The following is a 57671-nucleotide window of genomic DNA, read 5'->3' on the forward strand; positions in this document are numbered from 1 at the left end:
TTGATTAAAACCGTCATTTCCGCAAGCAGCCTCTACAAACCATTGATTTGTAAAGAATCGGTCATATCGGGCAGGAATGATTTATTCCGTGCGTCCTGCCTGACCTCGCTTCAATGGGGGAACTCCTATGCGTCAAAGCCCCGCAAACCGGGGCTTTGACTGAAATGAGCGCCGGTTTTCAGGCCGGCGCCCACGCCAAGACGGCTCAAAAGCCTTGTTCAGCTACGGTAGTCCGCATTGATTTTCACATAATCATAAGAGAAGTCGCAGGTCCAAACCGTAGCCTCCGCCGCGCCGCGTCCCAAGTTCACCCGCACCAGGATTTCCGGCTGGGCCATCACGCGCTGGCCGTCTTCTTCTTTATATAGAGGATTGCGCCCGCCGTTGACGGCGACCAGCACATCGTCCAGATACAGTTCCAGGCGATCGACATCCAGGTCCTGCACCCCAGCGTAGCCGATGGCGCACAGCAGACGCCCCAGGTTGGGATCGGAGGCGAAGAAAGCGGTTTTCACCAGCGGGGAGCGCGCGATGGCGTAAGCGACGTCCTTGCATTCTTCGAACGAGCGGCCGCCCTCAACTTTGACCGTGATGAACTTGGTGGCGCCCTCTCCGTCGCGGACGATGGCCTGGGCCAATGCCGTGGCGACTTGAACCAGCTCCGCCTTTAACGCTTGGTAGGCTGCCTGCTGCGGGGAATCGATCAACGGCCCCCCGCTCTGACCGGTGGAGATCAGGATGAAGCTGTCGTTGGTGGAGGTGTCACCGTCCACCGAGATGCAGTTAAAGGAAACATCGGCCACTTCCTTCACCAATTGACGCAGCACCGGACGGGTTACCGCGGCGTCGGTAGCGATGAAGCCCAGCATGGTGGCCATATTGGGGTGGATCATGCCGGCGCCTTTGGAGATGCCGGTGATGTTGACCGGGTGGCCTTCCAGCATCAGGCGGGCGCTAACCGCTTTGGGCGCGGTGTCCGTTGTCATGATGGCGCGGGCGGCATCGGCCCAGTCCGCGCCTTGTCGTCCCGGCAGCGCCGCGGCGATCTTGTCTACCGGCAGCGGTTCCAGAATCACGCCGGTGGAGAAGGGCAGAATCTGTTCGGGTTGGCAGCCCAGCTCATCGGCCAGCGTCCGGCAGACTTGTAGCGCGTCGCTACGGCCTTGCTCGCCGGTGCCGGCGTTGGCGTTGCCGGTGTTGACGACCAGCGCGCGGATTTGCACACCGGCGTCCAGATGCTTTTTACAGATTTGCACCGGAGCGGCGCAAAAGCGGTTTTGGGTGAACACGCCGGCAACGGTGTTGCCCTTGTCCAGACGGATGACCAACACGTCGTTGCGGTCGGCTTTCTTGATGCCGGCGGCGGCGACGCTCAATTCCACGCCGGGAATGGGGAAGAGATGTTCGCCGCTGATGGGCTTGAGGTTTACTGCCATCTATCGCTCCAGATCAATCAATATTATTCGCATCGATTGTAGCGGATTTGTTCCGCCGGACTGGAAACTAAAACGGCAGATGGATCAGCCCGCCTCGGCCGCCGCCGCGTTCAATAATTCGAGCAGCGCCTCACCGTAGCGCGCCAGCTTGAGTTCCCCCAACCCATAGACCTTGGCCAGGCCGGCACGCGAGGTCGGATGCTTTTCCACCAGGTCTCGCAAGGTGCGGTCGGAGAACACCGCGTAGGCCGGCACATTGTGCTCGTCCGCCATTTGTCGGCGCCAGCCGCGCAGCGCCTGCCACAGCCGTTCTTCGCGTTCGGTGCGCAGCCAGCGGTCGGCGCCGGCTGTGCTGCGCGACGCTTTGTCGTCGGCCACCGGCCGCAGATAGACTTTTTCCTGGCCTTTGAGCACGCTGCGGCATTCATCGCTCAACACCAGCGATTGGCCGCGGGCGATGTCGACATGCAGCAGCTTGCGCGCCACCAGTTGGCGAACGATGGAGCGCCAGACGCGTTGGTTGTAATCGCGGCCGATGCCGAAGGTGGACAGCTTATCGTGCCCGTAATGGCCAACGCTTTGATTGGCGCGGCCCAGCAGCACGTCGATCACATGGCCGGCGGAGAAGCGCTGCTCCACCCGGTAAATGCAGGACAGCAGCTTTTGCACCGCCACGGTGGCGTCGAAGGTGATGGGCGGATGCAGACAGTTGTCGCAATGACCGCAAGGACGGCTCTGTTCGCCGAAATGCGCCAGGATGTGCTGACGGCGGCAGGACGCGGCTTCGCAGAAAGCCAGCATGGCTTCGAGCTTGCCTAGTTCCACCTGCTTTTGCAGTTCGGCCATTTCCCCGCCCTCTATCATTTGCCGCAGTTGCACCACGTCGTTGAGTCCGTAGCACAGCCAACTGGCGGCGGGCAGGCCGTCGCGGCCAGCGCGGCCGGATTCCTGATAGAAGTTCTCCGGACTCTTGGGCATGTCGATATGGGCGACGAAGCGCACGTCCGGCTTGTCTATGCCCATGCCGAAGGCAACGGTGGCCACCATGACTACGCCTTCGTCGCGCAGGAATTCGCGCTGATTCGTCTCACGCTGCTGATGGCTGAGGCCGGCGTGGTAAGGCAGCGCGTGAATGCCGTTGTCGCACAACCATTGCGCGGTGTCTTCCACGCGCTTGCGCGACAGGCAGTAGACGATGCCGGCGCTTCCCGGGTATTCGTTGCGGATGAAGTCGAGCAGCTGCTTCTTGGCGTTGTGCTTTTCCACCACTTGGTAGAACAGATTGGGCCGGTCGAAGCTGGATAGAAAGACGCGCGCGTCCTGCAGCTTCAAGTAATCAATGATGTCGGCGCGGGTCTGTTCGTCGGCGGTGGCGGTCAGGGCGATGCGCGGCACTTGCGGGAAACGTTCGGCGAGGAAACCCAATTGCTGGTATTCCGGACGGAAGTCATGGCCCCAGTGACTGACGCAATGCGCTTCGTCGATGGCGAACAGGCTGATGTTCAGCTGCGATACGAACTCTTGGAAACGCGGCGTCAGCAAGCGCTCCGGCGCCACGTACAAGAGGTCCAGCGAGCCGGCGCGCGCCTGGCGCGCGATGTCGCGCGCTTCGTCCAGCGGGGTGGCGGAATTGAGACAGGCGGCGGCCACGCCCTGTTCCACCAGAGTGGCCACTTGGTCCTGCATCAGCGCGATCAGCGGCGACACCACGATGGCGACGCCCGGACGCATCAGCGCGGGGATCTGAAAACAGAGGCTTTTGCCGCCGCCGGTGGGCATCAGCACCAGCGCGTGGCCGCCCTGGGCGACATGATCGACAATCTCCCCTTGCTGTCCGCGGAATTCGGGATAGCCGAAGATATTATTGAGTAGGGAGAGCGCGTCCTGCATAAGCCGTCTTCTTGCGAGAAGGGGACTATTGTACGGCAAGTGGCCGGCAGCGTCCTGTCTCGGGCGCAATGGGCAAAAAAAGGGCCGCTGGAGTGCAGCGGCCATAAAGTTGGATGGAGACAATGTGAAACGAAGAGGAAAAATGCTCTCGCACTACCATGGACCTGTGGGACACTCGCGAAGTTCCGTTTTTTACATTTATTTTTGGTGTTCTCCCGCAAAAAAATACTTACATGGCATTGAGGATTTTTTGCGGCGCAGCACTGTCGAAGGCTTCCGGCAACCAACCTCAGCGCGGCGCCGCTCGAACCACCCCGCGCGCCAGGCTTGGAGCCTTTCTTCCGCTGTGCGACACTGACCGACGATTTCGTGGAGGCATCAATGCGTAATATTTGGCCCGTCCTGTTGGCGGCCGCAGTGATCAGCGGCTGCGCCAGCGCCCCTAGCAAAGCACCCAGCCCGTCGACCGTCGGCAAGCCTATTCAATCCGGCGCCAGCCCAGCCAACGCCGATTGGCAAAACCTGGGTGTGTCCCCCAACGGCAACATTCTGAACGAGCTGGACAAGTTGTCGGTCCGCAAACAGGGCCAGCTGGTCAGTTTCCGAGACCGTAAAACCATCTTCAATCTGAAGAAGGAAAACTTCCTGTCCACGCCGCGCCACAAGGTGTCGATCAATACTTGGCAGATAGACTGCTCGCAACGCACTTTCCGCCTGCTGGACATGGTGTTGTTCGATGAGAACGGCCGCCAGATCGCCAGCTTCACCTATAATGACGCTCAGATAAAACCTATGCCGGTGGTGCAGAATTCGGCCAGCTATCAACAAATGTTGCTGGTATGCAAGGGCGACCCGGGGTTCTGAACCCGATTCGCCCTACCCGCTCGCGCGCGGCGCGGCCCGGCCCCGCGTCGCGCCAAAACGCGAGCGGGCCTCTTCTGCGTAGCGGCCCCGCCGCCCAACCGGCCCCATGCCTGGAGCACCCATGCAAGCGATTAGACGAGTGGTCTTCAATCAAAAAGGGGGGGTGGGCAAGTCCACCATTACCGTCAACCTGGCCGCCGTCGCCGCCAAACAGGGCAAACGGGTGCTGTTGGTGGACCTGGACCCGCAAGGCAACGCCAGCCATTATCTGATGGGCTCCGCCGCTAGGGACGAGGCGCCGTCGCTGGCCGGCCTGTTCGAGCAGATGCTGAATATCTCCATGTTCAGCAAGGAGCCGTCTGACTTCGTCCGCGCCACGCCGCTGCCCGGGCTCAGCCTGCTGGCCTCGCACCCGGACCTTGCCGAGCTGATGGGCAAACTGGAGGCGCGCTACAAAATGTTCAAGCTCAAGGAAGCGCTGGACAGTTTGAGCGGCCAGTTCGATGAAATCTGGATCGACACCCCGCCGGCTTTAAACTTCTTCACCCGCTCGGCCTTGATCGCCGCGGACCGCTGCCTGATTCCCTTCGACTGCGATGCCTTTTCCCGCCAGGCCCTCTATAACCTGAAAGTGAACACCGAGGAAATTCGCGCCGACCACAACCCCGAGCTGTTCATTGAAGGCATCGTGGTCAACCAGTTCCAGGCCCGGGCCAGCTTGCCGGTGCGCCTGGTGGAGGAACTTAAGCAAGAAGGCCTGCCGGTGCTGTCCTCTCCGCTGTCTTCATCCGTGAAAATCCGGGAGTCACACGATGCGGCGCTTCCCATGGTGTACCTGGACCCACGCCACAAACTGTCGCGCGAGTTCGAGGCCCTTTACCAGGAGCTGGCGCGGGATGGACGGCGAACCTAAGCGCCCCGGATCGCCGTCTGCCGGCTTGCGCGGAGGCGGCTTTCCTTGAATCGCCTGAGCGCGCTGGTGATTAGCGGCCTGCTGAGCGTCGGCCTGCTGTCCGCCGAATATTGGCTGATGATCAACGATGAACGCGCCGAGCTCATCGACCGTCAGCATTACTGGGGCGAGCTGAGCGCCGAACTGCTGCGCGTGCGAATGCAAGCGATGCTGGACCACTCCGCCGTGCTGGCGCAAAGCCTGGCCAACAGCCCCCAACCACGCTCTCTGGCCGTGCTCGCGCGCAGCACCATACGCGACGATACGCCGTTCGGCGGACTGGGCATCATCGAATATGTGCGCCCGGAGCAGCGCGAGGCGTTCGAGAGCCGCGTCGCCAATAGTATTCGCGTGCTCCAGGACCGGCATCTGGCGCCCAGTCCGCGCCGCCCGCTGTACTATCCGATCTCCAGTTATCTGCCTGACGACAGCAACGCCTTGCCGCAAGGCCTGGACCTGGGCGGCGTCGGCAATGCCCGCCGCAAAATGGACCTGGCGCGCCACAGCACCCAGCCCGTGCTGATGCCGACCACGCTGCCCGGCAGCAACGGCAGCCGTCTGGACATCGTGGTGCGGCTAAACGACGACAACACGCTGCTGCTGTTGAATCTGCGCAAGGACAAGCTGATTCAGGACAGCCAGCGCGAACCCGGCACCGCCAGCCCCTTGCGCCATGTGCGCATTGTCGCCTGGACCCAGGAGCAGCCCGACGCGCCCTTGCTGGACTCTCAGCCCACCCGGCCGCTGCCGTCCATGCCTCCCTTGTACACCATTCGTCACAATCTGGGCGGCAACGAGATCTTGTTCGGCGCTTATCCGCAAGGCGTGGCCAATCCCGGCATGCGTCTGACCCACTGGGCCATCCTGGCCACTACCGCCGGCTTTTTGCTGGCGATGTTCTGGTTCCAGCAACTACAAGCCCAATCCCGCCGCCGGATGCAGGATCAGCTCAAGCGCAGCCAGCAGCAGCTGGAGATGAATACACGCACGCTGCGCGAGCAAATCAACGACAGGGTGATGTCCGAGCAAGCGCTAGCGCAGAGCGAGGCGCGCCAACGCGCCATTCTGCAGGCCAGTTCCGACGCCATCATCCTGATAGACCATCAAGGCCTGGTCTTGCAGATCAACCCGGCGGCTGTTCGCTTGATCGGCCAATCGGCAGACATGGTGCGCCAACTGCCGATAGGCAAACTGCTGGATGAGTTGTACGACCGCAATCCGGCGCGCAGCTTCGAACACATCGCCCAAGAGCATGAAGGTCGGCCCTTCGAAGCCAGCTTGCGCCGCAGCGACGAGCATCTGCTGCCGGTGGAGCTCTCGCTCAGCCGGGTCACCTTGCCTGACGATTGGTTCTACGTGGTGGTCTGCCGCGACATTTCCATCCGCAAGGAACAAGAAGCGGCGCTGATCGAGCTGAAAAACAGCCTGGCCGAGCAGGTGGAAGTGCAAAGCCGCCAGCTGTCCGCGCTGCTGGACGCCAGCCCGATGGCGATGGCCTACATCGTGGACCGCAACCTGCTCCAGGTGAACCGCGCCTTCCTCGACCTGTTCGAGCAACGCGAGGAAGCTATCCTGGGCCACAGCACGATGCCCTTCTTTGAATCGCCGGAACAATGGGAGCGCACTGGCAAAGCGCTGTACAGCCTGCTCAACGACGGCAAGGTGGTGCAGACCGAACAAAGGCTGCGCACTGGCACCGGCAAGCTGTTCTGGTGCCGGCTGTATGGCAAGGCCATCAACCCCTCGGTGCCCAAGCTCGGCACCATCTGGCTGTACCAGGACTTTTCCGCTCAGCGCGCTCTGGAGGAAACCCTGCGCCATGCCAAAGTGCTGGCCGAGGAAAACAGCCGCGCCAAAACCGAATTCCTGGCCAATATGTCCCATGAGCTGCGCACGCCGCTGCACGCCATCCTCGGCTTTACCGAAATGGGTCAGGCCCGCTCACGCGGGCAGAACGACGACAAGATGGCGCAATACTTCAGCCGCATTCAGAGCAGCGGCAACCGGCTGCTGACACTGCTCAACGATTTGCTCGACCTGGCCAAGATGGAAGTGGGTCGCATGGAATACACCATAAGCCGCAACAATCTGTGCCAATGCCTGCACGATATCTGCGACGAAATGACGCCGCTTGCCGCGCTCAACGAAATCCGCATCGACCTGAACTGCTCGCCAGAACCGCTGAACGCCGACATCGATCCCTTCCGCATAGGCCAAGTGATGCGCAACCTGTTGTCCAACGCCATCAAGTTCAGCCCCCGCGGCGGTGAAATAGGCGTCAACGCTTGTCTGCGCCAGGACCCTGACGGCGAGAACATTCTCGTCACCGTGGAGGACGCCGGTCCCGGCGTGCCTGCATCCGAGCTGGAAAGCATTTTCGACAAATTCATCCAGAGCAGCAGCACCAAGACCGGCGCCGGCGGCACCGGCCTGGGGCTGGCCATTTGCCGCGAAATCATCACCGCCCACCATGGGCACATCTTCGCGAGCAATTTGCCGACACACGGCGCGCTGTTCACCTTCATCATTCCGCGCACCCGGCCGGCCGGCGCCACGGAGGACACCAACCATGCCCCACAAACTACTGCTCGTTGACGACGAACCCTTCAATCTGGAGCTGATGGCCGAGCTGCTGCAGGACGCCGGCCACGAAGTGGTCCAGGCCGAGGACGGAGAAACCGCGCTGGCCATCTTACAACGCGAAGGCGAAACTTTCTCCACCGTCCTGCTGGACAAGATGATGCCCGGCATCAGCGGTTTCGACGTGCTCAAACGCATCAAAAGCGAACCGCGGCTTGAGTTTTTGCCGGTCATCATGCAAACCGCCATGGGGGCGGCCTCCAGCGTGCAGGAAGGGCTGGCCGCAGGCGCCTTCTACTATCTGACCAAACCGTTTTCCCGTGACATGCTGCTGGCCATCGTCGAAGCGGCGATAGGTCACTGGGACCGCTACGCCCATTTCCGCGAGCTGGCCAATCTGCACGTAGACGCCTTGCGTCATCTGAACAAAGCCTCCTTCACCTGCCGCAGCCACAAGGAAGCCCAAACCGTCACCGCCCTGTTGGCCAAAACCTGCGCCCACCCGGAGCGAGTGGCCACCGGTTTGTTCGAGCTACTGGTCAACGCCATTGAGCACGGCAACCTGGACATCAGCTTCGACGAAAAAAGCCACTACATGGCCGAAGGGCAGTGGGAGGCCGAGCTGGCTCGCCGCATGCAGGATCCGGAGCTAGGGCTGCGCCAGGTCTGCGTGGATTTCAGCCGCGAGCCCGAGCAAATGCGCTTCACTATCAGCGACATGGGCGCGGGCTTCGATTGGGAGCGTTACCAGAACGCCGAGCCCGCCTCGCTGATGTCCAGCCACGGTCGCGGCATCCTGATCGCCCGCAAGCTGTCCTTCGACGGCCTGCACTACCAGGGGCGGGGCAATATCGTGGTGGCCCACGTCAACAGCGAGGGCTAAGAATCAGCGCCATGCTGCGGCGGCGCCCCCATGAATCCGCCAGGCGACAGACTCAAGGCGGCTCGCCGCAATCGCCGCGCTCGCGCCAATAACGGCGTTGGCTGTCGCGCAGGCAGGTCCACTCCACCCCGTCGCCGAACTCCAAGGACAGCGCGCCGTCCAGATCGGTGCGCAGCACGGCGACGCCAGCCTCCTCCACCCGCCTCAGTACAGACGGATGCGGATGGCGGTAACGGTTCAGGTAACCGGCGCTGATCAAGACCACTTCCGGCTGCGCCGCCGCCAACCAGGCGGCCCCGGTGGAGGTGCGGCTGCCATGGTGGCCGGCGGCCAACACCGTGCTGCGCAGGCGCAGCCCAGGCTGAGCGGCCAACATACGCTCCACCGCCTCCGGCGCATCGCCGCTGAGCAAGAGCGCGTGTTTCATGCCGGCCACTCGCAAAATACAGCTCTGCGCGTTCTCGTCATTGGCCGGAGCCGCGTCCGGCGGACCCAGCACATCGAAACGCACCCCGTCCCATGCCCAGCTCTGTCCAGGGCGGCAGCCGTCGCCGCTCAACCCCAGCCCCGGCAAGGACTCCGGCTGGCCGGCCAACACCCGCCCCACCGGCAAGGCCGCAGCCAGCTCGGCGGCGGCGCCGTCGTGGTCACTATGGTGATGCGACAGCACCAAGCCATCCAGCTCCTTCACCCCCAAGCCTCGCAACTGCGGCAACAGGATTCTCTCCGCCCCGCCAAGACCGGTATCGAACAACAAGGAACGGTTCCGGGTTTGCACCAGCACCGCCAGGCCCTGACCCACATCCAGCATGGTGGCGCGGAATTCCCCCTGTGCCGGCGGCGGGGGCTGATAAGCCAACATCGGCAGCAACATCAAAGCCGCCAACCCTCGTCCCGGCACGCCTCGCGGGGCGATCAGCCACACCGACCCAAGCAAGGCCAGCAAGAACAGCGGCAGAGGCGTCCCGGCCAAAGACAAGGCCGGCGCTTGCGCGAACCATTCCACCCCCCAGTAAAAACCGCGCACCAGCCAAGCGGCTAAATGCAGCGGCCACTCCAGCGGCAACAAGGCGGCGGCCAAAGCCAGCGGCGTCAGCAACAGCGACACATAGGGGATGCCCAGCGCGTTGGCCAGCGGCGACACCAGCGGAATGCCGCCGAACCACCAAGCCAGCGGCGCCAGCGTGCATACGCCCGCCGCCCACTGTCCCGCCAACGCCGCCCGCCATTTGCCCGGCGCGCGGCGTCTGGCGATGGAACTGGCCATCAAGGCGGCCACCAGGCCGAAAGACAGCCAGACGCCAGGCGCCAGCACGCAGAAAGGATCCATCAGCAAGACCACCGCCAAGGCCAGCCACCAGATGCGAAACGGCGACAAGCCGCGCCGCAGGCAAAGGGAGGCCAGTCCGACGCCCAACATGAACAGCGTGCGCTGGGTCGGCACCGAAAAACCGGCCAGCAAGGCATAGGCCGCCGCCGTCAGAAAAGCCCCGCCGGCGATCAGCAAGCGCGGCGGAAAGCCCAAAACTGGCAGCCTTCGCGACAAGCAGGCCAGCGCCGCCGCCGCCAAACCCGCCAGCATGGTGATGTGCAGGCCGGAGATCGAAACCAGATGCGTCAGACCGGTGGCGGCGAACAAACCCCAATCCTCTCGCGCCACGCGTTGCTGCGCGCCCACCGTCAACGCGGCGATCAGGGCCGCTTCGCGCGATTCGCCCAACACCCCCTCTATGCGCGCCACCAAGGCGGCGCGCGCGCGATCCACCCAGGCCAGCGGCGCGCGGCTGTCCTCCAGCCGGCGCTCGCCCGGTCTCAACGAACCGCTGGCCAACACGCCTTCCGACCACTGCCATTGTTCAACGTCGAAACCGAATGGATTGGCCGTGCCGCGGCTGCGCTTGAAGCGCGCTTCCGCCCGCCAGCGGCTGCCCGTCGGCCAATCGCGCTGAAGAAAATCCGTAAGCCGCACGGTTTGCGGCAAGTTGACGCCCGGCGTCAGCGTGCGCTCCACCTCCATGATCAGCCGCGTTCCATACTCGCCGGCCTGCGGCAGGCCGCGCACCTCGCCGACGAAGACGATGGACCGCTGCTGCCAGTCGGCCGGCAGTTGCTGCGCCATACGGTAGTCGGCGCGCCAGGCGGCGTAGCCCAAGCCCAGCAGGAAGGCTGGAATCAGGGCGGCCCAAGGCCGAGTCCTCAACGGCAGGCAAGCCGCCAGCGCCGCGGTGCCCACAGCCAGGCCCAGACACCCCGTCGCGGCGGGCAAGGCCGGCAAGGCGGCGCAAATAGCAATACCGCATAGCAGTGCGATCAAGACAGGCATGCCGGCATCTTAGACAGCGATGCCGCGCCATCGCAATCTATTAAACACATTCACTAAACTACCGGCCCCTCTTCATGCAATATGTATTTTCCGCACGCAAAAATCGCACTCATAGCAGATAAATATCAAAAAAATAACAAGTACAAATGCGTATTGCATTAACAGGGCGCTGGGCTACACCTAGGACAAGCGCTTTCAAAAACGCCCGGTCGCCGCGAAGCCCCGCTTGGCCCCGAGCGGTCTCAAGCGCGGCAGCCGGCCTCACTTTAAACACAGTTTTCCCATCTGGCGGCCGCCAGGCGGATCACTCTCAGGAGGAACACATGGACGCATACATGGGCACCATTACGGTCTACGGCTTCAATTACGCGCCGCAAGACTGGGCGCTGTGCCAGGGCCAGACCTATCAGGTATCGCAGTACGAAGCCTTGTACTCGCTGCTGGGCACGCTCTACGGCGGCACCGCGTCGCAAAACTTCAAGCTGCCCAACCTGACCGGCCGCATGGCCATTGGCACCGGTCCCGCCCAGCCCGCCTATAATCTGCCTGCCTACAACCCGGGCCAGTTCGGCGGTACCCAAAACGTGGCGCTCAGCGTGGCCAACTTGCCGGCTCACTCCCATACCGCCACCTCCATGGCGGTGACCTTCCACGCCGCCGGCACGCCAACGCCGGCCACCCCGGCCAGCGCGCCCAGCGCCAGCAACCCCTACTTGGGCGCTTCCGGCGCCGGCACCGGCTTGGCCACCATCTGGTCCACGGCGCTCAACAATCCGGTTTCGGTGCAGGGCTTGTCCGCCACCGGCAATACCGATCTGACCGGCGGCAACGCTCCGGTCAGCGTGCTCAACCCCTTCCTGGCGCTGAATTTCTGTATCGCCATCAACGGCCTGTATCCGGTTCGTCCATAATCACAATACGCGGCGTTGCGCCGCTTCCGGCCGCCTCTCCGCGCAGGGGCGGCGGCCTTTGTCTTCAGGGGATCTCGCCATGCTCGCCACCGTCCAAGCCGAAGATTTCATGCATCTGCTCGGCAAGCACTGCATCTTCCGCAACCCGCAACATCCCGATATTTCGCTGCAAGTGCAGGCCGTGAAGCTGCGGCCGCAGGCTCAATCGCCGCACCAGACCGCGCGGCGCACTCCTTTTGTGGTGGAACTGGCAGCCGAAGGCGCCACCGATCTGGAGGACGCAGTGGGCCAACTGGAACTGCCCGCCACCGAGCACAGCGACGCCATCCGCCTGGATCTGGTGTGGATAGGCCGGGTGATTCCCGCCGGACGCGACCCGGCGCTGGCCTACTTCCAGCTGCCGTTCAATTGAGCCGGCCCGCCAACAGCCCATGGGCGGCCGGCGGACGAAGAAAAAGGACGAAGACTCCGGCCGCACGGCTCGCCCGGCGAAATATTACAAACCCGCCCGCGCCTCGCCCCGCGGCGAGTGGCGCTCGGGCCGCCACACCAGCTTGTCCGCCATGTCGCCGGCTTCTTCCAGCACAAAACCCAATTGGTGATAGAGCCGGCGCGCTTGCACATTGCTGTGCCAAACCACGACCGCCAACGGCGCGCGCACTTGCCAGGCCGCCTGCTGCAAGCCCATCAGCACCTCCTTGCCGTAACCCAGGCCGCGCGCTTCCGGCACCATGGCCAGGAAGATGATGCGTACTTCGTTATGGCCGAAATCCACCATCACCACGCCGACGCTGGCTCCGGTTTTTTCGATGACGAAGTGCATCGCATCCGGGTAGTTGTCACCCGCGCCGCGTTGCAGCACCTGGTATTGCTGTTCCTGTACGGTGCGGATCAGTTCCTCCTCTCCGTCTATCAGCTGCAAGTCAGGGCGGGCGCTGCGGTAGAGGCCGGCAATGAAGGCCTCGTCGAGATGCCGCGCCGGGCGCAGATGCAGGCCTTCGGCCAGCGAGGAAGTGTTCAAGAATGAGGACATGATGAACGGCTCCTTTCCAAAACCTGTTGCGGGACGCGCCGGCGGCGCGCCCGTTTCGTTCTACGCGCCAACGCGCGCAAGGTCTTGCAAATCAGGCGAAAACGACTGAGAAAACAGAATGTACGCGTGGTACATGAGCATTCTGAAGCTGTACTCACCGTGTCACGTTTCACGACGCGCAGCAGGCATTGAACAGGCTCTTACAACCCCGCTTCCCGGCGAAACACCGCCAGCAACTGACGCGCCCCGCGTTCCAGCAAGCTGTAACGCTCGCCTTGCAGCCTCGCCACGCCGGCCAGTTCCCGCAGCGGCGCGCCGCGGCGGTCGCAGCGCTCCAGGCGCACGCGGAAGGTGGCCGCCAGCGGCACCAGGCCGCGGTCCCGTTGCTCGGTGGGAACCGGCCCGCCATAGGTGGAGGCCAGCAAGGGCTGATCCAGCAAGGGCAGATTAAGCCTGTCGATCTGGCCCAGCCTGCATTCCACGCTCCAAAACTCTCCTCCGTCGGCGACGAAGCGGGCGACATGCCCCGGCTTGAGTCCGTTCAGCGCCGCCTCCTCTACAAAGGCTTCGCCCTTGACCCCGTCGGGCCCCACCACGTCCAGCAGGTGCTCGCCCTCGGCCAGCGCGGTGCCGGCGCGCAGCGCGTCGCTGACGTCCACGACCCGACCGGAGAAAGGCGCCGCCAGGGTGAGCCTGGCCATTTGCTGGCGCAAAGCGGCCACTTGTTCCTGCGCCACCTGCCATTGCTTGCGCAAGGCGGGACCACGCTGTTGCAGCTCCAGGTCGAATGGTTGCTGCGCGGTCTGCCAGGCCAAATCTCTCTCGCGAGCGCCGGCCAGCGCCAGTTGCGCCTCCAGCATCGGCGAGCTGAGTCTGGCCATGATCTGCCCCGCCTTGACCAGTTGGCCGTCGCGCACCAACACTTCGGCCACCTCGCCTGCCGCCGGCGCGTACAGACCCTGGGACTGCAAGGCGCCCAGCACCGCCGGGCTGGCCACCTCGCGCTGCCACGGCAGAATCAGCGCCAGCGTCAGAACCAGCAAGGCCGCGGCGCTGCGACGGGTTGCGCGGCCCCAGCGCAGATCGGTTCGGCGCTGCCACCACACCATCAGTTCGCCCACCACCGGACGGGCGATGAACCATCCCAGCTCCACCGCCAGCAACAGCATGCCCAAGGCCTTGAAGAACAAGTGGTAGACCAGGAAGGCGATGGAAAGAAACAACACCAACCGGTACAGCCAGGTGGCCCACGCGAACAGAATCAGCCCGCGTCGGCGCGCGGCCGGGAAGTGCTCCGGCACTGGGTCGTCCAGACCCAACAAGGTTTTGCGCAACTGCCAGCGCGCCAGCGCGAAAGCGCGGTTATGCAGGTTGGGCAAACCAAGATAATCCGCCAGCAAAAAATAACCGTCAAAGCGCATGAAGGGGCTGGCGTTGATCGCCAACGTCGCCAGCCAAGTGGTAGTGGCCAACAGGAAAACCCCGGCTCGCAATGGGCCGTCCGGCAAGAAGCTCCACAATAAAGTGGCCCAAGCGGCCAGAACCAGCTCCGCCAGCATGCCGGCGCCGCCGATCAGCAGCCGTTGACGGCGCGAGTTCAGCTTCCACGCGTCGTTGGTGTCGGTGTAGAGCACCGGCATCATCACCAGAAACGCCACGCCCATGGCCGGCACCCGGCAACCGAAGTGGCGCGCGGTCAGCGCATGCCCCATTTCGTGCAGGATTTTGGCCAGGCTCAGCGACACGCCGATGCCTATGGCGGCGCTGACCCCGCCATAGGCGGAAAAAGTATGAGTGAACTCGTCCCAGCGCCGGGACACCAACGCCAACGCCAGCAGCAGCACCGCTCCCATCGCCAGCCAGAAACGCGGATGGAACAGCCAGCCGGTCCACGGCAGCAGGCGATTGAGCAGGGCCTCCGGCCTCAACAGCGGCACCCGGAAGAACAGGTAATTCTTCAACAGCCACATCGCGCGGCTGGGGCGGTTGGCCTCGCGCAACTGCCACAGCCAGCCGTTCTGCTCGACGCTGGCGGCCTGCAGCAGTTGATGGCGGGACAAGAACAACAGCACCGCTTCGATGTCTTCAGCGCCAAGTTGCAGCGTGGTTTCGGCATTGACGGCTTGCAGCACCGCCTCGGCGGTGCCCAGCCGCCAACGCGACAGGATTTCGAAACTGGCCCAGCCCAATTGATAGAAGCGGTGAGCGCAGGGATCGTGCAAGGTCCAACTGGGCGCGCCGTCGGCCAGCACCGGGCCGGGATGCAACGTCAGCTCCTGACGCAGCGCGGGCAAGGCGGGAGATGGCATGCTCACCACCCCAGCCATTGCCGCGCGGCGGTCAGCGGCCTGCGCAAAGCGTAATAAATCAGCGGCACCCAGTCGCCGTAGACACGGGCGGTGCCCATCTGCCCCAACCGCGGCTTGTCGCCGTCAACGAAGCGGGCTTGCAGCCGGTAAGCGAGCAGGCCGCCCTCCACCGCCTCGGCCTTATAAGCGACGCGGATGATTTCGGCGTCATAGGACTCGGTGGGCGAGGCATTGGGATAGAGGGTGATCTTGCCGCCGGGGGCCACGTCTATGGCCTCCGCCGCCGGCAGCCAGGCGGCCAGTTCCACATGGGCGGGGTCCGCCAGGGTCATCACTTTTTCACCTACCGTCACCGCCTTGCCCTGCCAGTCGTTGCAATCGGAAAACACCACTACGCCGGCGCTGGGCGCGGTGACGTGCAATCTTTGCAACTCCAGGCCGGTGTATTCGGCGGCGATGCTTTTTTCTTCGAGCTTGGCGCGGTCCTGCGCCATGGCCAGCTTGCCCTTGTCGTCGGTGACCGCCAGTTGGGCGCTGGCCCGAAAGCTTTCCTGCGCGGCGTCTCGCTCGCGCGCGGCCATGGCGAACTGACCGGCCAGCGAGGTGGCGTCCAGATCAAACAAGGGGTCGCCGGCCTTGACTCGCTGGTTGGGTTGCACCTGGATGCGGTCGATGACGCCGCTAAGCGGCGCGCGCAGCAGCACCGGGTTTTGCGGCGTCACCTCCCCGCGCGCCAGCACGCTGAGGCGTATCGGCATACAGGCCAGCAACAGCGCCGCGATGAGCAACCTCCTCTGCTTGCGGCCGGGCCTCAGCCATTGTCCCGCCAGCTCCCGCCAGTTGCGTCTGGGCGCGAAGCGCAGCAGCGCATGGCCATAGCCATGAGCCAACTCTTCCGCCAGCTTGCGCTCGTAATCGCTCCACGGCATTTCCCGCGCCAGCAGCCAGGCGCCCTGCTCGCCCAGGGGCAGCCACAGCGCGTGGGCCGGCAGCCAGGAAGACCAATCCTCGGCCAGCGCCGTCGGCAGGTCGCCGGCTTCGAGCAAGCGGCTGTCCTGTCCGGCTTCCTGCCCGCCGGCCTCCGCCAAATGGCGGAAGACGCGGGACAGCCATTGCATGTAAGGCGCGGTGGGATCCAGCTCCGCCAGGCCGGACAATGCGGTCACATGGCGATGCAGGCCCTCGCGCCATACCGCCGCCTGGCGGTATGGCAGCAATTGCTGGCTTTCGTTGACGATGATGAAACCCAACTGCTCTGCGCTGACCGCGTCGCGCGCGCGGTGCAGCAGCTGCAGCAGGCCGGCCAGTTCCCGGCTTCTATCGGCGTGCCCCATGCACCGCCTACTTGAAGCTGGCCCAGCCGCTCATCCCCGGCAAAAGGCTGGCGCCGTTGCCCTCGATGACGCCCACCGCGAGGATGGATTGGCTGACCGGGTCTATCTGCGCGCCCAGGCGTTCTATCCTGGCCGGGAAGCTGGCGCCCAACTCGTCCACCGCCACGGTGAACTTGCTGCCGGGCTTGAGCTTGGCCAGCCATTTGGACGGCACCAGCATGCGTAGTTCCAGCGAGCCGGAATCGACGATGTCCAACACCGGATTGCCCGGGCTGACGTATTGGTGCACGGCGGCGATGCGGCGCGCCACGCGGCCGTTGAACGGCGCGCTGATCACGCATTTGCCTACGATGGTCTGCATATAGCTGGCGTCCGCGGCCGCTTCCTTGGCTTTGCCCTGGGCCTGGGCCACGTCCAGCGCGCCGGCGGAATTGAGCTTGGCCAGTTGGTTGTTCACCTTGAGCAACTGGCTGGCGGCCTCCAGCGAGGCCTGGGATTTGCGCAGCTGGGCGCGATAACTTCCGCAGTCGAACTGCACCAGAGCCTGGCCCTTGCTGAAGCTGGCGCCCTCAGGCACCGGCAAGGCCGCAATCTTGGCCGCCACCTCGCCGGACAGGGTCACGGCGTTGCGCGCCATCAACTGCACGCGGATGCGGCCGTCGCTGGCGTTGGTCACCGGCGCCGGCAACGGTTTGGCTGGCTGCGTCGCCGCCTGAGCCCAGCCGGCCGCCAGCAGGCAGACCGCGGTCCGAAGTGCCGTCAACTTCATGGCTTGCTCCCCGCCACCTGCCCCTGCCAACGCGTTTCCGCGCCTTTGAAGGCGGCGGACAAGGCCGGCAGATCATAGCTGGCGGTGCTTTCCGGCAGCGGGTCCATCCCCAGGCTGGAGCCCATCTGGCCGTAGGCGTTTTGCAGATCGCCGTAGCTTTGGTACAAGCGCAGCGTGGAGAACACCGCGTTGGCGTCGGCCAGGATCGCCGGCAGACGGCCCTGCACGCCGCTGTCTGTGGCGTTGCGGTTCTGCACGTAGATGCGTTGTTCCACGTCGTTGAGTTCTTGTTCCAGCGAGAACTGGCGTGAACGGCCCTTGAGGTCGAGATAAGCCACGTGCACTTGGGTCAACACCGCCATGTTCAGCGCCATGCGCTGGGTCTTGGCCACTTGCAGCTGGGCGTCTGCGGCTTTGGTGATCGGCCCGGCGCTGAACAGATTGAGCAAGTTCCAGCTGATGCGCAGGCCGGCGTCGCTCCAAGAGTTGTTGACCAGGAATTTATTGCTGTCGTAGTTCTGTCCGATGCTGAATTCCAGGCCCGGCAGCAGCTTGGCGATGGCCTTGCGGGTTTCGGTGACGCCGATGCGTTCGTTGTAGCGCGCCTCGTTCAATTCCGGCCGATTCAGCAGGGCCATTTCCTCCATCTGCTCCAGCTTCAGGCCCAAGGCAGGAGTGGGCAGCCCTGCCGGCACCGCCACCTTGAAATCGGTGCCCGGCGGCACGTTCATGATGGCGGCCAGCTTGGGTTTGGCCTGGGCCAGCGCGTTGCGGATCATGCCCATCTGGCGGATCACGTCCAGCAGTTGGCGGCGGTAGTTCAGCGCTTCCAGCGGCGCGCGCAGCTTCTGCTTCTCCACCTGCCTCGCGTCTTCCAGCGCACGATTGGTTTCGGCCAGCAGCGAATCGATGCGGCCCTCCAGCTGTTGCGCGCCCACCGCCTGCCACCAGGCTTCACGCACTTGCTGCATCAATTGCTGCGCCACTTTGCGCTTGCGCTGCTGCAGGATCAGCATGCGGTCGGACTGTTGCTGCGCGGTGTAGTAGCTGACGCCGAAGTCCAGCACGTTCCAGCTCAAGTTGAGGTCCGCGGTATGGCTGCGCTTCTCCGAGGAGATGGACGGCACCAGCGATTGCTCGCCGGTGGCGACGTTCTGCGACGAGGAGGCGTTGTCCTTGTTGCGCGCGGTGTAGCCGGCGGCCAGCGCCAGCTTGGGCAGCATGTCCAGGCTGGACAGGTCCAGCTGGCGCTGCGCCATCGCCTCTTCCATCAACTTGACCCGGTAATCCAGGTTGTACTTCAACGCGCGCGCCATCGCCTCTTGCAAGGTTACCGGCCCGGCCAGCGGCTCCTGGCTGCCGAACATGGCCTGGCGGTCCGCCGCCAGCGTGGCTTGGCGATCCCCCAAGCTCATCGGCGTGGGCGTGACCGCGCAACCGGTCAAAGCCAACGCGGTCAGCGCGGCCAGCGTTCGAAGAACGCCGAGGCCGGCCCCTCCCCCCTGTGTTTGTTGCTTCATATCGTCCCCTGCGCGTTTGTTTGTTTAGTGAAGTTATGGATGAAACCCGCGGTCAAACCACGTCCTCCGCTTGCAGCCATTCGGCGATCCGCTGGTCGAAAGCGGGTCTGCCGTGCTGGCGGAATTGCTCGTGCAAAGCCGGCTTGCCCGCCGCCGCGACCTTCTCCGTTGCCGCGACCGCCTGCTCGCTCGCACCGGTTTTCAACTGCATATGCGTAATGCCGCGATGGCCGTTCTGGTCGCTGACCGTCACTTCCAAAGACAGGGATCGACTCCAGCCCGCCGGCGGCGTGCCGCTGAAACGGCCGGTCTGAGGGTCGAACTTCAGCCAGGTCGGCAGCGGCTGACCATTGCTCTGACGCACCTGAATGTTCAGCACCGCGTCCGGGTTGCGGGTAATCACGGTGCCGGGCGGCAGGCTGAAGTTGAAGCCCTGCCCGGCCACCAGCGGCCTTACGCCCAGATCCGGCATCACTTGCAGCGGCGCGCCCGAGGTGCCGCCCAGATTGGAAACAAAGGGCAGACCGGCGTTGCCGCGTCCAAACGGCTCGCTGGGCGTCGGGGCGAAACGGTCCTGACCAAAGGAAACCTGAACGAGGTTGCTAGTCAAAGGCCCGACAGGGCCTTGCGGAGTCTGCGCGGGGCCATTGCCGTTGCCCACGCCGCTCACCGCGGCCAGCACGATATTGGGCGTAATGGGCGCGATGTTGATGACCGGCGCCGCGTTGGGCTGCGGCGGCGCTTCCGCCGGCGGCAGCGGCGGCAGCACCACGGTGGTGGCGGAGCTCAGTTGATAGGCCGGAGCCACCGTCTGCTGCTGGGTCACATTGCCGGCCAAATCAGCCGCCGCGCCGGACTTGAGCGCCAGCGCCACTGAGCCCGCGCCGCCCACCCCAGTCAACTGCACCACGTAGTGGCTATCGCTGATGCGGACAATATTGCCGATGCTGGCGCGAGCGCCGCCGCTGGTGATCACGCTCAGATCGCTGGCGTTCAGGCCGACGATGGGTTTGTTCAGCACTAGGTCGTAACGCAGGCTGCCGGCGGAGCTGGAAACCGGATCCAAGCGGGTGAAGGACTGCGGCGCCGGCGCGGCGGTGTCCACGGTGATGACGTAAGTTGTCGATTGACCGCTGGCGTTGCCGGCCAGATCGGTGGCGGTGGTACGAATGCTGTGATCGCCGTCCGCCAAAGCACTGCTCAGGTTGTAACTCCATGCCCCGCTGCCGTCCGCCGTCGCCGTGCCCACCGCCGTGCCGTCCACGTACACCGTCACCGTGCTATTGGCTTCCGCCGTGCCGGTGACGGTGGGACGGTTATTGCCGGTGACGCCGTCGCCGTGGTTGCTGCCGGTATCCGTCGCCGTGCTCAAGGCAACGCCGGACGGCGCGGACGGCGCGCTGGTGTCGATCACCACGTTGCAAGCGCTGGATTGGCCGCTGCTGACCCCGCCGCTGCTAACCACGGCAGTGATGGCGTGCGCGCCCGACGTCAGGCTGGAGACGAAGCTGTAGCTCCATGCTCCGCTCCCGTCCGCGGTCACTCCATCGATCAGCACGCCGTCCACATAAATCTGGACGATGCTGTTGGCGATAGCGGTGCCGGTGACCGTGGGCGTGGCGTTGCTGGTGATGCCGTCGCTATTGCTGCTGCCGGTGTCGGTGCCGCTGGTTAGGCCGGAGACGCTGGGCGGCATCAGTTGCATGGCGATGTTGCGGGTGGCGGCGGCGCTGTTCTTGGTACCGTCGTTGACGGTGAAGCTGACGGTGCGGGCGCCGGTATTGGGCGAACCGGCGGTGTCGTTGTAGGTCACCGCGCGCAAGGCCGCCTGCCATTGCGCCAAGGTAGCCGTCGCACCGCTCGACGTCAGCGTCAGCACCCCAGTGCCGGCGTTGTAACTGGCCGTGATATTGCCGAAGGCGCTGCTACTGGTGTTGCTGAAGGCAAGCACATCCTCGCCGCTGTGGAAATTGCCGGTAATCGCCACCGTGGCGCTGGCCAAAGTGGTGTTGTCCAGATCGGACACGGTCAGGCCGCCATCCACCGGCGTGGCCGCGCCGCCCACCACATAGGCGCCGGCGCTGCCGGTAGTGGTGGCGATCGGCGTTTGATCCGTGGCCGCCACCGTAACGCTGCGGGTCACCGCCGCGCTGTCCTTGCTCCCGTCGTTAACACTGAAGCTGACGGTGCGAGTGGCGGTATTGGGCGTCACCGCTGTATCGGTGTAAGTGACCGCGCGCAGCGCGGCCTGCCATTGCGCCAGCGTCGCCGTGGCGCCGCTGGAGGTCAGCGTCAGCACTCCGGTGCCGCTGTTGTAGCTGGCCGTGATATTGCCGTAGGTGCTGCTGTTGCTGTTGTTGAAAGCCAGCACATCCTCGCCGCTGTGGAAGTTGCCAGTAATGGACACTCGGGCGCTGGCCAGCGTGGTGTTGTCCAGGTCGCTGACCGTAATGCCGGTGTCCACCGCCACCGGCGTGGACGTCGTATTGTCCCCGGCGGTGAAGGCCGCGCTGCCGCCGCTCGCGGTGGCGATCGGAGTTTGATCGGTGGCGGCCACCGTCACGCTGCGAGTCACGACGCTGCTGTTCTTGCTACCGTCGTTGACCTGGAAGCTGACGGTGCGGGTGGCGGTATTGGGCGTCACAGCGCTGTCGGTGTAAGTCACCGCGCGCAAGGCCGCCTGCCATTGCGCCAGCGTCGCCGTGGCGCCGCTGGAGGTCAGCGTCAGTACTCCGGTGCCGCTGTTGTAGCTGGCGGTGATGTTGCCGAAGGTGATGGCGCTGGTGTTGGTGAAGGCCAATACGTCCTGGCCGCTCTGGAAGTTGCCGCTGATAGACACCGTGGCGCTGGACAGCGTGCTGTTGTCCAAATCGCTGACGGTGAGACCCGGGTCCACCGCCACAGGCGTGGAGGTCGTATTGTCCCCGGCGGTGAAGGCGGCGCTGCCTCCGCTGGCGGTGGCGATCGGGGTTTGATCGGTGGCGGCCACCGTCACCGTGCGCGTCACGGCGCTACTGCTGGCGTTGCCGTCGTTGACCTGAAAGCTGATGGTGCGAGTGGCGGTGTTGGGGCTTACCGCGCTGTCGGTGTAGGTTACCGCGCGCAAAGCCGCCTGCCACTGCGCCAGCGTGGCACTGCCGCCGCTGGAAGTCAGTGTCAGCACCCCGGTGCCGCTGTTGTAGCTGGCGATGATGTTGCCCATGGTACTGCCGTCGTTACTGAAAGCCAGCACGTCCTCGCCACTCTGGAAGTTGCCGGAGATGGAAACGGTGGCGCTGACCAGGGTGGGGCTGGCGCTGTCGGTGACGGTGAGACCACTGTCTATCGCCACCGGGGTGGAGGCGGTGTTGTCGCCGGCGGTGAAGGCGACGCTGCCGCCGCTGGTAGTCACTACCGGCACCACGGCGACGTTGACGGTAGAAGCCAGCGCCAGCGTGGTGGTGTCGACGCCGCCATTGCTGGTGCCGCCGTTGTCCTTGACGCTGGTCAGCGTCACCACCCGGTTGCCTGCGGTGGGGCTGCCGTTGCTGTCTCGATAGGTGATGCCGTTGACCACGCTGGCCGCGGTGCCGCCGGATATGCCGCTACTGCTGATGGATACGGTAGCGGTGCCGCCGGAGAGCGACACGGTGACGCTCAGGCCGTTGCCGCTGGTGGTGACCGAGTTACCGTTGGTCAGCGCCACATTGCTGCCGTCTATGGACAGGATTTCGCTGCTGCCGTCATGCAAACCGGACACGGTCAGGGTCAGCAGGATGATGCTCTGGCTGGATTCAATCGCGCTAACGCTGGCGCCGCTGAACACCGCCACCGCGGAGCCGCCCATGGCGAAGGTGGGGTTGCTGGCAGTGGCGCTGCCGGTGGGCGCGTCGTTGACCGCCGCCACCGCCACCGTCACATTGCTGGACCCGGTGCCCCCGCGTCCATCATTAACGCTGACATTGATGGTGCGGGTGGCGGTATTGGGATCGTTGCTGGTGTTGTTGTAAGTCAGCGCCGCCACCAGCGTGGCCACTCGCGACGGAGTGGCGTTGCTGTTGAAGGTGACAATCAGATCATGACCGCTGACACCATCGCCGTTGCTGGCGATCACCCCTATGCTCACCCCGCCCACCGTCACCACGCTGCCCACGCTTGTGCCGCTGGACAGGCTCACCGTGCCGCTGGTGTCCACGCCCAGTACATCCTGACCGCTTTGGCCGTTGGCGGAAATGTGCACGGTCAGGTTGCCGCTGTTGAAGTTGGGCGTGTCGCTATCCGTCACCGTCACAGCGGTGCCGGTGTCCAGTTTCACCGCGCCGCCTTTCTCGGTGAACGTGGGATTGTCGCCGTTGAGGTTGCCTATCACCGGCGCGGCGTCCGCCGCCACCGTCACCGTCTTGGTCACCGCGCTGCTGCTGGAATTACCATCATTGATAGCGAAGCTAATTGTGCGGGAGCTGGTGTTGGGCGACAGCGAGCTGTCGGAGTAAGTCACCGCGCGCAAGGCGGCCTGCCATTGCGCCAGCGTCGCTGTCGCCCCGCTGGACGTCAGCGTCAGCACCCCGGTGCCGCTGTTGTAGCTGGCGCTGATATTGCCCATGGTGCTGCCGTTGTTGGTGAAGGCCAGCACGTCCTCGCCGCTGTGGAAGTTGCCGGTGACGGACACGGTGGCGCTGGCCTGGGTGCTGCTGTCGGAGTCGGACAGCGTGATGCCGCTGTCCACCGTCACCGCGGTGCCGGTACCGCTGCTATAGGCGCTTGAGCCGCCGCTGGCGGTCAAGACTGGAGCGGCGTTGGATGGAGTTGGCGCGGAGAAACTGAGTGAGTCCATGCCTAAACCGACTGCCTTGCCATCCGTAGCAGTGAATCTAACCGTATCAATATTGTCCCAGCCACTACCAAAAGTCAGCGTGCCTGCGTTATAGGATCCCCCTGCATTCTTCACATAGGTGATCGCCATATTCCCCGTACCATAAGTACCGCTCGTGGTGAAATCAAAACCGGTAACCGTGATCGTGGCAGTGGTACCGGAACCTCCGTCATAACCGGTAATGGTAAATTGCTGCGCAAACGTCCCCGCTGTATCAAACGCATTGGCAACCAGGGAGTTCAGTTTGAAATTATCCGCTAAGCTCGTGGAACTGAACTGGAAGTAAGTGATAGCGACATTAGTAGAACCTGCATAGTTATTCAGGATGGCCTTCCCCTGAAAACCCGTGAAATGCTCCGCATAATAATCGTCCACGTCCACCACCTCCACTTGCCCACCCGACGAAGTAGAGTAAGTGACGCCACCCAACGACAAGCTGCTCGTTCCGTTACTCGTAGTGGAGCCACTGTCAAAATTCTGGCTAGCCGGAACCGCCAATAGGCCCTTGTAATCAAAACTCAGCGCATCCACATCGATATGGCCGCTGTTGTGCTCCAGCGTCCAGTCGCCGCCCAGCCTTGCCGCGCCGGTGGCGTCGGTGGACGCGGCCACGTCGGCCTGAGTGTAACGGGACAGCGCGCTGACGAAGGCGGCGCCGCTGCTGCCGGCGGCGATATCGCAGCCGTAGAGCAGGATGTCGCCGTTGGCGCTCAGGGCTTGACCGATGGCTTTCAGGTCCGCCTGACGGCTATCCAGCTTGGCGGTGGTCAGCTCCACGCTGCCCAACATCAGATCTCCGCTCTGTCCATGGGAAATCACGTGGATGGCGGCGTAGCCGTGATGGGTTTTGGCCCATTCCGCCATCTGGCTCAGGCCGTCCTTGCCGGCATTGAGCACCACCACTTCCATGCCGGACGGCATTTGCGCCAGCAGGCTTTGGTAATTGGCGACATTGGATTCGACAAACACCACCTGTTTGGCCGGCGCAACCGGCGCCAAGGCCGCGGCGAACTTCTCCGCCAGCCGCTCCACCGCGGCGGACCGCGGCGCGGCGGGTGCTTCCGCCGGAGCCGGGCGCTCCACGGGGTGCGGCGCGTCCGCATGCGCCGAGGCGGCGGCCGTAGCGGCCGCCGCGCCGTCGAACATCAACCTGGGCTCCAAGGCCTGCAACAGCAGGCGGGAGCGTTTGAGAACCGGTGTCTTCTTATTACTGCCTTGCGATTGCCCCGCTGATTTCCACCACCCCATCACGCTCTCCCCGATCATTTCGGCTTAAAGCACCGGTCGAACCTCGCCTATGACTGCATCCCAAAAACTGCTCAGCGGATTAGAACCTGTATCAAAGCAAAAATAAATGACAATTAAATAAATTCAAACCAGAACAACTGCGACAACGTAACAAACCTGACCGCCGGCAAGCTGACAAAAGCTGTCAACCGCAACGAAGAAGGCCCCTCTTTAAAAAATAGTTGTTCCTCACGCGAAGTAAGCTAAGTGCAAATACGTAGCACACACGATATTTGATCAACATATGCGATGTGCCGCGGCTTGCCCTCGTCCGCGCCATCCCGTATCGTTCGTCCGCCGTCCGCTCCATCCAAGGATTTATCCATGCCCGCCACCCCGCTGTACTGCGCCTGTCCCCGCCGTCTGGACGCCGCCCGCCTGCTAAGCCAGCGCTTTGCTTTGCCGCTGCTGGAGCAAAGACCGCAACAAGGCTATTGGCTGGAACTGGGCGAGGAACGACTGGAACTGCTGACCACTGGCAAGCACGGCGCGGTGTATGCGGAATTCGTCGAGGGCGCGGCCAAACATCGCCGCGAGCAGGGAGGCGGCCGCGGCCAACCGGTGGCCAAGGCCATAGGCCTGAAAGGCGCCAAGGAACTGCCCTATGTGGTGGACGCCACCGCCGGCCTGGGCCGCGATAGCTTTGTGCTGGCCGGACTGGGCTGCCGCGTCACCCTGGTGGAACGCTCGCCGGTGGCCGCCGCGCTGCTGGCCGATGCGCTAGAGCGCGCCGCCGGCCACCCGGACACCGCCGACATCGCCGCTCGCATGCAACTGGTTCACGCCAGCTCCATCGCCTGGCTGGCTGCGCTGAGCGAGGCCGAACGGCCGGATGTGGTCTTCGTCGACCCGATGTTCCCGGATACCGACAAGAAAAGCGCGGCCGCCAAAAAGGACATGCAAGCCTTTCAGCAGGTGATAGGCGACGACCAGGACAGCGCCGCGCTGCTGCAAGCCGCCATCGCCGCGGCCAAGAACCGCGTGGTGGTGAAACGGCCGCGGCTGGGCGCGGCCATCGAAGGCGTGAAGCCATCCGCGGTGCTGGACGGCAAGTCCACCCGCTTTGATCTTTACGTGATCAAGGCCTTGCATCCCGTTCAGGGCTGACGCCATCGGGCGCTTGCGCCCGCTCGTTCATCCCATAGTCCCGCAACACCGTCGCCACCCGTAGCCGGTAATCGGCGAACAAAGCCTCCCGGCCCTGCCGTTGCGCCGCGCGGTGCGGCTCCAGCCGCCGCCAGGCCGCCACCGCCTCTTCATCGCGCCAGAACGACAGCGACAGCATTTTGTCCGGCCGGTTCAGGCTGACGAACCGCTCGATGGACAGGAAACCGTCCGCCGTCGCCAACTCCCGCCCCAGATGCTCGGCCCAGCCCAGATACCCATCCCGGCCGCCCTCGGCCAGTTCCACCTCGAAAATCACCGCAATCATTCCGCACTCCCTTCCTCGTCATAGATGCGCACGCGCGCATTGGGCAGCCGGCGAAAACGCGCCGCCGCCGTCAAGGTTTTCCAATCCGGCCGCATCGCCGCCAAGGCGGCCAAGCCGCCGCGGGCAATCTCCAGCGCCAGCGCCTGGCCCGGACACGCATGCCGGCCCGCGCCGAACATCAAGCCTTCGCCCGGCCCTGCCGGGTCCAAAGCCGCAGCGGCCAGCACCACTAATAATGAAGCGCCGGCCGGCACCGTCTGGCCGCCGTGATGCCAATCCCGCGCGACGAAACGGCGGGTGTTGTGCAAGACCGGATCATGCAAGGCCAGCCAGGCCCAATCCGCCGCCGCGCCCGCCGCCAGCGGACGGCCTTGGGCCTGATGCCAGACCGCGGCGGCGAACAGGCCGGCGCCGGCGTCCAAGCTCTGGAACAACAGGCCGATCACATTCGCCGTCAGCGCCTCCTCCTCCTCCATCCACTCGCGTCGCAATACCGCCAATAGGCCGCCGGACCGAGGCAAAGCCTTGGCCACCCGAGCCTGCAACGCCTCCAAAGCCCGTTCCCCGCTCTCCAGCGCCTCGGCGTCGGCATCCGCCGCCAACGCCCGCGCCAAGCCCGCCGCCTCCGCGACCAAACCCGGCGCGTCCTCCATCGGCAACCCCAGCAAGCCCGCCAGCGTCAGCACCGGCAAACCCTGCGCCATCCGGTCCAGCAAGCCTCCATTCAATGGTTCGCGCGCCAGCCAGTCTCGCGCCAGACTTTCCGCCAGACCTCCGGCCTCCGCGCCCGCCACCGTCGCCAAGGCCCGGTTCAAGGCCGCCTTCAAGGCCGGATGGCGCGGCGCCTCGCTCATCCGCGCCCACAGACAGAAAGTCCGCGCCAAGCCGCCGTCGCCCAGTTGCGACGGCGCGGGCTGTTCCACCGGGCGCACCCGGCATGTCGCTGAAGCCAGCGCCGCCTGTACCGCCGCGTGGCCGGCGGCCACCCACAAGCCCAGGCCGGCATCAAAATACAATGGCTGTCGCTGCGCCAGATCCCGGTAATAGGGATAGGGATGGGCGTGGACCACCGCCGCCAGCGGGTCCAAGGGCCAGGCGCTCACGCCGCCGCTCCCAGATAGCGCCGCCGCGTCAGCTCGACACAGCGGGCGCGCGAACTGCCCGCCCGCTCATGCGGCGCAAACGGCGCCGCTACCGCGTCCAGCAAATCCACCGCCCACGCCAGGCGCTCCCGCTCGGCCGGCGCCAACCCGGGCCGGCGTTGACGATCCGTCAACGCGTCGATCAGCAACACCAGCGCCTCCTTCTGCGCGACCTCCCCCGGCAAGCCGGCGCGGGTGCACACCCCGTAGCTTCCGGCCAGGAAATCCCGCCACACGGCCGCCAAGTCCGGCTCCGCCTCGGCAGGAGGCAGCTCCAACGCCGCCAGCCCCTCGCGCCACGCGCTCTCAAAGCCGGCGCGCAAACGCTCCGGCTCGCCGCCCAAGGCCAGCGCCTGACCCAGCCAGCACAGCATGCCCCACGGATACCAGGCCGACTCCGCGCTCAAGGCCGCCGCGCCCATGCAGGACGAAGCCTCCCCGGCCAGCGTCAGCCGATACGACGGCCACGGCGCCGCGCCGGCCCGCTGCCAGCCACGCAAAGTGTCCAGGCTCACACCGCTGCGCGCCAACAGCTCCGGTTCCGCCAGAAAATGACGGCGCAAATAGTCCAGCAAATCCTCCACTTCCCGCTCCTTGTTCCAACTTGACGATGGGTTTATCGTAGCCGGCGGCGTCCGCCAAAGTTTCAGCCAAGGATGAACCATGCTTGCAACCCCGCACGACCGCATACCCGACATCAGCCGCCTGGCCAGCCTGCTGGCCGATCCCGGCCGCGCGCTGATGCTGCTGCTGTTGCAAGACGGCCGCCTCTACCCGGCCAGCGACCTGGCCCAGGCCGCCGGCCTGTCGCCGCAAGCGGCCAGCAACCATCTGGCCAAGCTGCTGCACGGCCAGGCGGTGCGGGTGGAACAGCGCGGCCGCCACCGCTATTACGGCCTGGCCAGCCCGGCCATCGCCCACGCGCTGGAAGCGCTGTCCGCAGCCGCCGGCGAAAGCCGGACCGCGGTGCGTCCCAAGAGCAACGCCGACATCCGTCTGGCGCGCAGCTGCTACGACCACCTGGCCGGCCGGCTGGGCATCGCCGTCGCCGACTTCCTGCAACAGCAGCAACTGCTGCAACGGCTTGAAGAGCGCGAGTTCGCGGTGACCCCGGCCGGCGCGGACTGGCTGGCGGCGCGGCTGGACATTCAACTGGCCGGCATCGCCCGCCCGCGCCGGCCGCTGGCGCGCGCCTGCCTGGACTGGAGCGAGCGCCGCGACCACATCGCCGGCAGCCTGGGCGCGGCCCTGTGTCAGGCCTTTTTGCAGCGCGGCCTGACCGAGCGCCGCAGCGACAGCCGCGCCTTGCGGATCACGCCGGCCGGTTACGCCTTCTTGAAGCAGGAATGCGGAGTGGGCAGCGAACAGCTGCGGGGGGATTGAGGGGGATTAAGGTGGGTATCGCCGGACGGCGATACCCACGCGGCGGAGGTCAGCGATTGCGCAGGCGGATGCGGCGGAAGCGCGCTTCCAGGCTGAGCCGTTGTCCCAGCGCCAGATAGAGCTGGTGTTGGCTATCCACATGACGATAGACCCGGACCCGATCGGCCCCCAGCAGCATCATGATTTCCAGATAGTTGAAGAAGCCCATCCACTGGCCGCGTCCGTCGCGGTCGTCAAAGTCGATGTCCCGCGCCACGCGGCTGAGCAGGCCTTTGCCAACGTATTCGCGGTTGTCCTTCATCCATTGCAGCAGGTGGGCCGCGCATTCGCGGCCGTAGGCGCTGTCGGCGTGGTAATCCTTACGGGGCGCGGGCATTTGCCAGTAATGCCGATAGGTGCGGCCGGGGCAGAGGCGGACGAAGGGGAGCAAGGCTTCCTGCTGCTCCAGCGAGTGCAGTTTGTAGCGGCGACGACGGGGGAAGTTTTGAGCGTGATGCATGGTGTTTCTCCTGCTGTGACACAAGATAAACCACCTGCCGAGTGAGGCTGAGGTATTAGGCAGGCGCGTGGCAGGATTGGCGTACCGGACACTGTTAACCCGGTGAGTGCATAGCACTCTCCCACCATGCGCCTGCCGAATGGCACGACCATGGAAAAGCAGCTTGCGCAGAATTCTGCGCAAGCAAGTTAACAGTGATTACGGGACGCCAATCCCGTGTGCCGCTTGTTTTGGCGGCAACGTGGGGATTGTTGCCGAGGGGGCCGGCGGGGTCAAGGTGGGGTGGTTGGTGTGGCTAGGTGTTTGGGGTTTGTATCCGCTGCGCGGATGATGATTTTCATTGCCGGGGCTGCCCGGCAGGCAGGAAGGGGAATTTGCTCGGCCAAATTCCCCTTCACCCCAAAGGCCGCCCTGCAAGCCTGGCCTACGGCTTCCCGCCGGGACCCGTCGGCAGGCTTGAAGGGACCCAGGGTGCGTCGGATACGTGGTTTATTCTTGGGATGTAGGACTTATCCACAAGAAAAAGCTGTGAAGCCAAGTTACCCACAAGCAATGATTCGCTTTGCTAAACCACCCTTCTTTTTCAAAAAAAAACCACCTCGTATAGCGACCAAGTGTCCCCTCGGGGCGCGCCGGAGAAAAAGGGGTCTGCAAGGTTTTAAGCGGCTGCTTTGTTTGAGCGATTTGACGCTAGCAAATCGCGAGTTCAGCCGCGCCTTGCAGGCCCCTTTTTCTTCGGGGTTTCGCGTCCTGGGGGACGAGGGGGGATGGAAGGGGGCGGCGGCCCGCCCCCTCCCCGTTCGCCGCGCGGAAAGCGGCACCAAAAACATCATCCGCGCAGCGGATTCAAACTAGCGAAAGCCCAGCCAGGGCTTTCACCCTATACCCCACCTCCCCTGCTACACTAAACCCCCGCCATGACCCCGGCATTCCCGCCATGCACAACGCCCCCGCCCTCATCATCATCGACATGCAACAAGGCATGAGCCGCCCCGAAGCCGGCCCGCGCAACAACCCCCAGGCCGAAGCCAATATCGCCCAACTGCTGAACGCCTGGCGCCAGGCCGGCGCGCCGCTGGTTCACGTGCGCCACATTTCCCGCACCCCCGGCTCGCCGTTCTGGCCCGGTCAGCCCGGCGTCGAATTCCAGCCGGCGCTGACCCCGCTGGCGAGCGAACACGTCATGGAAAAGAACGTGCCGGACGCCTTCGCCCACAGCGGCCTGGAACGCTGGCTGCGCGTGCGCGGCATCGAACAACTGCTCATCGTCGGCGTCAGCACCAACAACTCGGTGGAAGCCACCGCCCGCAGCGCCGGCAACCTCGGCTTCCGCACCCTGGTGGCCGCGGACGCCTGCTTCGCCTTCGACAAAGTGGACTACGCCGGCACGCCCCGCAGCGCAGATGAAGTGCACGCCATGGCGCTGGCCAATCTGGACGGCGAGTACGCCCATATCGTTCAATGCGCCGACATGCTGCGGCAACTGCAATAAACCCTGATCAGGAGCTCAACCATGCAATTCGGCTACACCATTCTCTACGTCTCCGACGTCGCCGCCTCGCTGGCCTTCTTTGAAAACGCCTTCGGCCTGAAGCGCCGCTTTCTGCACGAATCCGGCGATTACGGCGAACTGGACACCGGCGCCACCACTCTGGCGTTCGCCGCCCACCCGCTGGGCCGGATGAATCTGCCGGAAGGCTATGTGGCGGCGGACGCCTCGCCGCTGCCGCTGGGCATGGAGATTGCGCTGGTCACCGACGACGTGGCCGCCGCGCACGCCCAGGCCTTGCGCCACGGCGGCGTTGAGCTGCAAGCGCCGTCGCTCAAGCCCTGGGGCCAGACGGTGTCCCATCTACGTTGTCCGGATGGCTTGCTGTTGGAGTTGTGCTCGCCCATTTCCGCCTAAGAACCTGTTCACGATCTTTGTTAAGTACGTTGAGACGTTGCGTAGATACACTGGAAACCTCGTATTCGACGCGCCCCCACTCCCTTCAAGCCTGCCGACGGGTGGCAGGCCCGAGGTCTTAAGCGGCAGCCTGTTCGAGTAGCGCGACGTTAGCGCGCTGCGAGTTCAGCCGCGCCTCGGGTCTGGCGGGCCCTGGCGGGAAGCCGCAGGCCAGGCTTGCAGGGCGGCCTTTAGGGGACTACGTGCGAATCTTTGATTCGCTCAGTGATAGGGAGATTTGGCCGCGCAAATCTCCCTTTCCGTTTGCCGGGCGGAACCGGCCCTAAATCATCATCCGCGCAGCGGATTCAATGCTTTGGCCAATACTTCAAATCAGAAAAGATCATGAACCGGCTCTAAAACGCCAGCCCAGAACCAGCAACAGCACAGCGCCGGCCACGGCGGCCAACGCCAGTTGCGGCCACGGGCCGGAGCCGCGCAGCGGAAACAACAGCAGGCCGGCGGCGGCCAGCGGTACGGACGCCGCCAGGCCCTGGCGCGCCAGCCTTGGCAACAGGCCCTGACCCAAGCGAGCGGCGAGCAGCGCGCCGGTCAGCCATACCCCCGCCAAGGCGGCCAGCGCCAGACCCGGCAAGCCCAGCCAGCGCGGCAGCGTCAGCAGCAACGCCGCGCTCAACGCGCTGCCCGCCAGTTCCAGCAGCATCGGCCCGCGGGTATCGCCGCCGGCGTAGCAATAGCGCGCCAACAAGGCGTTCCAGGCGCCGAACACAATGCCCGGCGCGTACAACGCCAGCAGCAGCGGCAGGCTGCTCGCCGCCAGCCCGGCCGGCAGCAGCAAGGCCACCAGCGCCGGCGCGGCTCCGATCAAACCCGCCGCCGCCGGCAGGGTCAGCAGGGTGCAGGCGGCCAGGCCGCTGTCCAGCAACCGCCGCCGGTCCTCGCCCAGCGCGCCGCTCATCTTGCTCAACAGCACCTGGTTCAAGCTCATCAGCGCGATCAGCGGCAGGTTGATCAGCTTGCGCGCCAGATTGAGCAGGGTAATCGTCCCCTCCCCCAGCAGCGAGGCGGCCATACGTTCCAGCAAGCCCAAGCCCTGGCTGGCCGCGCCGCTGGCCAGCAAGGGCCACAGCTGCCGCCAGGCTTGGCCGGTCTCGCCGCGGCCGGCGCGCAGCCAGGGCCGCCAGCCCTGCCGCCAGTTGCCGGGCAGCAAGGCCGCCGCCATCAGTCCGCTGCCGGCCAGAAAACATTGCGCCAGCGCCGTCTCCGTCGCGGCCGGCCCGGCCCAATACAGGTAGGACACCGCCGGCAGATTGAACAGCAGCGAACCCAGCCCGGCCAGCAGGAAACGGCCCTGGGCTTGCAGCGGCGCCGCCAGCGCCGCCTGGGCCAGCAGGCCAGGCGCCAGCCAGGCCAGCCGGCGCAGCGCGGCGGCGGCCTGCGCCGCGTGAGCGGCGTCGACGCCGGGCGCCAGCGCCCGCGTCAGCCACGGCGCGGCCAGGCTCAACAACGCGGCCAGCCCCAGGCCAACGCCCAACCAGTGGCGCAGTTGACCAGCCAACCAGGCGCCGCGCCGCGCCGGCGTCTGCGCTTGCCACAAGGGCAGCAGCGCGGCGGACAGCAGGCCGCCGGCCAGCAGAGTGCGCAAGGCTTCCGGCAGGAACATCGCCACCAGAAAGGCGTCGCTGCGCCCGCCGGCTCCCCAGGCGGCCACCAGCAGCCACTCGCGGGCGAAACCGGCCAACAGGCCGGCCAGCGTGGCCAGGGTCAATAAGGCGGCGGGACCGAACATGGGCTCAGTGTCATTAGTGGAACAGGGTGAACAGCCCTTTGCCGCCCACCTTGTAGTTGAGATCGCGCGGCCGCTCGCCCATGGGCTTGGCGCCGCTGCCGCCGACGATCTTGTACGGGGCCACTTCCTTGCCCACCACGGTGTTGGCGGTGACCACCGCGCCGCGGCCGATGCGCGCGCCGTGGCCGATCAGCGCGCCGGTGGCGATCCAGGCGTAATCGTCGATATACACCGGCGCAGACACCGACCAGAATTCCGGCGCGCTCAGGTCGTGGCTGCCGGCGATGATTTTGGCGTAGGAGGCAATGGCGACGTGATCGCCGATGATCAGCCCGGCGCGGGCGTCCAGCAGGCAATGCCAGGCCACGCAGCTGTCCGCGCCTATCACCAGATTGTTGACCCCCAGCACCTCGGTGTTGCGCCACACGCTGGAGCCCTTGCCGATGCGCGCGCCGCCCAGGCGCAGCCAGGCCAGCCGCAGGTGGTGGGACGGCAGTTTGTTGATCAGGATGTTGTAGCACTGCTCCCAGGCGCGCAGCCAGCGGTCCTTGAAAGTGGGCCAGTTGAGGCCGTAACGCGGCACCAGTTGGGTGGGCACTTCGTCGCGCAGCAGCGCGTAGAAGCGGCTCGCCAACGGATGCGGGATGCGGCTTTCCATATTCACGGAAACGATGGAGACGCGCGGCTCCGCGGCGTCGCCCTCTTCGAAGGCCACATTATTGGCCAGCATCCAGTCGTAAGCGACGGCCAGTTCCGCCGCCGGAACGCCAAGGCGCGCGGCGTAGCCGTCCAGGCGCTCGCGCAGCGCGCTGCTGTGGTAAATACGGTGGCGTAGCGTCAGCGCCGGCGGCGCGGGGGGAAGGTCGGTCGGGTTCATCGCGGTTTCGCTTTCGAATCGATTGGCGCGGAGCCTACCGGCGCGGAGAGGGTCAACAGCGGGTCGCCGCGGCCGGCCAGCCGGCGCGCCGCTTGCAGATTGACGCCCATCAGCAGCCAGAACAGGCCGATCAGCACCATGGTGAAGCTGTAATAGTGGTCAAACAGACCGGTGAGCAGCGCAGCCAGCAAGCCGGACAGGGTGCCGAGCCAGATGGCGCGCTCCGGGTCCAACTCGGACAAGGGGCCGCGCGGCCGCGCCTCGCGCCACCAGGCTACGGTAACGGCGACGAACAGCAACATGCCGGGCGCGCCCAGCTTGTAGACGAAGTTGAGCCACAGATTGGAGATGCCGAGCAGGCCGCTGTCCGGCGGCGGCGGATCCACCTTGAATCCCAGGCCCAGCGGGTAAGCGCGCACCGCGTCGGGGAAGCGGCGGTATTCGTCCATGCGCACCTCGGTGCTGGCGTTGCTGGCGGAGAAAGTGGTGGCCAGCCGTTCTTGCAAGGGCGGGTAGAACAAGACCAGGGCCAGGCCCAGCGCCGCGGCCAGGCCGATGATGCGGCCGGCATGCGGCGCGCGCCGCCAGCTCAGCCACAACAACACCAGCGCCAGGCTGACGATGGCCCCGCGCGAAATGCTGAACAACAGGCCGGCCGCGCCCAACAGCGCCACCGTCAGGCCCAGCAAACGCCGCCAGCCGCGCTGCGTCAAACCGTAAAAGAAAGCCAGCGGCAGGAAGAGCGCCAACGCGCCGCCGGTGAGGTTGGGATGCACCCAGGGCGAGGCCATGCGGGTGTAGTTGGCGGAGAAGATGTCGCGCACCGCTTCCGGATGGGCGTAGCGCAGCTTCTCCAGCACCGGGATGAAGCTGTTGGCGTCGCGGTCCTTGAGAAAGTAGCCGATGGACAGCAGCAGCATGGCCAGCGTGCCCAACAGCAACATCACGATCAGACGGTCGCGGCTGCGCTCGTCCGGCAGCAACAGCGGGGCTAGGAACAAGGCGGACAGATTAAGCAGCCAGCGCGCCCAGTTGACCGGGCCGTTGCCGTCGGCCTGCACCATCAGCTGCCCCGCCAAAAACGGCAGCAGGCTGAAGGCCATCAGCCACAACAAGCGCCGCTCGACGCGGCCGCTCGGCCATTGCAGGACGCCGACGGCCAAGCGCGGCAGCGCGCCCAGCCAGGCCAGGCCCAGCAGCGCCTCGGATACGGTGACGCGCACGCCCAGTTGCACCGTGGAATAGGGCGTCAGGGTGGCGGCGAAGCCGAACAAAACCAGACCCAGCAGCGGCGCGCGCAGCACGGCGACTCCGGCGCAGGCGGCGGCCAGCGCCAGCGCGGCGGCGGCCGGGCTGAAGGCCAGTAAGCCGCCGAACAATAGCCCGCAGACCAGGGCGAGCGCGCGGTTCAGCGGCGTCATGCCAGCAGCCGGTCCAATAGCTGATCCACGCGGCGGCGATAGGCATCCATATCGTAGCGTCGCGCCCAGGCGCGGTTGGCGTCGGCGTCACCGTCCGGCCCGGCCGCGGCCAGCCGGTGCATCAGGGCTTGCAGCCCGCTGGCGTCGTTGGGGGCGAAGCGCGCCGCTTGCGGCGGCGCGACTTCGTCCAGCGCCGAGCCGGTGGCCACCGCCACCGGCGTGCCTTGCGCCAGCGCCTCTATCACCGGCAGGCCGAAGCCTTCCGCGTAGGACGGTTGCCACAGCCGTTCCGCCGCCGCGTACACCGCACTCAACATGCCGTCGTCCAGATCGCTGAGCCAGATCAGCCCCTCCAGCCGCCGCAGTTCCGCCGGCAGGTCTTCCGGCCGCGCCACCAGCGCCAATGCCGGCAGGTCCGGCTGGCGCTGACGCGCCTTCCGCCATTGCTCAACAAACCAGGGCATGTTCTTGCGCGGTTCGCGCGCGCCCACCGCCAGCCAGTAGCGCGCCGGCAGCGAGGCAGGCAGCGCCGCGGCCGGCGCGGCCGGCTGCGGCACCGCGTTGGGCAGCAGCGCCAGTTTGGCGCGCTGACGCGGGAACAGCCGCGCGGCGGCGTCGGCGGTGAATTGCGACGGTGTCCATATCGCGTCGGCGCGCTGCAAGGAACGCGCGGTGCCGGCCCAGTCGATTACGCGGTAAGCCAGCGCGCGCAGCAGGCTGACGTGATAGTTGTCCAGAGTCAGCTGGAACACATCGTGCAGCAGCATGGCGTAGCGCACGCCGCCGGGCGCGCGCCAGAGCGGCAGACCGGTGTTGGCGGTGGCGATGTACAGGTCCAGCCGACGGGCGCGGATGGCCCGCGGCAAAAAACGGCATTCGAAATGCCAACGCTCGCGCGGGCGGTGCAGTCCGTCCGCAGGACTGGGCCGCGCCGGGCATTCGGCCAGCCGCCGGTGGGGATGGTCTGCCGGACAGGCGGTGAAGCGCAGCACTTCCACGTTCGGCCGCGCCGCCAACGCGGCTTCCAGCGCCAGCACTTGCCGCGCGATGCCGGAGCGCGGCGCGGCGGTGACCGGACGGTAATCAATTCCGATGCGCATGTCTCAGCTCCCGATACAAGGTTTCCAGCTGGTCGGCGGCGATGGCCCAATCGTGCCGCCTCCTCACGTATTCCCGCCCAGCCGCGCCCAGGCTGGCGGCGCGCTCCGGCCGGCTCAGCAGCGCGGCGGCGGCCTCGGCCAGCTGCTCGGCGTCGTCGCCCCTCAGGTAATCGCTGTCGGGCCGCAGGTCCAGCCCGGACGCGCCCTGCGGCGTGCTCAGCAGCGCCAGGCCCGCGGCCAGCGCCTCCAGCACTTTGAGCTTGGAGCCTCCGCCCTGACGCAGCCCGGCGATGAAGGCGGCGGCGCGGCGCTGCTGCGTCGAGAGTTCCGGCACAAAGCCCAGCCACTCCAGACGCTCGTCCGGCCACCGCCGCGCCCAGTCTTCCGGCATCGCGTAACCGCATATCGCCAGCCGCGCCCGCGGCAGCCGCCGCCACAACCGCGGCATCACTTCCTCCGCCAGCCAGACGACGGCGTCGCGGTTGGGCGGGTATTCGAAATTGCCGACGAACAGCAGGCGCTGGCTGGCGTAATCCGGACGCACTTCGGAGAAGGCGTCGGCGTCCACGCCGTTGATCACCACGTCCACCAGCCGGCCGCTGTGCTGAGCCATTGCCGCGGCATCCTCCCAGGTGACGGCGGCGACGCGCTCGGCGGCGTTCAACGCCAGGGCCGCCCAGCGCCGATAACGCCAGCGGTCCCACCACACAAAGGGCGCGCACCAGCGCGGCAGGTGCTGATAAGTGGCCGCGCCCAGCTCGGATTCGACATTGTGCTCGGTCAGCAGGAAAGGCTGACCGTGGCGGCCCAACACGTCCAGAAAGGGCTGCAAGCCGTAACTGTGCTCGATTTGCACCACGTCCCAACGCTGGCGCAGCAGGCCGTCGAAGGTTCGGCTCAAGTCCGGCGCCAGGCCGTTGACGCTGGCCAGCAGCGGATACGGGCCCAGCGCGGCGGCCAACAGCGTCAGCGGGTGTTTCAGCGGCCGGCGCGGCAGCACGATCAGCCGTTCAACAATGCTTTCCAGCTGGCGGCGGCAGGCGTCGCTGGCGGGCTCCTTGCTCTGCACCAGCAAGGTGATGCGATGGCCGCGCGCCGCCAGCGCGCGCAGCAGTTGGAACTGACGCAGCTTGCCCCCGCTGGTGGTGGGCCAGGGCAGATAAGGCAGAGTCCACAAGATACGCAGCGGCGGACACGCGCCGGTGGAACCGAGGGAAAGAGGACGGTGAAGAGACCCCGGTTTCATTCTCGCCACTCCAAAATTTGCAGCTGCGGCGTCACCGTCACGCGCAGGCTGTCTCCAGCGGCGCTCAAGGCGGTGCTGCCTCCGCTCAGCGGCTGACGCAGCGTGGCGCGGGCGATGCCGGGCAAACGCGCCGCGCCGCCGCTCGCGCTCCAGAACATCCACAGGCGCGCGCCGTCCGGCTTGCGCCAGGCGATGCTGTACAAACCATCCGGCGCGGCGTCCAAGCGCGGCGGCGCCGCCGGCTCCAGCCGCGGGCCGGTAATGGCGAGGAAACGCGCCAGGGCCTTATAGGCGGGCTTGGGCTTGCCGTCGAGATCCAGCAGGCCGTAGCCGCGGTCGCGCGCGCTGGCGCGCTGGTCCAGATCGGACAACGCGAACAGGAAGACGCGGTCGTAATCCAGCGCGCTCATCAACGCCAGCCGGCGCAATAGATAATCCGCCTGGCCGTCGCGGCCGATGATGTCCTGCTCTTCCTTGGGCCCGGCGTAGCTGGACCAGCCCCATTCGGTGGCCCAGATCCCCGGCGCCTTGACCTGACGCAGCCGGGCGTTGATCTGCTGCGCGCGCAGCACGAAGTCCCGCGTTTTAGGATCGTCGCCCTCCGGCTGCTGGCTGTATGGGTGGTAGGCGACGATGGTTTTCAGGTTCAGGCTTCCCTTCTTGCCCAGCTCCTCCAGCATCAGCCCGCCGCGCACCGGCATCTGACTGTAATAAGCCATGCCGGCCATCACCACCGGCTTGCCCGGCGCAGCGGCGCGCAGCGCTTCGGCGCTGGCCTGCAACAAACGGCCGTACCCTTCCGGACTGGGCAGCGGCCGCCAGAAGCCGGGCAGATTGGGTTCGTTCCACACCTGCCAGGCATCCACCGTCGGATAGCGCCGCGCCAACATGGCCATGCGCTTGGCGAACACCTTGTCGTCCTTGGGCGGGTACTGGTCGCTGGAGCCAAGCAGCGGCGGCACGCTGCTGGCGAAGGGCGCCGACCCCACCAAGTAAAATACCGATTTGAGCTTCTGCGCCTTCAGCGTGTCCACCAGTTGGTCCAGCGGCGCAAACACAAACTGGTTTTCCTTGGGCTCGTGGCGATCCCAATGCAGGTCCACGCGCACCCAGTTCAGGCCCAAGGACTTGAGCTGCTGCATCTGGCGCTGGTATTGCGGCGGCGTGAACCACAGGAAATGCGCGTTGACGCCAAGGAAATCGCGCCACACCACCGGCCGGCCGGCGGTCAGCTCGGTGGTTTCGGCGCGCGGGCCAGCCGCGGCCAAGCCCAGAACCGCCGCCAGAACCAACATCCGCCGCGCCGCGCCGCCGCGCGCGCTAGCCATGCGCTCTCTCCCGCAGCGCCGTCTGAAACAATTGCAGAAATTGCGTCGCCACCCGCGGCCAAGCGCGCTCCCGACCCAAGCTCCGCGCCTGCTCGCTGTGCTGACGCAAGCGCTCCGGCTGACGCAGCAGCCCGCTCAAGGTCCGGGCCAACGCCGCGCTGTCGCCCCGGGCGTACACCGCGCCGTTGCCGAAGGAGGCCTCCTCGGCCAGGGCGCGGGCGTCGGAACAGACCACGCCGCGGCCGCAGGCCACCGCCCAGGACAGCGCGCCGCTGGCGCCGCACATCCGGCCCAGCAAGGCCAGCTTCCACGATTCCCGATAAGGCAGCACCATGGCGTGATTGGCCTGGATCAGGCCGGGGATCTCGGCCGCCGGCAGGTCCGGCCGCCATTCCAGCATGTCCCGGTGCAGCCCCAGCAGGATGGCTTGCTGGCGCAGGGACTCCAGATAAGAGCCGGAGCGGCCGAAGGCGACGTCCGGCGCCACACCGCCCGCCAGGGTCAGCCTCACCCGGTCGCGGGTATCCGGCTCTTCCTGCAGCAACGCCAGCGCGTCCAGCACATCCTCGATGCCCTTGCCCTGGTAGATGTAGCCGAAGTACAGCAGCCGCAACGGCCCTTGCGGCGGCAAGGCCGGCAACGGCTGAGCGGGGATCTCGCAATTGCCGTGCGCGATATGGAACACCCGCCCGTCCGGCAACCGCATCCGCCGGGCCAGGCGTTCCGCGCCGATGGTCGTCAGCGTCACCAACCGGGTCAAGCGCCGGGCCAGCCGCCGCTCTCGCGCCAGCGTCAGCGGAGCGGCCAGCAAGGCGGCGGCCTGGCCAAGCGGGCGCGGCAGCCGCCGCGGCAAGCCGGGCGGCCTCCAGACCAGGCGTTCCGGGTCATGAACAGTGGCGGTCAGTCTCAGTTCCGGCTGATGACGCGCCAGCCACTCCAGCGCCATGAACTCGCCGCAGCGCCCGCCTCCCAGCTCCGCGTGCACCAGATCGAAACGCCGCCAGTCCACGTTCTGCATCTGCCAGGACAGTTCCAGAGCGTTGCTCGCCAGCGGCAGCCCCCCCAGCGGAGAGACGACGCTGACGCCTTCGTTTTCCAAAGCCCGGCGCCAGGCGTCGGCATAGTCGGCAATGCCGTTCTGCTCCGACGGCAGCGGAGCCAACAGGGCGATCTTCATCTGCCTTCTCCTTTCCAGCGCGCCGCGCGTTTCAGCACGGCGGCGGGGATTTCAAAACGGCGGCGGTTGAGCACAATGCCGTCCACCTGCCCAAACGCGGTGCCGAGGATGGCCAGCGCGTTTTCCACCACCGGCACCGTGGAGGCGCGCGCCTCCACCACCAGCAGGATCAGATCGGCGCGCTTCAACTGCACAAAGGCCTGTTGATTGTCGAGCAGCGCCGGCGCCTCGATCAGCGCCACTTCGCCGGGGCCGACGCGCGCGTCGCCGGCGGCCAGCCTTGCCGGCACGCCTCGCTCGGCCAACACGCGCAGGAACTGGCCGGCGATGAAGCTGACGCCCTCGCCGCGCCGCGAGGACACCAGACCGATCACCAGGCCGTCTCGCGCCAGCTTGTCTGCCGGCAGTTGGCTGTAAAGTCGATAGACACTGGCTTCGAACGCCGGAGGAGGGGTTTGGCCCGGTTCCAATTCCATCAGCGTGCTCCACAGCGGCACGCCAAAACGGCGCTCAACGCCCCCACCATCGTGAATGCGCTGGTCCAGCAGGTAGCACAGGTAGAGCACGAACAGCCCCACCGCCAAACCGGCCGGCACCGCGGCCAACAGGATGGCCAGGCTCTTGGGAAACACTCGCGCCGGGCTAAAGGTGGCTTGCTCGATCACCGCGATATTGCTGATGCGGCTGTTGTCCAGCTCACGGTCGATGCGCGCTTTTTCCAGACTGTCGCGGTAGAGCAGGTAGTTCTTTTCCGCCACCGCCAGATTGCGCTCCAGCCGCGACAGCTCCGGCTCCACGCTCAGAATGCGCGCGCGCTCGTCCTTCAGCGCGGCGATGGCCTTGTCGTAAGCCGCCACCTTGGCCTTTAGCTCGCCGACGCGCATGCCGCGCTCCAGCTTGCCGCGCTCCAGCAGATTGACGAGGTCGCTGGGCACGCGGTTTTCCGAGCGCTGCACCGTGTCTTTTTCGCGCGCGATCAGCGCCTTGAGCGCGGCGATGTTTTCGTCCAGCTCGCGGATGGGCGGCGCGTCCGGCAGATAAGTCTTGAGCTTGTCCAGCCGCTCCAACTCCAAGCCGTTGAGCTTGAGCTTGAGATCCTGCTGCGCCGGATTCAGGCTCAGTTCGCGCTCCTTGGTGATTTCACGCGGCAGCTTGCCGCCGCTGGCCTGGGCATTGGCGATGCCGCCCTGCGCCGCCATCCAGTCCGCCTGGTCGGCGCTGCGCGCCGCCTCCAGCTTGTTGAGCTGGTCGGTGAGGCTGTCCAGCCTCTCCTTGGAACTGATGCCGTCGATCTGGCGCAATTGCTGGCCGATGCGTTCCTTGTAGCCGGCGATCTGCTCGGCCAGCTTGCCGCTCTCGGTTTCGTAAAACGCGTACAGGCTTTTGCGGCCCAGCGCGCGACTGCGCTCATCGATGTACAAGGACAGCCACTTGGCCAGCACTTGCTGCGCCACCGCCGGATCGTCCCAGCTGAAAGCGATTTCCATCACCGCGGAGCCGCTCTGATGGCTGACGCTGAACTGTTTTTCCAGCCTGGCGGCCAGCCGCTCTTGCGGGGTCTGCGTTTCCACCACCCCGATCAGGGCCAGCGCGTCGCGCACTCCGTCCAACACCGTGGCGGCGGCCTGCTTCGCCTGATACTTGAAGGTTTTCCACCAGCCTTGCGGCGGCGGAGAACGCATTTCGTTCAGGTAGTAGTCGGCGACTTGGTGGATGATGGGGCGGCCGGTCAGCAGCTTTTCCTCATCCACGATGGGATCGCGCTGGGTGCTGGGCGCCACCAGCGTCTGACGGTCGGCGTATTCAATCGGCAGCGTGCTGGTGTCGCGGCCGGGCTTGACCAGCAGCCGCGCCTCGGATTCGTAGCGGGCCGGCAGCAAGAAAGCGCCCAGCACCGCCACCAGCACGGTGGCGGCGAACGCCCATTTGAACTCCCGCCGGAAGATGAAAAACAGGCGGGCCAGATCGCGGAAGGAGCGGATTTCTATCATGTCGCTATCGCCGGTGCGGACCAGGGGCTAACCGCCGGCCTTGATGGTGGGGTTGTTCTGGATGTTGACGTTGTTGCTGCCTTTGCCGCCCAGGTCGTAATTCAGGCCGATGCCTATCGCCTTGGAGAAGGGCAGCAGCTGGTTGACGTACATGTCCACGCCTTCCACCGCCTTGCCGATGGCGGATTTGGGCACAAACACGATGTCGCCGCGTTGCAGCATGACTCCGCGCCGTCCGGCGGCCGGGTCCAGCATCCGCGCCAGATCGGTGAAATAGATCTGATACAGGCCGGTCTCGTCCATGCGCAGCAGCGCCACGTGCTCGCTGTCGGCGGACGGCAGGACGCCGCCGGCGCCGATCACCGCTTGTTCTATGCTGGCGGCGGCGCTCAGTTCGAAGGCGGACGGATTGCGCACCGCGCCGCCTACGAAGACGCGGTTGCCCGGCGCGATGGCGATGTTGACGGTGACTTGCGGCTGGCGATACAGCGTGGACAGCCGGTCGGTGATCTCCGCCCCTATTTCCTCCGGCGTGCGGCCGCCGCCGCGGACCAGGCCGGCGTGGGGGTAGGAAAAGCTGCCGTCCGGGCGCACGAAGAACAGCGCCATCTCGTCTTTTTCGGCTGGAGATTGCGCGTCGCGGACAATGCGCAGGGTGTCGCCGTTCATTACCCTGGTGACGGGCGGCGGCAATTGGCTGATGTCGCGCAGCGCCAGCTGCCGCGCTTCCACGGTCTTGGCGTCCGGCAGCGCGATGGTGCTGGGAGTGGAACAGGCCGTCAGACCGCCCAGAACGGCGAACAACAAAACGGCGGCGAGTTTGGCGGTAGTCATCGCATTCATTTCCAATAAGCGGGGAACATGCTGAGGCGGCGCTTGAGCGCGCGCGGCAGCCAGCGCTCGACATGGCCCAGGCGGTAGCCGGCCAGCTTGAGCGCGCAACGCAGCAACACTTCGGACTGCCGCCACGGCTGGCCTGCCCGGCGGACGGTTTCCAGCTCGGAGCGCAGAAAACGCCGCCCTTCCGCGCCAGCGCGGCCAAAGCGCTCGGCGATCCAGCGCTCGCGGCCGTAAAACACGCCGATGTCGAAATAGCGGCGCATTTCCTCCAGCAGTCCGTAATCGTGCGAGTGGTGAACGCAGGCGGCGGCCTCGTAACGCACCGCCCAGCCGGCCAGCAGCATGCGGCCGGCGACGTGGGCGTCTTCGGAGCCGATCACGTCGGAAGGGAAACCGCCCACCTCGCGCAAGGCCTCGCGGCGATAGGCGGCGAAGGAGTCCGAGCTGAAACAGGTCTTGATGCCCAGTTCGGCGGCGTCGGCCAGCCGCTTGGTGCGGCTGAACGGTGGGTAATTGAAACGGCGCGCGTGCGCGCCCAACAGGCCGGCGTCCGGCTGCGGCAGTTGGCGGCCGTAGGCGACGCCGATGTCGTCCTCCGCCAGCAGCGCGTCGCGCAAGCGGCGCAAGGCGTCGGGCCCGGCCGGGATGGCGTCCTGGGTCAGATAGATCAACACCTTGGCGTCGGTCAGTTCGCTGGCTAGCCGGCGCGTGCCGCCGTGATTGAAATCCGCGGCGCGCACCGGCACCACGCTGGCGCCGGCGGCCAGCAGGCGCGCCCGGCTGCCGTCGCTGGACTCGCTGTCCAGCGCCAGCCATTCGTCCGGCCGCAAGCTTTGCGCCGCCAGTGCCGGCAACAGCCGGTCCAGGTGGCGGCCGGCGTTGCGCACAGGCAGGATCAACGCGGTGCGGCTCACGGCGCGGCCTCCGAGCGGCCGTAGTCATCGGCGAAGCGCACGATGTCGTCCTCGCCCAGGTATTCGCCGCTTTGTACCTCGATCAATACCAGGTCGATCAGCCCGGGGTTGCTCAATCTATGCGTTTCCCCGGCGGGAATGAAGGTGGATTCATTGGTGTGCAGCAAGCGCTCTTCTTGGCCGTGGGTCACCATCGCGGTGCCGCTGACCACGATCCAGTGCTCGCTGCGGTGGTGGTGCATCTGCAAGGACAGCGACGCGCCCGGCTTCACCACGATGCGCTTGATCTTGTAGCGTTCGCTGTCCGCCAGCACGGTGTAATGGCCCCAGGGCCGCTGCGAGCTCAGATGCAGCCGCCAGGCAGGATGATTCTGGTCCTGCAGCCGCCGCGCCAGCTCGCGCACTTCCTGGCTGCGCCCGCGGTCTGCCACCAACAGGGCGTCCGGGGTATCCACCACCGCCAGATTGTCCACGCCCAGCATCGCGATCAAGCGGCCGCGGCTCTGGATAAAGCAATCATGGCTGTCCCGCAGCAAGGCGTCGCCGCTAACGCGGTTGCCGTCCGCGTCGGCGGGAAACTGCTCGGCCAGGCTGTCCCAGTTGCCGATATCGCTCCAGCCCAGTTCGCAACGCACCACCGCCGCGGCGCGGGTGCGCTCCATCACCGCGTAGTCGATGGAAATGTCCGGGCAACGGCCAAAGCGCTCGCGCTCCAGCGCCCGCAAGCGGTGGTCCGCGCTCTGGGACGCAGGGCTGTGCGCCAGGCAATCCCGCACCGCCGCCAACACATCGGGCGCGTGTTCGGCCAGTTCCTCGCACAAAGCAGCGGCGGAAAAGCAGAACATGCCGCTGTTCCACAAATGACGTCCGCCAGCCAGATAGCCTTCGGCGGCGGCGTGGTCCGGCTTTTCCACGAAGCGAGCCACTTCCTGTCCGTCAGCGCCTATCGCCGCGCCGGCCTCGATATAGCCAAAACCGGTTTCCGCGCGGCTGGGCTTCAAGCCGAAAACGACAATGCGTCCATCGCCGGCCAGCCGCGCGGCTTTCTCCACCGCGGCGGCGAAGGCGGCTTCGTCGGCGATCAGATGATCCGCCGGCAGCGCCAATAGCAAGGGATTCGCCGCCGGTTCGCGCTCCAGCAGGTCCGCGGCGGCGGCCGCCAGCGCTGGAGCGGTATTGCGCCCTTCCGGCTCCAACAGCAGCTCCAACGCCAACCCGCCGGCGTTGACCGCCCGGCATTCGTCCAGGGTGCGCAGTTGCGCCTGCTGATTGGTGATGATCATCACCCGCTTCACCCCCGGCAGGCGCGCGGCGCGCAGAAAGGCCTTCTGCAGCAGGCTCTGATCGTCGGCCAAGCGGATGAAGGGCTTGGGAAAAGCCTGCCGGGACACCGGCCACAAGCGAGTGCCGGCGCCTCCGGACACGATGCAGGGAATCAGTTCTGGAATTTGGGTTTGCATGGCGGCCTCAATAGGCTTCGTCGGCCGACAGCACGGCCGGCAGAGTGCGGATCAGAATGTAGGCGTCGAACCATAGCGACCAGTTCTCGATGTATTCGAGATCGTGCGCCACCCGGCCCTCTATCTTGGCCAGCGTGTCGGTTTCGCCGCGGTAGCCGTTAACCTGGGCCCAGCCGGTAATGCCCGGCTTGACCCGATGGCGGGCGGAATACTCCGCCACCGCGTCTTCGAACAAGACACCGGCGGCCTTGGTGGCGGTGGCGTGCGGACGCGGCCCCACCATGGACATGCTGCCGCCCAGCACATTGAGCAATTGCGGCAGTTCGTCCAGGCTGGTCTTGCGGATGAAGCGCCCGACGCGAGTCACGCGCGGGTCGCTGCGTGTGGTTTGCGCCTCGGCGTCGGCGTCGGTCCTCTCCACGTACATGGAGCGGAATTTGTAGACCTCGATCAAACGGTTGTTGTAGCCGTAGCGCCTTTGCCGGAACAGCACCGGCCCCGGCGAATCCAGCTTGATCAACAAGGCGATCAGCAACATCAGCGGCGCGGTCAGCGCCAGCGCGCAAACGGCGAGCAACACGTCCTCGCAGCGTTTGAGCAAGGGCGACCATCCCTTGAGCGGGCGCTCGGAAATATTGAACATCGGCAACCCCGCCACCGCGGTCACCCGATGATGAGCGTGCTGCAAGCCCGCCATGTCCGGCGCCAGCAGCACCGTCACCGGCAAGCGCCGCAGCAAGCTGACCAAGTCCCCCATCCGCTTGACCGCCGCCCACGGCAGCGCCACCAGGATTTGCTGCACCTCGCCCTCGCGGACCATCGTCTCCAGCCGGCGCATGCCGCCCAAATAAGGCAGGCCGGCCATGGCGTGCTGCAAGCGGTCCGAACGATCGTCCACAAAGCCGATCACGCAGGCGCGAATGTCCGCGTTCTCCCTCAGAAAGCCGGCCAGCAAATGGCCGCTGGCGGTACAACCCAGGATCACCGTGCGTTGCAGGCCCACGCCGCGACGCACCAGCCGGCGGCACCACACGTGCACCAACAAACGCTGCGCCAGCAACAAGGCCAGCGTCGCCGTAAACCAGACCGGCCACAGCCGGTCCGGCAAGGCGGCCAAGGCCGGGGACAGCCCGCGGGCCAGCCACAAGACCAAAAACAAGAGCACGCACGCCGCGGCCAAGGGCCGCAGGCGCAACTGGCGTAAAAACATGCCTCCGCCGTAAACGCCCAACGCCTGAAAAGACAACAAAGCCAGCACGCCGGCCAACAACAAGAGCTGTCCGGCCTGCCCGCGGGCCGCCGCGGCGGCCGGATCAAACAACAGCAAAATACAGCCGGGCGCCAACACCATCGCCAGATGCGTCAACCGGGCCAGCAGCCGCAGATAGGTCAAGGTCTCGGGGTAGAACTGCACCAAGCCGTCCACATTGCGAATTCGCATATTACAAACCATTAAGTTTAATTTGATTAAACAAATCCACCTTTTCAGTTTAAAATTTTGCTTTAATGTCTTTAAATCTTTTGCTAAATATCGCAGCAAAGCGCCAGCAACGCAACCAGGATTTACGCTGTACCGTGAAATCTGTTGTCAAAATGAATGTAAAGCGAAGCCCACAGGCTGACTGCGCAACGATTTATCGATTAAAATCACAAGATCAGCCTTAGTAAGGAACGATGCGATGTATCAGTCCGATTTCACCCAATTCATCAACGGCTTTCTGGAAGAACACCCGGAAGTGGACAGCCAGCGCCGCGAGCTGCGCCTGACCCTGTGGGACCGTCAATTGAACGCCGACGACCAGAAGCGCTGGAAAGAATCCCGCGTTCCGCAGCAGCCCTACGTTTACCAGCCGGAATAAAACCGGCTCCCTGCCTGACCCGACGCCCGCGCCGCGGGCGTTTCCGATTGCACTGCATACCCATGACCAGCCGCACCCTGGCGCTAGACGGCGCCTTGCACGACTACTTGCTGAACATCAGCCTCAGCGAACATCCGGTGATGCGCGAGCTGCGCGAATTCACCGCCACCCACCGCATGGCCAAAATGCAGATCGCGCCGGAACAAGGCCAGTTCATGGCCTGGCTGGCTCAACTGATCGGCGCGCGCCGCTATCTGGAGATCGGCGTGTTCACCGGCTACAGCGCGCTGGCAGTGACGCTGGCGATGCCGCAAGACGGCCGCACGCTGGCCTGCGACGTCAGCGAGACCTTCACCGCCGTCGCCCGCGACTACTGGGCCCGCGCCGGCGTCGCCGATCGCATCGAACTGGTGCTGCAACCGGCGCTCGCCACCTTGCGCGAGCAACTGGCCGCCGGCCAAGCGGGTCAGTACGACCTGGCCTTCATCGACGCGGACAAACCCGCCTACCGCGACTATTACGAAGCCTGCCTGCAACTGGTGCGCCCCGGCGGCGTGATCGCCATCGACAATATTTTCCTGTCCGGCCGCGTGGTGGAACCCAAGCCTGAAGACCCGCCCGGCGTCCACCTGATGCACGAATTCAACGCCGGCCTGAAACACGACTCGCGCATCCGCATGTGCGTGCTGCCGGTGGGGGATGGGCTGACCTTGTGCACGCGGCTGATCTAAGAACCTGTTTACGATCTGCTGCGCGTCGGCGATACGGCGTTGAAACCGAGCTCAAAATGCTCATGTACCACGAGTACATTCCGCTTTTTCGCCCGTTTTCGCCTTGTCTCGCCTTAGCTCGCGAGATCGTAAACACGTTCTAAGCGGCCCCAGGCCGGCTCGGCCATGAACTTTTCATGATCCGCCTCAGTCTGACCCGCTTAGCCGGCCCACCTGGGCCGGAGCCCGGTGTATCATGACCGCTTGCCAACGCTAACAGACGCTCCATGCTCAATCGCCGTCCCCGCCGCCAGATGAACCAGATGAACGTCGTGCCTTACATCGACGTGATGCTGGTGCTGCTGGTCATCTTCATGGTGACCGCGCCGATGTTCACGCCTGGCGTGATAGAAGTGCCCAGCGTGTCCCAAGCCGCCAGCATCGACACCCGTCCGCTGGAAGTGACCGTGGACGCCCAGGGCAAGATTCAATTGATAGACAACGACCGCAAGACCGACGTCGCCTCCGTCGCCGACCTGGCCGCGCAGATCCAGGCGCTGGGCGCGGCCGAACGCCCGGTGGCCATCTCCGCCGACGCCAACCTCAAATACGCCGAAGTGGTGCAGATCGCTGACAAACTCCACCAGGCCGGCGTCAAGCGCGTGGCGCTGACAGTCAAGCAGCAGAAGCAGGGATGATGGCCGCAGTGTCCACCTCGCCGCGTCCTTGGTCGCTGATCGTTTCGGTGCTGCTGCACGTCGCCGTGGGCGGCCTGCTGCTGTGGGGCGGCTTCCATTCCCAAACCCTGCAAGAACAGGCGCCGGTGGCGCTGGAGCTGTGGACCACCGCGCCGCCGCCGCCCGCGCCGTCCGCGGTGGCCGAACCCAAGCCCGCGCCAGTGGTGGAGCCGCCGCGTCCCGCCGTGGCGGAGCCTCCGGCCGACGTCAACCTGGGCCGCCACAAGAAACCGCCGGAGCCGCCCAAGCTCAAACCGGAACCCAAGCCTGAGCCTAAGCCGGAGCCCAAACCCGAGCCGGCGAAGAAGCCCGAACCCAAAAAAGCGGACAAACCGGCCGAGAAAAAACCGGAGGCCAAAGCGCCGCCGGCGACGGCCGCCAAGCCGCAGGCCAAACCCAAGCCGTCCAAGACCTACAATCCGGAGGCCGACGACCTGCTGGCCAGCCTGGACAGCCCCCGCGCCCACGGCAAAGCCAATGCGCGCAGCGACCAGGCCGGTTCCCCCAACGGCGTGGCCGGCGGCGCGGCCAACGGCTCGTCAACGGCCAAGGCCGGCTGGATCAGCCGGGTCAAGGCCAAAGTCACTCCGCTGGTGCAGGTGCCGCCGGAACTGAGCGGCAACCCCAAGGTAGTGTTGCAGGTCAGCCTGCTGCCCTCGCTGGAAGTGAACCGGGTTCAACTGCTGCAAAGCAGCGGCAGCAAGGCCTACGACGACGCTGTGCAAAGGGCGATCTGGGAAGCGAAAACCTTTCCGGCGCTGCCGCCCGGCGCCAATTTCAACGACGGCTACCGGCAGTTCAAAATGGAATTCCGTCCCAGGTCATAAGACGGATCAAGCACAAGCCATGATGGAACGGCTGCGGCGTCGCCTCATGCCGATAGACTGATTCGAGGGAACTAATGTCCAGCTTTAAAACTCTGTTGAATATGCTGCTCGTCACGCTGGGCCTGATGGCCGCAGGCGGCGCGCAAGCGGAAATGACTATTGAGATCGTCGGCGGCGGGGCGAATCGCCACGCCATCGCCATCGCTCCGTTCAAGGACGAGGCCAACGCCCAGGGCGGCCTGGGTCCGGTGATCAAGAACGATCTGACGATTTCCGGCGTCTTCCGCATGGTGGACGCGGCCGGCGTGGCCAATGTGCCGTTTGAGCCTGCTGACATCCGCTACCCGCTGTGGCAAGCCGCCGGCGCGCAATCCGTCGCCATCGGCAAGGTGGAGGCCGCCGGAGGCGGGCAGTTGAAAATCAGCTTCCGGCTGATGGACGTCGCGCAGAAGAAACAACTGACCGGCGGCGAATTCACCGTCACCCCGGACCGCACCCGCCAAGTGGCGCACGCGATCGCCGACATGATTTACGAGGCGATCACCGGCCAGAAAGGCTTCTTCAACACCCGCATCGTTTACGTGCTGAAGACCGGCGGCAGCTATCTCTTGCAAGTGGCGGACGTGGACGGCGGACGCGCCCAGACCATTCTGCGCTCCAGGGAGCCCATCATCTCCCCGAGTTGGAGCCCGGACGGCGGACGCATCGCCTACGTGTCGTTTGAAAGCAAGAAGCCGGTGGTCTGGGTGCAGAACTTGGCCACCGGCCAGCGTTTTGCCGCCGCCAACTTCAAGGGCAGCAACTCCGCCCCGGCCTGGAGCCCGGACGGCAGCAAGCTGGCGGTGGTGCTGACCACCAGCGGCAATTCGCAGATTTACGTGATCAACGCCAACGGCGGCGGCTCGCGCCGGCTGATGTACAACGGAGGCATCGACACCGAGCCCACATGGAGTCCGGACGGCGGCAGCCTGTACTTTGTCTCCGACCGCGCCGGCGGCCCGCAGATCTACCGCGTGTCCGCCGACGGCGGCAACGCCCAGCGCGTCACCTGGGAAGGACGCTACAACGTGTCGCCCAAGGTGTCGCCGGACGGCAAGACCCTGAGTTACATCCGTCGCGAGGGAGGCAACTTCCGCGTGATGGCGCAAGACCTGGCCACCAACGACAGCCGAGTGCTGTCGGACGGCGGCTACAACGAACGCCCAAGCTTCGCCCCCAACGGCCGCATGGTGCTGTACGCCAGCGACGCCGGCGGCAAGAGCGTGTTGTACGCCGCCACCACGGATGGCAGCAGCAAAGTGAAATTGGCCGTTATCAACGGCGATGTACAGGACCCGGCTTGGGGCCCATTTAATCGTCCTTAATTGGAGCTATTGATATGAACTGGAAACAACTCGTCCTCGGCACCGCCACCGTAACCCTGCTGGCCGCCTGCGCCAGCACCAAACCGGCCGACACCACCACTGGCACCCAGCAGCCCACCGCGCCGCAGACCACCGCGCCGGTGGACACCGGCAGCGGCAACCAGAACCAGGTGTCCGTGGATCCGCTGAACGATCCCAACAGCCCGCTGGCCAAGCGCAGCGTCTACTTCGGCTTCGACTCCTCCTCCGTCGACGCCAACGGCAAAGCGGTAGTGGAAACCCACTCCGCCTACCTGAAGCAGAACGCTGACAAAAAAGTCATCATCCAGGGCAACACCGACGCCCGCGGCAGCCGCGAATACAACCTGGCCCTGGGTCAGCGCCGCGCCGAGAGCGTGAAGAAGGCGATGGAAGTGCTGGGCGCCAAGGAAAGCCAACTGGAAGCGGTCAGCTTCGGCAAGGAAAAACCGCGCGCCACCGGCAACACCGAAGCGGACTTCGCGGAGAACCGTCGCGCCGACATCGTGTACCAAGGCCACTAAGCCCAGACCGCCGGCCCGATTCGGGGTCGGCTTTTACAGCCGGACATCGGGCGGGTGCGTTTTCACGCGCTTGCCGTTAAGATATCCGGCTGTATTCATTGCCACCCAACTCAAAAGCGTCGTCCCCTCCGGGGCGGACGGCGGGACATCCCGGGACAACCATGAAACGGCTCACCCTTTGCAGCGCGCTGCTGCTGGTCCTCACCGGCTGCGCCACCACCGGCGATCTGGAAGAAACCCGCCGCCAGCTGGACCAAGTCAACCGCCAGGCCTCCACCCGTCTCAATGAAGTGGAAAGCAAGCTTTCCAATGAAAAGTTGCTGGAAATGGTCAGCCAGCTGGAAACGATGAAGGCCGAAGTGGCCAAACTGCGCGGCGACGTGGAAGTGCTGAACTACAATCTGCAAACCACCCAAAAGCGCCAGAACGATCTGTACAACGATCTGGACGGCCGGCTGGGCCATCTGGAGAACAGCGGCGCCAAGCCCATGCCCGCCACGCACGGCGACGCCTCGGGCTCCGCGGACGGCGGCGCGGCCACCAGCCCGGATTACGACAAGGCGCTGAACTTGCTGCGCGCTCGCGACTTCGCCAAAGCCGCCGACGCGCTGCGCGGCTTCATCGAACAAAACCCGCAGGCGCCGCAAGTGGCTGAAGCCACTTACTGGCTGGGCGTGTCCCACACCGCCTTGCGCCAATACGACGCCGCCATCGACATCCACCGCCGCTTCGTCGAGCAATTTCCGGACAATCACTTCGCGCCGGAGGCCCTGCGCAATATCGGCAACTGCCAGCGCGATCTGGGCCAGATGGATCAGGCCAAAACCACTTACAAACGCCTGATCAAACTGTATCCCAAGACCGATTCCGCCCAGAAAGCGCGTCAGCAACTGGCAAAAATGTAACACCCCGGCCGGCTCCCTTCCGGCCTTCATGCCCCATTTTGACGCCAGCCCGCCGCGGCTGGCTTTGTCTTATGCGCCATATTCTCCCCCGGCAAATATCTGATTTTTCAACAAAAAATTAAAACACAAATAATTATAACCACTGGTTATCGGCACGCCGCACCAAAATAGCGCATTGCTCCGTCTTTTCCATCCGCTTCTCCTCCCGCTCCCTCTTGCCTTGTCCATGCGTTTTCTCTACCAAACATGCTTACCGCATGACAATATATTCATTCTGGGTTTAAACCCAGGATAAAAACACAAACGACAAGATATACAAAGGAGTTACCCGTGATGAGAACCACACAAGCAAGCGGAACCCAATGGTTCCGGCTTGGCGCTATCGCCGTGGGCATAGCGCTGATCGGCGGCCTCGCCGGCTGCGAAGACGACGGCAGCGGCAGCCAGCCCGGCGACGGGTCCAGCCATCATGGCGGCAGCGGCCGCCTGGCGGTGGACATCTTCGGCAACCGCGGCGGCGTGCTGACCGCAGTGCCCAGCGGCCTGTGCCTGGGCCAGCCGCGCGTGCAGTGGAGCAACGGCGCGCGCGGCTTCAGCGCCGAAGACAGCGCGCCGGACCAGCCGCTGACCGCCACCGTCAGCTGCGCGCTGACCAGCGCCAGCCAGACCCTGGTGCCGCAGAACGTGTTCAGCGCGCCGTCGGTGTTCGCCGTGCTGAAGGCGGACCGCACGCTGGCGGTCTGGGGCAGCCGCCGCCTGGGCGGCGACACTTCGGCCCTGCCCGCCCAACCCAAAAACGTAGTGGCGGTAGCCGGCAATGAACGCGCGATGGCCGCCTTGCAGGCCGACGGCACCGTCGTGGGCTGGGGCCGCGCCGGCTCCGGCGCCAGCTTCGCCGGCCCCGCGGGCATAGGCAGCACCGATGCCACTTCGCCGGTGGCGCCGCTGAGCAAAGTGTCCAAACTGTGGCCCACCAAGCGCGGCTTCGTCGCGCTCAACGGCGACGGCAGCGCCACCAGCTGGGGCAATATCGAAACCACCTTCGACGGCAACGGCGGCTCCAAATCCATCTCCTCCTACTTCGACGCCGGCCGCCTGGCCGCGCTGAAGGACGTCGCCAGCGTCAGCCACAACCTGGGCGCGGTGGCGGTGCTGAAAAAGGACGGCAGCGTGCTCGCCTTCGGCGACCCCAACTCCGGCGGCGACGCCTCGCCGCTGGCCGCCAAGCTCAACAACGTGGTCAGCATCGCCGCCACCGACTACAACTTCGCCGCACTGAAAAAAGACGGCAGTGTGGTGGTGTGGGGCCTGAACTGGGATGGCCAGACCAGCGACTACTACGACGGCAGCGAGCCGATGCCGGCCGGCGTCAGCGCCGTGCAGACCAACCTCAACGTCTTCGCCGCGCTGAAGCAGGACGGCTCGGTCGCCACCATAGGCAGCGCCTACTTCGACCGCGGCGCCGACACCGGCCCGGTGGCCGGCAACCTGGCGGGCGTGGCCAAACTCTACGCCAGCAAGACCGCCTTCGCCGCCTTGCGCAAGGACGGCAGCGTGGTCACCTGGGGCGACGGCGCCCGCAACGACGCCAGCGGCGTGCAACACCAGCTCAACCGCGTGCGCTCCATCGCCGCCACCGAACTGGCCTTCGCCGCGCTGCGCCAGGACGGCAGCGTAGTGACCTGGGGCGATGAACTGCGCGGCGGCGACAGCAGCGCGGTGCGCCACCGCCTGCGCGATGTGGTGACCGTATTCGCCAACGACTACGCCTTCGCCGCCTTGAAGGCCGACGGCAGCGTGGTCACTTGGGGCGCGCCCACCCACGGCGGCGACAGCTCCGCCGTCCGCTCGCGCCTGGTCAATATCCGCGCCATCTACAGCACCCCGCTCGGCGGCTTCCTCGCCGTGGCCAAGGACGGCAAGTTCGTCGCCTGGGGCAGCCCGTCCGCCGGCGGCAACGCGCCGGCCGGTCTTGCCGCCATCCCCTACGTCAAGAACTAAGTCCCCGACGCATTGGAGCAACAGAACATGAACCGCAAGAACTCGCTATCCCTGCTGATCGCCGCGCTGCTGGCCGGCGCCGGCGCTGAAATCGCGGCGGCCGCGCCCTCCGCCGCCGGCATCACCGGCATCATCGTCAAATACCACAGCGTCTCCCAGCTGCAACTGACCCAGGCGCGCATCGCCAACGGCGGCCGCGCGCCGTCCAGCCGCCCGGCGGATTTCGCCGCCCGCACCCAACGCGTGCAGCAACTGAGCGGCAGCCCGCTGCAATTCCATCATCAGATGGGCACCGGCGCCTATGTCTACCAAAGCGGCAAAGCGCTGAGCGTGGCCGAGGCCCAGACCCTGGCGCGCAAAATCCAGCAAGACCCGGCGGTGGAATACGCCGAGCCGGACTTCGTCATGAGCCCCAACTATCTGCCCAGCAGCCCGCTATACGCCGGCAAGCAATGGGATATGCAGGCCAGCGCCGGCGAACCGGGCGCGATGAACCTGCCCGCCGCCTGGGACCTGTCGCTGGGCGCCGGCGTCACAGTGGCGGTGCTAGACACCGGCTACCGTCCGCACGCGGACCTCAAGCCCAACCTGCTGGAGCCGGGCTACAACTTCATCTCCGACCCCAAACGCGCCCGCCTGCCCGCCGTGGCACAAACCAACGCCGACGGCAGCCCGCTCTTGGACAGCAACGGCCAGCCGGTGCAAAGCGCGCGCACCAACAACGGCCTGGACCAAGGCGACTACAGCGACGGCAGCCTGTGCCGCGCCGGCAATAGCAGCTGGCACGGCACCCACGTGGCCGGCACCATCGCCGCGGCCGCCGGCGACGCCAACGGCCTGACCGGCGTGGCGCCCAAGGCCAAGTTGCTGCCGTTGCGCGTGTTGGGCCAGTGCGGCGGCGCCAGCTCGGACATCGCCGACGCCATGCTGTGGGCGGTGGGCGCCACCGTGCCCGGCACGCCGATCAACGCCAATGTGGCGCGGGTGCTGAGCATGTCGCTGGGCGGGGCCCAGCCTTGCAGCCGCACCTATCGCGATGCCATCCAGCAGGTCAACGCCCGCAACGGCGTGGTGGTGGTGGCCGCCGGCAACGCGATGAAGAATGTGCGCAACACCAACCCGGCCAGCTGCCCCGGCGTGATCACCGTGGCCTCCAACGGCAAATCCGGCGGCATCGCCTCCTACTCCAACTACGGCGCGATCACCACCGTCACCGCGCCGGGCGGCGACCTCAACAGCGGCGACCCCGGCATCTACTCCACGCTGAACAGCGGCACTACCGTGCCCGGCGCCGACAGCTACGCCGCCTTCCAGGGCACCTCGATGGCCACGCCCCACGTCGCCGGCCTGGTGGCGCTGATGCTGTCCTCCAACCCCAGCCTCAACTGGAAAGCGGTGCGCAACATCCTGATCAAGACCGCGCGCCCACCGGCGGCGGACTGCGAAGGATGCTCCGCCGGCATCACCGACGCCGCCGCCGCGGTGCGCGCGGCCAAACTCAACTAAACATAGCCTCTCCCCGCACACGGGAGCGCTCTACCGTCGCGGGTCCGGTTCCGGCCTGACCCGCGGCGGTCTTTTTGTCGCCGCCCCGCTTCAGTATCATTGGCTTTCCGCCCATCCTCCGCGAGCCCGCCATGCCCCTGCCCGATACCCTCACCCTGGCCGCCTTCGCCCTGCTGGCTTTGGCCCTGCTGGCGGAAAGCCTGCGCCTGCGCTGGCCGTCGCGTCTGGCCGCGCTCAGCAGCGCCGGCGTCGCCGTCGCATGCGGCCTGGTGCAGCCCTTGGGCGCGGCGGCCCTCATCGCCGCCCTCGCCGTCAGCCTGGCCGCGCGCCACTACCGGCGGCCGGAGCTGTGGCTGGTCTGGATCGCGCTGCTGCTGGCGCTGGCGCTGCACGCCCTGCCCGGCTTCGACAACCCCTTGCTGTGGCAGGGCCTGAGCACGCCCAACAGCGCGCCCTACCGGCTTTACTGGAGCTACGACAAGGGCGCCGCCGGCTGGCTGCTGTTGATGGTGCTGAGCGCCAGCCCGCAGGTGGAGCGACGCTGGGGCCCGCCCGCCGCCGGCGTCGGCGCGCTGCTGCTGCTGATCGTGCTGGGCCTGGCCAGCGTGGCCGGCGTCATCGCCTGGGCGCCGAAGTTGCCGCACTGGCTGCTGCCCTGGTTGTTCGCCAACTTCTTCCTGGTCTCGCTGGCCGAGGAAGCCTTCTTCCGCGCCGGCCTGCAACGCTGGCTGGAGCTGCGCACCGAACCCTTCGCCGCCTTGATGGCCGCCTCCGTGGCCTTCGGCCTGGTCCACGTCGCCGGCGGCTGGGTCTGGGTCGGCCTCGCCACCCTGGCCGGCCTGGGTTACGGCCTGGTTTACGCCGCCACCCGCCAGGTCTTGTGGGCGGTGCTGGCCCATGTCGCTTTCAACGCTGTACACCTGATTCTGTTCACTTATCCGCGGCTGATGTGATATGCCCTAAGTACCTTGATGTCAAAATAAAAAACCATAACGGCAGCAGGCCCCAATCGGGTAAAATCACGGCTTTAGCCTCAACCAGCGAGCTTCTCCGCCATGATTGAAGTCGGCATCGTGATGGGTAGCAACAGCGATTGGGAAGTCATGCAGAACGCCGCCCGCGTGCTCAAGGACTTCGGCATCGCCTGTGAAACCCGCGTCGTCTCCGCCCACCGTACTCCCGACCTGCTGTTCGAATACGCAGAAACCGCTGCCGAGCGCGGCCTGAAGGCCATCATCGCCGGAGCCGGCGGCGCCGCGCACCTGCCGGGCATGCTGGCCGCCAAGACCCACCTGCCGGTGCTGGGCGTGCCGGTGCCGTCCAAATACCTGCGCGGCGAGGATTCGCTGCTCTCCATCGTGCAAATGCCCAAGGGCATCCCGGTGGCCACCTTCGCCATCGGCGAGGCCGGCGCCGCCAACGCCGCGCTGTTCGCCGTGGCCATGCTGGCCGCCACCCGCCCGGAACTGGCGGAACAGCTGATCGCCTTCCGCCGCAAGCAAGAAGAAACCGTGCTGGCGATGACCTTGCCGGAGATCGAATAATGTCCGCCATCCTGCCCCCGGCAATGCTGGGCATCCTGGGCGGCGGCCAATTGGGCCGCATGTTCGCCGTGGCCGCCAAGACCATGGGCTACCGCGTCACCGTGCTGGACCCGGACGAAGCCGCGCCGGCGGCGGACTTCGCCGACCGCCACCTGTGCGCGCCGTTCAACGACCCCGCCGCGCTGGAAGACCTGGCCAAAAGCTGCGCCGCCGTCACCACCGAATTCG

The 57671-nt window shown here is 65.7% G+C and carries 47 protein-coding genes (1 of these 47 running past the window's edge); 22 read left to right on the plus strand and 25 right to left on the minus strand.

The features are described from left to right. Window positions 1-218 precede the first annotated feature (218 nt). Both argJ and recQ read right to left on the minus strand, forming a co-directional pair. Window positions 219-1436 carry a bifunctional glutamate N-acetyltransferase/amino-acid acetyltransferase ArgJ gene (gene argJ / locus MOV80_RS19530; RefSeq protein WP_019102158.1) on the minus strand — a complete coding sequence of 406 codons (1218 nt, stop codon included), beginning with the start codon at window positions 1434-1436 and terminating at the stop codon, window positions 219-221. An 84-nt stretch (window positions 1437-1520) separates the two neighbouring features. Further along, a complete protein-coding gene (gene recQ, locus MOV80_RS19535; protein WP_019102159.1) occupies window positions 1521-3326 on the minus strand; it encodes a DNA helicase RecQ in 1806 nt (601 codons plus the stop codon). Window positions 3327-3707: 381 nt separating this feature from the next. Here recQ and MOV80_RS19540 point away from each other — a divergent pair, with 381 nt between their 5' ends. The 4 genes from MOV80_RS19540 (at window position 3708) to MOV80_RS19555 (ending at window position 8605) form a co-directional block, all read left to right on the plus strand. Further along, the gene (locus tag MOV80_RS19540) at window positions 3708-4190 is read left to right on the plus strand and encodes a surface-adhesin E family protein (protein ID WP_019102160.1); all 483 of its coding nucleotides are present in this window, start codon (window positions 3708-3710) and stop codon (window positions 4188-4190) included. A gap of 130 nt (window positions 4191-4320) precedes the next feature. Next, entirely contained in the window at window positions 4321-5103 is a 783-nt protein-coding gene (locus MOV80_RS19545; RefSeq protein WP_039755317.1) for a ParA family protein, read from the plus strand. 45 nt (window positions 5104-5148) lie between these two features. Next, the gene (locus MOV80_RS19550; RefSeq protein WP_052052312.1) at window positions 5149-7737 is read left to right on the plus strand and encodes an ATP-binding protein; all 2589 of its coding nucleotides are present in this window, start codon (window positions 5149-5151) and stop codon (window positions 7735-7737) included. Further along, window positions 7712-8605 carry a response regulator gene (locus tag MOV80_RS19555; RefSeq protein ID WP_043594632.1) on the plus strand — a complete coding sequence of 298 codons (894 nt, stop codon included), beginning with the start codon at window positions 7712-7714 and terminating at the stop codon, window positions 8603-8605. Before MOV80_RS19550 ends, MOV80_RS19555 begins: the two co-directional genes overlap by 26 nt. Before the next feature lie 52 nt (window positions 8606-8657). Here MOV80_RS19555 and MOV80_RS19560 read toward each other — a convergent pair whose 3' ends face one another. Further along, a complete protein-coding gene (locus MOV80_RS19560; protein WP_118266333.1) occupies window positions 8658-10928 on the minus strand; it encodes a DNA internalization-related competence protein ComEC/Rec2 in 2271 nt (756 codons plus the stop codon). Between the two features lie 323 nt (window positions 10929-11251). Here MOV80_RS19560 and MOV80_RS19565 point away from each other — a divergent pair, with 323 nt between their 5' ends. Further along, the gene (locus MOV80_RS19565; protein ID WP_019104296.1) at window positions 11252-11839 is read left to right on the plus strand and encodes a tail fiber protein; all 588 of its coding nucleotides are present in this window, start codon (window positions 11252-11254) and stop codon (window positions 11837-11839) included. 79 nt (window positions 11840-11918) lie between these two features. Continuing rightward, a complete protein-coding gene (locus tag MOV80_RS19570; protein WP_019104297.1) occupies window positions 11919-12251 on the plus strand; it encodes a hypothetical protein in 333 nt (110 codons plus the stop codon). An 84-nt stretch (window positions 12252-12335) separates the two neighbouring features. Here MOV80_RS19570 and MOV80_RS19575 read toward each other — a convergent pair whose 3' ends face one another. The 6 genes from MOV80_RS19575 to MOV80_RS19600 form a co-directional block, all read right to left on the minus strand. Beyond that, window positions 12336-12872: a GNAT family N-acetyltransferase gene (locus MOV80_RS19575; protein WP_043594626.1), complete on the minus strand. Its 537-nt coding sequence runs from the start codon at window positions 12870-12872 to the stop codon at window positions 12336-12338. A 200-nt stretch (window positions 12873-13072) separates the two neighbouring features. Further along, complete coding sequence (locus tag MOV80_RS19580) at window positions 13073-15181, minus strand: HlyD family efflux transporter periplasmic adaptor subunit (RefSeq protein WP_233423382.1); 2109 nt, start codon at window positions 15179-15181, stop codon at window positions 13073-13075. Window positions 15182-15183: 2 nt separating this feature from the next. Further along, window positions 15184-16515, minus strand: coding sequence for an HlyD family efflux transporter periplasmic adaptor subunit (locus tag MOV80_RS19585; RefSeq protein ID WP_118266331.1), 1332 nt, complete (start codon window positions 16513-16515; stop codon window positions 15184-15186). Between the two features lie 7 nt (window positions 16516-16522). Further along, window positions 16523-17284: an efflux RND transporter periplasmic adaptor subunit gene (locus MOV80_RS19590; protein ID WP_019104302.1), complete on the minus strand. Its 762-nt coding sequence runs from the start codon at window positions 17282-17284 to the stop codon at window positions 16523-16525. Beyond that, window positions 17281-18804, minus strand: a complete 1524-nt coding sequence (locus tag MOV80_RS19595) for a TolC family protein (protein ID WP_118266327.1) — start codon at window positions 18802-18804, stop codon at window positions 17281-17283. The genes MOV80_RS19590 and MOV80_RS19595 overlap by 4 nt, the downstream gene beginning before the upstream one ends. Window positions 18805-18856: 52 nt before the next feature. After that, the gene (locus MOV80_RS19600; RefSeq protein ID WP_118266325.1) at window positions 18857-24904 is read right to left on the minus strand and encodes a DUF4347 domain-containing protein; all 6048 of its coding nucleotides are present in this window, start codon (window positions 24902-24904) and stop codon (window positions 18857-18859) included. 363 nt (window positions 24905-25267) lie between these two features. Between MOV80_RS19600 and MOV80_RS19605 the strand changes: the two genes are divergently transcribed. Next, a complete protein-coding gene (locus MOV80_RS19605; protein WP_052052118.1) occupies window positions 25268-26050 on the plus strand; it encodes a class I SAM-dependent methyltransferase in 783 nt (260 codons plus the stop codon). Here the strand turns inward: MOV80_RS19605 and MOV80_RS19610 are convergent. From MOV80_RS19610 to MOV80_RS19620, 3 genes are read right to left on the minus strand one after another with little or no spacing between them, the layout of a single operon-like run. Beyond that, entirely contained in the window at window positions 26022-26375 is a 354-nt protein-coding gene (locus MOV80_RS19610) for an antibiotic biosynthesis monooxygenase (protein WP_019101061.1), read from the minus strand. The genes MOV80_RS19605 and MOV80_RS19610 overlap by 29 nt on opposite strands. Further along, the gene (locus MOV80_RS19615; protein WP_118266322.1) at window positions 26372-27478 is read right to left on the minus strand and encodes a cytochrome P450; all 1107 of its coding nucleotides are present in this window, start codon (window positions 27476-27478) and stop codon (window positions 26372-26374) included. Before MOV80_RS19615 ends, MOV80_RS19610 begins: the two co-directional genes overlap by 4 nt. Further along, window positions 27475-28101 carry a DUF6058 family natural product biosynthesis protein gene (locus MOV80_RS19620; protein ID WP_118266320.1) on the minus strand — a complete coding sequence of 209 codons (627 nt, stop codon included), beginning with the start codon at window positions 28099-28101 and terminating at the stop codon, window positions 27475-27477. The genes MOV80_RS19615 and MOV80_RS19620 overlap by 4 nt, the downstream gene beginning before the upstream one ends. 79 nt (window positions 28102-28180) lie before the next feature. Between MOV80_RS19620 and MOV80_RS19625 the strand changes: the two genes are divergently transcribed. Then, window positions 28181-28900: a helix-turn-helix transcriptional regulator gene (locus MOV80_RS19625; protein WP_249605409.1), complete on the plus strand. Its 720-nt coding sequence runs from the start codon at window positions 28181-28183 to the stop codon at window positions 28898-28900. 49 nt (window positions 28901-28949) lie between these two features. On the opposite strand, the gene MOV80_RS19630 is transcribed toward MOV80_RS19625, so the two are convergent. Then, window positions 28950-29399: a hypothetical protein gene (locus MOV80_RS19630; RefSeq protein WP_107731461.1), complete on the minus strand. Its 450-nt coding sequence runs from the start codon at window positions 29397-29399 to the stop codon at window positions 28950-28952. Window positions 29400-30336: 937 nt separating this feature from the next. On the opposite strand from MOV80_RS19630, the gene MOV80_RS19635 reads away from it, so the two are divergent. Continuing rightward, a complete protein-coding gene (locus MOV80_RS19635; RefSeq protein ID WP_118266318.1) occupies window positions 30337-30891 on the plus strand; it encodes a cysteine hydrolase family protein in 555 nt (184 codons plus the stop codon). A gap of 21 nt (window positions 30892-30912) precedes the next feature. After that, on the plus strand, window positions 30913-31305 hold the full coding sequence (locus MOV80_RS19640) for a VOC family protein (RefSeq protein ID WP_118266316.1): 393 nt from the start codon (window positions 30913-30915) through the stop codon (window positions 31303-31305). 382 nt (window positions 31306-31687) lie between these two features. On the opposite strand, the gene MOV80_RS19645 is transcribed toward MOV80_RS19640, so the two are convergent. Genes MOV80_RS19645 through MOV80_RS19700 form a run of 12 tightly spaced genes read right to left on the minus strand, consistent with a single transcriptional unit; the run spans window position 31688 to window position 46889 of the window. Continuing rightward, window positions 31688-33094, minus strand: a complete 1407-nt coding sequence (locus MOV80_RS19645) for a lipid II flippase MurJ (RefSeq protein ID WP_249605410.1) — start codon at window positions 33092-33094, stop codon at window positions 31688-31690. Window positions 33095-33107: 13 nt separating this feature from the next. Further along, on the minus strand, window positions 33108-33971 hold the full coding sequence (locus MOV80_RS19650; protein WP_052052120.1) for an acyltransferase: 864 nt from the start codon (window positions 33969-33971) through the stop codon (window positions 33108-33110). Beyond that, complete coding sequence (locus MOV80_RS19655; RefSeq protein WP_191186235.1) at window positions 33968-35392, minus strand: O-antigen ligase family protein; 1425 nt, start codon at window positions 35390-35392, stop codon at window positions 33968-33970. The genes MOV80_RS19650 and MOV80_RS19655 overlap by 4 nt, the downstream gene beginning before the upstream one ends. Next, entirely contained in the window at window positions 35389-36492 is a 1104-nt protein-coding gene (locus tag MOV80_RS19660) for a glycosyltransferase family 1 protein (protein ID WP_249605411.1), read from the minus strand. The genes MOV80_RS19655 and MOV80_RS19660 overlap by 4 nt, the downstream gene beginning before the upstream one ends. Then, window positions 36476-37738: a glycosyltransferase gene (locus MOV80_RS19665; protein WP_198001630.1), complete on the minus strand. Its 1263-nt coding sequence runs from the start codon at window positions 37736-37738 to the stop codon at window positions 36476-36478. The genes MOV80_RS19660 and MOV80_RS19665 overlap by 17 nt, the downstream gene beginning before the upstream one ends. Further along, a complete protein-coding gene (locus MOV80_RS19670; RefSeq protein ID WP_081575740.1) occupies window positions 37735-39066 on the minus strand; it encodes a cellulase family glycosylhydrolase in 1332 nt (443 codons plus the stop codon). The genes MOV80_RS19665 and MOV80_RS19670 overlap by 4 nt, the downstream gene beginning before the upstream one ends. Next, a complete protein-coding gene (locus tag MOV80_RS19675; protein WP_118266310.1) occupies window positions 39059-40243 on the minus strand; it encodes a glycosyltransferase in 1185 nt (394 codons plus the stop codon). Before MOV80_RS19675 ends, MOV80_RS19670 begins: the two co-directional genes overlap by 8 nt. Continuing rightward, on the minus strand, window positions 40240-42234 hold the full coding sequence (locus MOV80_RS19680; RefSeq protein WP_107731371.1) for an exopolysaccharide transport family protein: 1995 nt from the start codon (window positions 42232-42234) through the stop codon (window positions 40240-40242). The genes MOV80_RS19675 and MOV80_RS19680 overlap by 4 nt, the downstream gene beginning before the upstream one ends. A gap of 27 nt (window positions 42235-42261) precedes the next feature. Then, entirely contained in the window at window positions 42262-43068 is an 807-nt protein-coding gene (locus tag MOV80_RS19685; protein WP_019104153.1) for a polysaccharide biosynthesis/export family protein, read from the minus strand. 5 nt (window positions 43069-43073) lie between these two features. Then, window positions 43074-43988: a glycosyltransferase family 2 protein gene (locus MOV80_RS19690; RefSeq protein ID WP_019104152.1), complete on the minus strand. Its 915-nt coding sequence runs from the start codon at window positions 43986-43988 to the stop codon at window positions 43074-43076. Next, complete coding sequence (locus MOV80_RS19695; RefSeq protein WP_019104151.1) at window positions 43985-45448, minus strand: mannose-1-phosphate guanylyltransferase/mannose-6-phosphate isomerase; 1464 nt, start codon at window positions 45446-45448, stop codon at window positions 43985-43987. Before MOV80_RS19695 ends, MOV80_RS19690 begins: the two co-directional genes overlap by 4 nt. 7 nt (window positions 45449-45455) lie before the next feature. After that, entirely contained in the window at window positions 45456-46889 is a 1434-nt protein-coding gene (locus MOV80_RS19700) for an undecaprenyl-phosphate glucose phosphotransferase (RefSeq protein WP_043592469.1), read from the minus strand. Between the two features lie 238 nt (window positions 46890-47127). Between MOV80_RS19700 and MOV80_RS19705 the strand changes: the two genes are divergently transcribed. The 12 genes from MOV80_RS19705 to MOV80_RS19760 form a co-directional block, all read left to right on the plus strand. Continuing rightward, entirely contained in the window at window positions 47128-47307 is a 180-nt protein-coding gene (locus MOV80_RS19705; RefSeq protein WP_019101069.1) for a DUF3460 family protein, read from the plus strand. Window positions 47308-47369: 62 nt separating this feature from the next. Further along, window positions 47370-48038 carry a class I SAM-dependent methyltransferase gene (locus MOV80_RS19710; RefSeq protein WP_019101068.1) on the plus strand — a complete coding sequence of 223 codons (669 nt, stop codon included), beginning with the start codon at window positions 47370-47372 and terminating at the stop codon, window positions 48036-48038. A 266-nt stretch (window positions 48039-48304) separates the two neighbouring features. Further along, a complete protein-coding gene (locus tag MOV80_RS19715; protein ID WP_043592471.1) occupies window positions 48305-48715 on the plus strand; it encodes a biopolymer transporter ExbD in 411 nt (136 codons plus the stop codon). Then, window positions 48712-49581 carry a cell envelope integrity protein TolA gene (locus tag MOV80_RS19720; RefSeq protein ID WP_118266303.1) on the plus strand — a complete coding sequence of 290 codons (870 nt, stop codon included), beginning with the start codon at window positions 48712-48714 and terminating at the stop codon, window positions 49579-49581. Before MOV80_RS19715 ends, MOV80_RS19720 begins: the two co-directional genes overlap by 4 nt. Window positions 49582-49655: 74 nt before the next feature. Continuing rightward, complete coding sequence (gene tolB, locus MOV80_RS19725) at window positions 49656-50945, plus strand: Tol-Pal system beta propeller repeat protein TolB (RefSeq protein WP_019102117.1); 1290 nt, start codon at window positions 49656-49658, stop codon at window positions 50943-50945. 14 nt (window positions 50946-50959) lie between these two features. Next, on the plus strand, window positions 50960-51487 hold the full coding sequence (gene pal / locus MOV80_RS19730; RefSeq protein WP_118266300.1) for a peptidoglycan-associated lipoprotein Pal: 528 nt from the start codon (window positions 50960-50962) through the stop codon (window positions 51485-51487). 161 nt (window positions 51488-51648) lie between these two features. Beyond that, entirely contained in the window at window positions 51649-52392 is a 744-nt protein-coding gene (gene ybgF, locus MOV80_RS19735) for a tol-pal system protein YbgF (RefSeq protein ID WP_019102119.1), read from the plus strand. Window positions 52393-52725: 333 nt separating this feature from the next. After that, on the plus strand, window positions 52726-54393 hold the full coding sequence (locus MOV80_RS19740) for a hypothetical protein (protein ID WP_081950375.1): 1668 nt from the start codon (window positions 52726-52728) through the stop codon (window positions 54391-54393). 27 nt (window positions 54394-54420) lie between these two features. Beyond that, a complete protein-coding gene (locus tag MOV80_RS19745) occupies window positions 54421-55899 on the plus strand; it encodes a S8 family peptidase (RefSeq protein ID WP_161523034.1) in 1479 nt (492 codons plus the stop codon). A 131-nt stretch (window positions 55900-56030) separates the two neighbouring features. Continuing rightward, window positions 56031-56852, plus strand: coding sequence for a CPBP family intramembrane glutamic endopeptidase (locus MOV80_RS19750; RefSeq protein ID WP_249605412.1), 822 nt, complete (start codon window positions 56031-56033; stop codon window positions 56850-56852). Between the two features lie 102 nt (window positions 56853-56954). Beyond that, on the plus strand, window positions 56955-57443 hold the full coding sequence (gene purE, locus MOV80_RS19755) for a 5-(carboxyamino)imidazole ribonucleotide mutase (protein ID WP_019102123.1): 489 nt from the start codon (window positions 56955-56957) through the stop codon (window positions 57441-57443). Then, window positions 57443-57671, plus strand: partial view of a 5-(carboxyamino)imidazole ribonucleotide synthase gene (locus MOV80_RS19760; protein ID WP_043592475.1) — the start only. The gene runs 902 nt beyond the window's last position; the window shows 229 of its 1131 coding nt (coding positions 1-229); it begins with the start codon at window positions 57443-57445; its stop codon lies beyond the right edge, outside the window. The genes purE and MOV80_RS19760 overlap by 1 nt, the downstream gene beginning before the upstream one ends.

The sequence above is a fragment of the Chromobacterium sp. IRSSSOUMB001 genome (assembly GCF_023507765.1).
GTDB lineage: Bacteria > Pseudomonadota > Gammaproteobacteria > Burkholderiales > Chromobacteriaceae > Chromobacterium > Chromobacterium haemolyticum.

What these genes read in the sequence shown, in the direction of transcription:
- ybgF (WP_019102119.1), top strand. Translation starts at nt 51,649, where the DNA reads ATGAAACGGCTCACCCTTTGCAGCGCGCTGCTGCTGGTCCTCACCGGC.
- MOV80_RS19605 (WP_052052118.1), top strand. Translation starts at nt 25,268, where the DNA reads ATGCCCGCCACCCCGCTGTACTGCGCCTGTCCCCGCCGTCTGGACGCC.
- MOV80_RS19565 (WP_019104296.1), top strand. Translation starts at nt 11,252, where the DNA reads ATGGACGCATACATGGGCACCATTACGGTCTACGGCTTCAATTACGCG.
- MOV80_RS19635 (WP_118266318.1), top strand. Translation starts at nt 30,337, where the DNA reads ATGCACAACGCCCCCGCCCTCATCATCATCGACATGCAACAAGGCATG.
- MOV80_RS19645 (WP_249605410.1), bottom strand. Translation starts at nt 33,094, where the DNA reads ATGTTCGGTCCCGCCGCCTTATTGACCCTGGCCACGCTGGCCGGCCTG.
- MOV80_RS19710 (WP_019101068.1), top strand. Translation starts at nt 47,370, where the DNA reads ATGACCAGCCGCACCCTGGCGCTAGACGGCGCCTTGCACGACTACTTG.
- MOV80_RS19630 (WP_107731461.1), bottom strand. Translation starts at nt 29,399, where the DNA reads ATGCATCACGCTCAAAACTTCCCCCGTCGTCGCCGCTACAAACTGCAC.
- MOV80_RS19560 (WP_118266333.1), bottom strand. Translation starts at nt 10,928, where the DNA reads ATGCCTGTCTTGATCGCACTGCTATGCGGTATTGCTATTTGCGCCGCC.
- MOV80_RS19570 (WP_019104297.1), top strand. Translation starts at nt 11,919, where the DNA reads ATGCTCGCCACCGTCCAAGCCGAAGATTTCATGCATCTGCTCGGCAAG.
- MOV80_RS19575 (WP_043594626.1), bottom strand. Translation starts at nt 12,872, where the DNA reads ATGTCCTCATTCTTGAACACTTCCTCGCTGGCCGAAGGCCTGCATCTG.
- MOV80_RS19675 (WP_118266310.1), bottom strand. Translation starts at nt 40,243, where the DNA reads ATGAAGATCGCCCTGTTGGCTCCGCTGCCGTCGGAGCAGAACGGCATT.
- MOV80_RS19590 (WP_019104302.1), bottom strand. Translation starts at nt 17,284, where the DNA reads ATGAAGTTGACGGCACTTCGGACCGCGGTCTGCCTGCTGGCGGCCGGC.
- MOV80_RS19640 (WP_118266316.1), top strand. Translation starts at nt 30,913, where the DNA reads ATGCAATTCGGCTACACCATTCTCTACGTCTCCGACGTCGCCGCCTCG.
- MOV80_RS19625 (WP_249605409.1), top strand. Translation starts at nt 28,181, where the DNA reads ATGCTTGCAACCCCGCACGACCGCATACCCGACATCAGCCGCCTGGCC.
- pal (WP_118266300.1), top strand. Translation starts at nt 50,960, where the DNA reads ATGAACTGGAAACAACTCGTCCTCGGCACCGCCACCGTAACCCTGCTG.
- MOV80_RS19685 (WP_019104153.1), bottom strand. Translation starts at nt 43,068, where the DNA reads ATGACTACCGCCAAACTCGCCGCCGTTTTGTTGTTCGCCGTTCTGGGC.
- MOV80_RS19750 (WP_249605412.1), top strand. Translation starts at nt 56,031, where the DNA reads ATGCCCCTGCCCGATACCCTCACCCTGGCCGCCTTCGCCCTGCTGGCT.
- MOV80_RS19585 (WP_118266331.1), bottom strand. Translation starts at nt 16,515, where the DNA reads ATGGGGCACGCCGATAGAAGCCGGGAACTGGCCGGCCTGCTGCAGCTG.
- MOV80_RS19720 (WP_118266303.1), top strand. Translation starts at nt 48,712, where the DNA reads ATGATGGCCGCAGTGTCCACCTCGCCGCGTCCTTGGTCGCTGATCGTT.
- MOV80_RS19650 (WP_052052120.1), bottom strand. Translation starts at nt 33,971, where the DNA reads ATGAACCCGACCGACCTTCCCCCCGCGCCGCCGGCGCTGACGCTACGC.
- MOV80_RS19665 (WP_198001630.1), bottom strand. Translation starts at nt 37,738, where the DNA reads ATGAAACCGGGGTCTCTTCACCGTCCTCTTTCCCTCGGTTCCACCGGC.
- purE (WP_019102123.1), top strand. Translation starts at nt 56,955, where the DNA reads ATGATTGAAGTCGGCATCGTGATGGGTAGCAACAGCGATTGGGAAGTC.
- MOV80_RS19670 (WP_081575740.1), bottom strand. Translation starts at nt 39,066, where the DNA reads ATGGCTAGCGCGCGCGGCGGCGCGGCGCGGCGGATGTTGGTTCTGGCG.
- MOV80_RS19610 (WP_019101061.1), bottom strand. Translation starts at nt 26,375, where the DNA reads ATGATTGCGGTGATTTTCGAGGTGGAACTGGCCGAGGGCGGCCGGGAT.
- MOV80_RS19715 (WP_043592471.1), top strand. Translation starts at nt 48,305, where the DNA reads ATGCTCAATCGCCGTCCCCGCCGCCAGATGAACCAGATGAACGTCGTG.
- recQ (WP_019102159.1), bottom strand. Translation starts at nt 3,326, where the DNA reads ATGCAGGACGCGCTCTCCCTACTCAATAATATCTTCGGCTATCCCGAA.
- MOV80_RS19580 (WP_233423382.1), bottom strand. Translation starts at nt 15,181, where the DNA reads ATGCCATCTCCCGCCTTGCCCGCGCTGCGTCAGGAGCTGACGTTGCAT.
- MOV80_RS19700 (WP_043592469.1), bottom strand. Translation starts at nt 46,889, where the DNA reads ATGCGAATTCGCAATGTGGACGGCTTGGTGCAGTTCTACCCCGAGACC.
- argJ (WP_019102158.1), bottom strand. Translation starts at nt 1,436, where the DNA reads ATGGCAGTAAACCTCAAGCCCATCAGCGGCGAACATCTCTTCCCCATT.
- MOV80_RS19540 (WP_019102160.1), top strand. Translation starts at nt 3,708, where the DNA reads ATGCGTAATATTTGGCCCGTCCTGTTGGCGGCCGCAGTGATCAGCGGC.
- tolB (WP_019102117.1), top strand. Translation starts at nt 49,656, where the DNA reads ATGTCCAGCTTTAAAACTCTGTTGAATATGCTGCTCGTCACGCTGGGC.
- MOV80_RS19595 (WP_118266327.1), bottom strand. Translation starts at nt 18,804, where the DNA reads ATGAAGCAACAAACACAGGGGGGAGGGGCCGGCCTCGGCGTTCTTCGA.
- MOV80_RS19660 (WP_249605411.1), bottom strand. Translation starts at nt 36,492, where the DNA reads ATGCGCATCGGAATTGATTACCGTCCGGTCACCGCCGCGCCGCGCTCC.
- MOV80_RS19745 (WP_161523034.1), top strand. Translation starts at nt 54,421, where the DNA reads ATGAACCGCAAGAACTCGCTATCCCTGCTGATCGCCGCGCTGCTGGCC.
- MOV80_RS19740 (WP_081950375.1), top strand. Translation starts at nt 52,726, where the DNA reads ATGAGAACCACACAAGCAAGCGGAACCCAATGGTTCCGGCTTGGCGCT.
- MOV80_RS19555 (WP_043594632.1), top strand. Translation starts at nt 7,712, where the DNA reads ATGCCCCACAAACTACTGCTCGTTGACGACGAACCCTTCAATCTGGAG.
- MOV80_RS19655 (WP_191186235.1), bottom strand. Translation starts at nt 35,392, where the DNA reads ATGACGCCGCTGAACCGCGCGCTCGCCCTGGTCTGCGGGCTATTGTTC.
- MOV80_RS19695 (WP_019104151.1), bottom strand. Translation starts at nt 45,448, where the DNA reads ATGCAAACCCAAATTCCAGAACTGATTCCCTGCATCGTGTCCGGAGGC.
- MOV80_RS19600 (WP_118266325.1), bottom strand. Translation starts at nt 24,904, where the DNA reads ATGGGGTGGTGGAAATCAGCGGGGCAATCGCAAGGCAGTAATAAGAAG.
- MOV80_RS19680 (WP_107731371.1), bottom strand. Translation starts at nt 42,234, where the DNA reads ATGATAGAAATCCGCTCCTTCCGCGATCTGGCCCGCCTGTTTTTCATC.
- MOV80_RS19705 (WP_019101069.1), top strand. Translation starts at nt 47,128, where the DNA reads ATGTATCAGTCCGATTTCACCCAATTCATCAACGGCTTTCTGGAAGAA.